The following is a 51,137-nucleotide window of genomic DNA, read 5'->3' as shown; positions in this document are numbered from 1 at the left end:
CGGCCGCAACACCGACCACCGAACCCACAGAACCGCCGTCCACATCCAGATCAACGCATCGCCAAGCCCGCCAGACGACTAACCGAACGGCATTGTCCCTAGGGGACAAGTGAAGGGTCTTACCTGATGCCGGGCAGGGCGCAACAGAACGATGCTCGGGACCTCGGACGAGGTGAGGGGCAGTCACTGTGCTGAACAGTCACGCATCGGATGAACGACGCGACCACCGCCGACGGAGGCGGTCGCGCGTGGCCTGGGGCGCGGTGCTGGCCTTAGCGGCCGGCCTCGCCGGTACGGGGCCCGCGAGCGGGGCGCCGACACGGGTCGAGAACGTGGCGACGAGTGCGCCGGGGCCCGCAGGGGCGGGTTCGCACATCGCGTGGAAGCCGTGCGCGGACGACGCCTCGGCGGAGTGCGGCGCACTCTCGGTGCCGGTGGACTGGGGCAGGCCGGACGGCGACCGGTTCGACCTCCAGCTCGCCCGGCGCCGGGCCACGGACCCCGGCGCACGGGTCGGCTCCATGGTGTTCGGGCCGGGCGGGCCCGGTGATTCCGGTGTGGACCGGATCGTTGGCAAAGGCAATATGGGCCGCTTCAGCGACAACCTCCGCAGCAGGTTCGACATCGTCAGCTTCGATCCGCGCGGTGTGGGCCGCAGCAACCCGGTCCGCTGCTCGCAGGAGCTTCTGGACCGCCGCCCGTCACCGCTCATCAGGAGCCGGGCGGAGTTCGACGCCACGCAGAAGTACAACCGCGAGCTGCGGCAGGACTGCCGGAAGCACACCGCGAACGGCCTCTTCGACCACGTCGACAGCCTCAGCACGGTGCAGGACCTCGACGCGGTCCGGGCGGCTCTCGGCGAGGCGTCCCTGACCTTCCACGGCAGTTCGTACGGGACGCTGCTCGGCGAGCTCTACGCGGAGCGGTATCCGGAACGGGTCCGTGCCGTGGTCCTGGAGGCCGTGGTGGACCACAGCCTGGGCACGAGGGAGTTCCTCGCCACCCAGGCCGCCACGCTCCAGGACTCCTTCGACGAGTTCGTCGCGTGGTGCGAACGGACCGGGAGCTGCGCCCTGCACGGCTCGGACGTACGCGCCGTCTGGGCGGACCTGCTGGACCGCGCCGAACACGGGAAGCTCCTCGACGACGGCACGCCGATCCCGCCGTTCGACCTCAACCTCATGGTGATGAAACGGCTGTACGACCCCGAGTGGACGAGGCTGGCCGAATACCTGCACGGCCTGGCGGACAGCGGCCCAGCGAACAACAACCCGGCGAACAGCGACCGGGCGGACATCGGCCCGGCGGACAACGGCCCAGTGGCGAAGCGCCCGGCCGGAACGAACGCGGACGGGCCCGAACCGGCCCTCGGCGCCGACCCGTTCCAGGTCTTCTGCCAGGACTGGAGTCTCCCGGTCGACGGCTACCGGGGCTACACGAAAGAGCTGCGCCGCGTCGGCAGGATCGCCCCGGACATGAAGTACCCCCGCTCTCTCATGTCCGTCTCGGCCTGCCTCGGCGCACCCGAGCCGAACGCCCCGCAGCACCCGCTGAAGGTGCGTACCAGCAGGCCCCTCCTGCTCACCAACTCGCTCCACGACCCGGCGTCCGGCTACAACTGGGCGACCCACGTGGCCGGCCAGCTGGGCAGCAGTGGTGTCCTGCACACCTACGAGGGCTGGGGCCACGGCACGTACGGCAGCAGCACCTGCGCACAGGAGGTGATCGACGCCTACCTGATCTCGCTGAAGGTCCCGGCCCGTGGAGCCAGTTGCCCCGCCGTGGAGCCCGCAGGCTGAGGCGGCGGCAGGGCAGCGGAGATCCGGACGGGCGGACGGCCCGGTTCAGCCGTCCGCCCGCTCCACCGGAATCCACACCTCCGCGTCCGCGTACGCCTCCCAGCGCCCCAGCGTCTCCTTGCCGATGCTCCTGACGAACGCGACGATGGCCGGGGTCGTCCCCTCGTAGACCAGCGGGACCCGGGTCCCGCGCCCCAGCAGCGTGAACCCTCCGGAGGGTCGGGATCCGCGCCCGGCTACTCCGCCTCGAACGCCTGGGCCACCGCGAGGCTGTCCTCGTAGACGTGGTGCCGGGTGACCAGTCCGTCCGCGAACGTGAGGTGCAGGGCGAACCGCGCCCGGTAGGCCCGCCCGGTGGACCGGGCCGTCTGCCGGATCTCCCCGAGCACGACCGCGTCGTCGCCGTCCACCAGGATGCGCTCGACCTCGGTGGCCGCTGCCCCGGGCACGTGGTGCTCGCCCAGCTCGCGGTAGTGGGCGGCGGCGTCGGCCCGGGTGGAGCGGTGCCGGATCCACGGGGTGGCGGCCCGTCCGTGCTCGGCCTCCGGCCAGTCCAGCTTCCAGTCACCGCGCTCGGCGTACAGCTCGGCGATGCGCGCGGGGTCTCCTTCGCCGATCCGGCGAAGCAGCTCCTCCACGGCGGCGCGGGTGGTCGTGGGCACGGGCGTGGAAACGGTAACTGCCATGGCCGATCCTCCGGTTCGGAACCCGCCCCCTGCCGGTGCGGCGATCACCATTCTCGCCGGCACCGGCAGCCGGTGGCGATTACCTCCGGGGTAAGCGGCGCCCTCCCGGCATCCGTTTCGCGGACGGCCCGCCCCGGAGCGCAGAAAGGGACAAGTCCACGAGAAGGACAGCGGCAGAAGGACGGCTCAGGAGGCGGACGGCTCGATCTCCCCCGCAAAGACGATGACCTGGTCGATGAGGCTCCGCCGCAGATGGACGACGTCCGTTCCCGCCAGGCGGGGGCCTCCATCCGGCATGGTGAAGACCCACTGGTACCGGGCCCACTCGCCAGGCATGTCCACCGCTGAGCAGCGCACCATAGTGCCGGTCCCCGCCGGGTGGCGCCGGATGTCCAGCACGAACCGCTCGACGGCCGCGATTCCCTCGCTGCGGCCCAACGGCCCCCAGAAGACCACGTCTGAGGTCAGGGCCTGGGAGAGCAGGGCAGTCACATAGCTGTCGTCCGAGGCGTTGAACGCGGAGATGAACGTGTCGATCGCGGAGCGTGCCGTCTCTTCCTGCATGTCCCAGTAATACCAGCCGTTGCGCCCGCGCTCGTCCCGCGAGGCGCAGCCGGCGCGCAGGTGCGGGAAAACCACTGGATCGTTGCCACCGCGCGCGGTTACCGTGCTGCGGTTCCACGTCGTCCAGGCAAGGGCGTTCCGTTGTACACCGTTTGAGACTTCCCGACTGCTGATCTGTCGCGCGTCGCGCCTGTGCGCCGCGCTGCTTCCTGCTGCGGACTTCTCACTGGAAACGGTGTACCCCTGTGCTCAACAACTGGGTCGTCATGCCCACGTGCCTTCCCCTCGTCCTCCGCCGATGCCATACGTGCGCGTCCGAGAGCTTCCGGGCGAACGGCAAGTTCCGCGTCAACGCCAACCACAAACTGCTCGACGCGTGGCTCCTCGCTCTCTGCACGATGTGCGGGGAGACCACGAAACTCACGGTCCTGGAACGCACCCACGTGCGCTCCGTACGGCCCGAGCTGCTGGACCGGATGCACGACAACGACCCTTCCCTCGCCGCCGGGTTGCTCCAGGACCCGGCTCTACGGCGCCGCAACCGCATCGCCCTCGACTGGACCGACGCCTGGCGCCTCGACACCGGCGACCCGGTCGATCCGGACCGCGAGGTGATCGACGTATCGGTCCGCTTCGCGGCACGGATTCCGGTCCGGCCGGTACGGCTGATCGCTGAGGGGTGCGGCCTCTCGCGGGCGGCGGTCGGCAGGCTGATCACGGAGGAGAATCTCATCTCCGCGATCCGGCTGAACGGCAAGACCTCAGCCGATTTCACCTTCATGCTCAAGCGCTGAGTCCGTAGAGAAGTCCGGGGCCTGTCGGGTCCGGTGATCGCCACCGGACCCGACAGGCCCCGCCCACGGTTCAAGCGTGAGAGCGCACACGTCGGCAACGACACAATCCAGGGCCCGAAGCAGGATCCGAGCGCGAACCCCTCACATGGCCTCGCCCCCTTCCGTGAGACGACGATGCCACCAGAGGTCAGCACGCCACGGCCGACGATCAGCAAAGGGATCAGGCAGCGTGCGCTCGATGTACACCCTGTCCAGGCAGCCCACGCACCGTCTCAACTCGCTCCGGGGCCGGCCCCGGAGCATGTGCAGGACTTCCTCAAGCACGTCACGGGCATGCCGCACATCGGCGAAGGAGCACCCGCGGCAGGAACAGAAGGCTTCCTGGGGGTACAAGGACCGCCGCCCCGGCTGCCGCAAGAACGTCTGGTAACGCTGGAGCGCGAGTACCGTGGAGCCGGGGAAGACGTAGTAGTCGTCCGAAAGGCGCTCTGCTCGATATATCGCCAGGCTCGTGCGGACAGAGAGCCCGTAGATCCGGCGCGGCGGGGTATCCTCCCAGACGCGAGGACCCTGTCGCGGGGCACGCAGAGTGCCGGGCCGTCTACGCGGCATCGGCCTTTCGGTTCGAGGTCATGGCGGTCATCATGCCAGCCGTACGCATACGTCGTACGGGACTTGGCAATGGTCATCCTCCGCCGAAGTCGCCTTTTCACTCGGGCGCCGAGCCCTACCGAAGCACCCGGCCATGGGAACGTAGGTACATGACGAGCAGAGACAGCGGGCGGGAGTCGCTACGGGGCGGCGGGTTCCTCAGGGGCTCCGCCGTCGGCCTGAGCGAAATGCTGCTCGGGTGGCGGGCACTTGTCCTCGGCTGTGGTGGCACGCTGGCCGGATTCGTCGGGGCCTTCACCAACAGCGGTGTGCCCACCCGCTTGGCGCTCCTCGCGATCGGCTGTGTATCGCTTGTCCTCGCGGTCGTCTCGTGGCGGTACATGAAGCGACAGCAGAACGAGCGCAACGCCCGACCCGGCAGCGTGTAGTACCGCGCCGAAACGGCTCGCCGGGACGCCTGGCGGGCCATTTCGTCGTCGCTCGGCCTACGGCTGCCGCCCCAGCGCCGCCCGGAAGGCGTCCCACGCGACGGGGGCGAGCAGGAGGACGGGGCCGTCCAGCCGCTTGGAGTCCCGGACGGCGACGGTACGGGGGATGTTGCGGGCGACCTCCACGCACTCGCTGGCCGTCGCGCTATACCTGGACTTACGGAAGCGGAACACCTTCACCTGCTCATTTCCTTCGCGATGCTGTCGATGAACTGGACGACGTCGTAGGGAGCCAAGCTCATTCGTGACGCCTGGTTGAAAAGGTCAACGGACACCTGACTCTCATCAGCATCCTCCACCCACATGGTTGACCGAGGAAGGTCCATGTGCACAACGTCCACCGCTTCATCCTCACCGGCCCGCCTGACCGGACGGGTCTCCGGCGACTTCGGCTTCCTGCTGAAGCGGTGAGGCGGCGGGGGCCGGGTCCTCCCGGGCTCGGCCCCCGGCGTTCCCGGCGCCGGCTGCCGGGCTGCTCGTACGGACGGGCCCCGACACGGACACGTCCTCATGGACGCCCTCCGCAGGGCTCCCACACCGCAGGTGAACCCCCGTTCCCGGGGCATACGCGTCCCATGACGTCATCGTGGAACGAAGCGAAGGGCCGCACCGTCCGGGCCGGGTGCGCGCTGGTTCCGCTGCTGGTGCTGACGGCCTGCGGGCACGACGGCGCGGACCGGGCGCTGCCCGGGGCGGCGCACACCTCGTCCGACGGGGGATTCCGGACCGCCTCCCTCACGCAGGGGAGCCGGCTCGTCATCACCACCCAGGGCGGCGTCCGGGTCGTCGGGACGGACGACGACCACCTGGCGGTGGGCGAGGCGGTCCTCGCCCATGGGGACGGGGGCGGGGGTACGTACAGCCTCGACCTGCCCTGCGACGAGGGCGACGACCGGGCGAAGGCGAACTGCGGCGGCATGCCGCTCGTACGCGTACCGAGCGGCATCACTCTCACGGTGCGGGCGCGCAACGCCGGCATCGATGTGAGCGATGTGCGGGGCGCGCTGAGCCTGAGCACCGTCAACGGCGACGTCACCGTGCAGGACGCGGGCACGAAGAGCGCCCGCCAGCACCTCGTGACGCGGAACGGGTCCGTCCGCGCGACCGGCCTCAAGGGGGCCGGTATCGAGGCGGAGACGGTCAACGGCGACGTCGATCTGGGGTGCGCCCACTCACCCGGCACTCTCGACGGCGTGACCCGCAACGGCTCCGTGCGCGTGACACTGCCGGCCGACGCACCCGCGTACGCGACCGACGCGCAGACTGTGAACGGCCGCTCCACCACGAACATCCCTTCCGACGCCTCGGACCACAAACACCGGCTGACCCTGCGCACCGTCAACGGCGACACAGAGGCCCGACGCGGTTAGCGCGCATCTACCCGGCCAGGACACCACGGGATTTTCCTTCTGCATTCCGACAATGTGCTGCGTCGGCCTCACGCCCTTCCTCCACCGGAGGCTTGGGCACTCCTACGAAGACCGGCTGCGCCGCACCCCGGACGGCCGGCGTTTCACGCACCGCAGGATCACCAACATCTGGAGCGACGGAAACCCCGCCGTGCTCGCGTCCTGACGCCGGGCCGCGCAACGGAAGCCGGGGCCCTGCTACCTGGCGTGCCGCGCCTGCCCCAAGGCCTCCTGAAAGGCGTCCCACGCGGCGAGGGTGAGGAGGAGGACGGGGCCGTCCAGCCGCTTGGAGTCGCGGACGGCGACGGTGTGGGGGACGTTGCGGGCCACTTCGACGCACTCGCGCTCAGCCGTGCTGTAACTGGACTTGACGAACTGGAACCTGGTCACGCCTTCAATTCCTTAGCAATGCTGTCGATGAACTGAGCCGAATCGTGCGGCGACAGACTCACCTTCATCACGTGGTTGAACAGCGCGACGAACTCGGCACTTTCCTCTGCGTGCTCCACCCAGATCGTGGACCGCGGAGTGTCCATGTGTACAACATCGACCGCTTCGTTTTCCCCGAACGAAAGGATGTTGAAGGGGCCGCTGCTCCCGGGGTTCGCCCCCACACGGAAGGGCAGCACTTGGATGTGGACGTTGGGTCGTTCCGCGAGCTGACTCAGATGAGCCAACTGCCGGGCCATGACTCCGGGCCCACCCACCAGATGCCGAAGGGTGGCTTCCCAGAGCACCGCGTGGATACGGAGAGGCACCTCGTCGTAGAGCCTTTGCTGACGTTTGGCGCGCGCAGTGACGACGTCTTCGATCCGGTCGATATCCTCCTCGGGCAACTGAGCCACGCACAGTGCGCGCGTGTACTCAGCTGTCTGGAACAGCCCCGGTACAAGTGCCACCTGCCACTGCCTGACCTTGATGGCCGCATCCTCCATGGCAATGTATTCCACCTGCGTGGCAAGGGTTGGCGTGTCGTTCCACCAGCCCTTTACCCTGCGTCGGTCGCGGTCCGTCTTCGCGAGTTCGAGGAGACCGGCTAGCACCTCGTCGTCCGTCATGTCGTACAACTGGCACAGCGCCCGGATATCCGGATCACGCACCGGAACCCAACCGCTCTCCATCTTGACGACTTTGGTCGCAGTCGCACTCAGATACTGAGCCGCTTGCTGCTGTGTCATGTGCGCAGCCACGCGAAGCCGTTGCAGTTCTCCGCCAAGGCGCCGACCGAGCACAGTCGAGGCCCGGCCACTCCTCTTGCCGGTCCCAGATTCCTGCATGGCGACCTCCAACCCATCGCGCTCAGTCTGCCAGGGATCTCGCTCCCGGCCGACCCATTCGCTCGATCGGGGAATATATTCCCTACACCGCTTGAGCGCAGGCCACATGTGCCGCTACGTTCGGCACCAAGCCGCTCACCCAGCGGCACCGCCCGGCGGAAGTGCACCGTCCTGCCCTGCGCCCGAACCGGCGCCCCGCAGGACCGGCATAGCCACCGCCCCCTCACCCGAGAGGCACGCGTCCATGACCGCAGCCCAGGAGAAGGCCCCCGCACCCGCCCCCGAGCCCGTCCTCCAGGAGGACCGGCTCGACTACACGCCCACCGCGCGCAGCGTCCACCTCTGCCGGCGCCGGGCCGTGCGGCTGGTGACCGAGTGGGGGTATCCGAACCAAGTCACAGAAGTCGCGCTACTGGTAAGCGAGTTGGCGACCAACGCCTTACTGCACGGCTCCGTGCGCGGACGGCTTTTCCGCGTTCACCTCATCCTCACGGCCACCACCCTCCGCATCGAGGTCAGCGACCCTCGCGGCGAGCGGCTGCCGGCTGTGCGCCAGGCGGAGGACGACGACTGCTACGGGCGCGGGCTGCTCATCGTCGACCGGCTCGCCGACCGCTGGGGCGTCGAGCCGCGCACCGTCGGCAAGACCGTCTTCGCCGAACTCGCGCTGCGAAGGCGGTCGGACGTCGAAGTCTCAGCCAGGAACGTCCCGTAGCCCGGAAAGGCAGCGGGCCCGCGCACACTTCGCACGGGCCCACCTCACACACGTACCGCACAGCGGCTGCGCCGGTCAGCCGCCCTGGCCGGCGCTGCCGATCGGGCCGACCAGCACCTGGTCACCGTTGCCGCTGTCCCCCGCAGGCAGCGAGCTCTTGCCCGGCCAGTCGAGGGTGACCGACTTCGTCTCGTTCGGCGGGGTCACCACAAGACCCGTGATGCGCACGCCGGAGCCACCCGTCTCGTTGAGCGGGTAGCTGACGTTGAAGTCGATCTCCTTACCGTTCTTGAGGGTGTACGGGTCGGCGGGGTCGCCCTTACGCGTGGCGGAGATCGTCCCCGCGTTCGTCTTCAGGTCGACGCCCGCGAACCCGGAGATCACGCAGTCCGCGCCGCTGGTGTTCGTCAGCCCCACCGCGACGCTGCCACCGTGGTCGCCGTCGATGAAGGTGTCCAGCGCCGTGATCTTCAGACCGTCGGTGGTGCACTTGCCGCCCTTGGCGTCGGAGCCGCTCCCGCTCCCGCCGGAGGCCGACCCGGCGGAGTCCGGGGCGGGTGACTCCTTACCACCGTCCTGGTCCGTACCGCCCGAGTCCGAGCCGCCGCCGGAGGAGGAAGCGGCGGACGCGGACGACCCGGACGACGGGGCGGCCTGCCCGACGGCGTCGTCGTCGTCGTTCTGGCAGGCCGTGAGCGAGAGACCAGCAGCAAGCGCCAGGGCCGCGAAGGTGAGTTTACGAGCGCGCATGGTTTCGTCCTCAGCATCGGTTGGTCAGTACCGGCCCACTCGGTACGGGTCGGTACCAGCGAGCGCTTCTGATCAACAGGACCTGCCGGAGGGGCTCGGTCGTTCCGCCCAACCACCGGCTAATGCATGGCTGTTACAAGCGCGCTGAGCCGGGACGGACCGGCGGGCGCGGGCAGAGAGCGCGATCGGCCCCTGTTGAGCGCGTTGCCCCGATACGGTGCGAGGCCAGATCATGACCGATGGCGCGGGTTCAAGAAGGTCGGCGCACGCGCCGCCCGGTGTCAGCCACGCAACGCCAGGAAGAGCTGGTAACCGGTGAACCCAAGTCCGCCGCAGGCCATACCCAGGCCGACGACTGATATCAGCGCCATCATGACCTGGCCGTAGAGAGGCTGGCGGGCGGAGGCGCGGCTGGGGTCGCGTGGGTCGTAGCTGAGCTCCAGCTGCTGCCCGCCGGCCGACTCCCGGAAGAAGTGCAACCCGCCCTCGTGGTCCGCGTACCGGTACACCTTCGTGCTGTCGGTGTAATGGTCGAGTTCGGCCATCACCGTAATGCCGTGCCTGGAGAGGCGCAGCCCGTCGTACAAGCCGCGTCCCAACGTCAGCGCCATGAACGCTCCCGTGCAGGCGAAGAGCTGGAAGAACGGCAGTACGACCACCCACCCCGGCCCCCGGAGCGCACCGACCGTCGCATCGACCGCGGCGAAGACGGCGATCAAGGCGACGACGAGAAGGCGTCTCGACGGCTTCCGGGAATGTTCTTCAGAGACTTCGGCGATCAGGTCTCGGCCGTCGACACGCGGTCCTTCGGCCGCTCTCTCGGGCAGGCGGGCCCGCACAGCGGCGGAGAACGTGTCCACGGCGGCGGCGCTGGCATGGTGGACCCCGTACACGTCGGCGGGGCGGTCGGACTCTGTGGTCGTCAGCATGACCTCGAACGAGCGGTCGAGGCTGCGGACCGCTTCGATGGCCTCCAGCGGAATCCGTATCACCCGCCCGCCCTGTTCCCACTGCACATAGTCGAACCCGTCCCCGAAGCGGGCGGTGGCGCTGCTGCCTCGCAGCACGAGGGAGGGGAGGCCAGGCATCGTCGTCATGTGCGTGTGACAGCTGAGATCAACAAACGGTTGCGCACCACCACCGGGGCAGGCGCACGCCACCGACTCCGGACGTACTCAGTGCCATGAAAGAGGTGGGCCCGCGCAACACCTCGCGCGGGCCCACCTCACACACCTGCCGCCGGGGCGACTACGCCCAGGTGATCAGCCGCTTGGGCTGTTCCAGGATCGCGGCGACGTCCGCCAGCACCTTGGAGCCCAGCTCGCCGTCGACCAGGCGGTGGTCGAAGGAGAGGGCCAGCGTGGTGACCTGGCGGGGCTTCACCTTGCCCTTGTGGACCCACGGCTGGAGCTTGATCGCGCCGACAGCGAGGATCGCGGACTCGCCGGGGTTGAGGATCGGCGTGCCCGTGTCGACGCCGAAGACGCCGACGTTGGTGATCGTCACCGTGCCGCCCGCCATCGCGGCCGGGGACGTCTTGCCCTCGCGGGCCGTGGAGACCAGCTCGCCCAGGGACGCGGCCAGCTCAGGGAGCGTCTGCTCGTGCGCGTCCTTGATGTTCGGCACGATCAGGCCGCGCGGGGTGGCGGCCGCGATGCCCAGGTTCACGTAGTGCTTCTGCACGATCTCCTGGTTCGCCTCGTCCCAGGCCGCGTTGACCCCGGGGTGGCGCTTGATCGCGACCAGGAGGGCCTTGGCGATGATCAGGAGCGGATTGACCCGCACCCCGGCCATCTCCTTGTCCTCCTTCAGCTCCGCGACCAGCTTCATCGTGCGCGTCACGTCGACCGTCACGAACTCGGTCACGTGCGGCGCCGTGAACGCGCTGGTGACCATCGCCTGCGCGATGGCCTTCCGTACGCCCTTGACGGGGATACGGGTCTCGCGCGCACCCATCGAGGCGACCACGGCCGGGGCCGGGGCGGATGCCGGAACGGATGCCGGAGTGGGGATCTGCGCCTGCACCGGCTCGGGGGCCGGGGCCTGCGCCGGGGTCGCCGCCGCGTGCACGTCCTCGCGGGTGATGACGCCGCCCTCGCCGGTCGGGCTGACCGTCGCCAGGTCGATGCCCAGGTCCTTCGCCAGCTTGCGCACCGGCGGCTTCGCCAGCGGCCGGGTCCCGGCGACAGGGGGCGCAGTGGGCACGGCGGCGGTGCCGTGACCGTTCATCTCGCCCTGGATCGCGGCGGACGCGGCGGCCGGCGGACCGGTCTCCGTGCCCTTGCGGGCGCGCCGCTTCGTGGAGGACTCGGCCACGCCGTAGCCGACCAGGACGGGCGTACGGCCCTTCGGGGCCTCGGCCTCCGGCTCGGCGGCGGCAGGCGCGGGAACCTCAGCCGCCGGAGCAGGAGCCGCGTCGCCGCTGCCCGGTGCCACGTCCACGACGATGATCACCTGGCCGACGTCCACGGTCGTGCCCTCGCCGAAGCGCAGCTCGTGCACCACCCCGTCGAAGGGGATCGGCAGCTCCACGGCCGCCTTCGCGGTCTCGACCTCGCAGACGACCTGGCCGTCGGTGACGGTGTCGCCGGGCTGGACGAACCACTTGAGGATCTCGGCCTCGGTCAGGCCCTCGCCCACGTCGGGCATCTTGAACTCGCGGAAGCGAGCGGCGTTCGCAGTTTCGGTCATCGTTGTCACGCCCCAGTCCTCAGTACGCCAGCGAGCGGTCGACGGCGTCGAGCACACGGTCGAGACCCGGCAGGTACTCGTCCTCCAGCCGGGCCGGCGGGTACGGGACGTGGTAGCCGCCGACCCGCAGCACGGGCGCCTCCAGGTGGTAGAAGCACCGCTCCGTGATGCGTGCGGCGATCTCCGCGCCGGAGCCGTAGAACACCGGCGCCTCGTGCACCACGACCAGCCGGCGGGTCTTCTCCACCGAGGCCTGGATGGCGTCGAAGTCGATCGGGGACATCGAACGCAGGTCCACGACCTCGACCGACTTGCCCTCCTCCTGGGCGGCCGCGGCGGCCTCCAGGCAGACCTTCACCATCGGGCCGTAGGCGACCAGCGTGAGGTCCGTGCCGGTGCGGGCGACGGACGCCCGGTGCAGCCCGCCCGGGATGGACTCGGTGTCCAGCTCGCCCTTGTCCCAGTAGCGGCGCTTCGGCTCGAAGAAGATGACCGGGTCATCGCTCTGCACGGCCTGCTGCATCATCCAGTACGCGTCCGACGCGTTGGACGGGGAGACCACCTTCAACCCCGCGACGTGCGCGAACAGCGCCTCGGGCGACTCGCTGTGGTGCTCGACCGCGCCGATGCCGCCGCCGTAGGGAATCCGTACGACGACCGGGAGCTTGATCTTGCCGAGCGAGCGGGCGTGCATCTTCGCGAGCTGCGTGACGATCTGGTCGTACGCGGGGAAGACGAAGCCGTCGAACTGGATCTCCACGACCGGCCGGTAGCCGCGCAGCGCCAGGCCGATCGCCGTACCGACGATGCCGGACTCGGCGAGCGGGGTGTCGATGACACGGCCCTCGCCGAAGTCCTTCTGGAGGCCGTCGGTGATCCGGAAGACGCCGCCGAGCTTTCCGACGTCCTCACCCATGATGAGGACCTTGGGGTCGGTGTCGAGGGCCTTGCGCAGCGACTCGTTGAGCGCCTTCGCGATGGACATCTTTTCCATGGCCATGGCTACTTGCCCTCCTCGGCGAACGATGCCTGGTAGGCGGCGAACTGGGCGCGCTCCTCGTCGACGAGGGCGCTCCCGTCGGCGTAGGCGTGGTCGAAGATCGCCATCCGGTCCGGTTGCGGCATGGACCGTACCGCCTCACGTACTCGCTTGCCGAGGGTCTCGCTCTCCTCGTCGAGGCCGGTGAAGAACGCCTCGTCGGCGGCGCCCTCGTTCTCCAGGTACGTGCGCAGGCGCAGGATCGGGTCCTTGGCCTCCCAGGAGGCGCGCTCCTCGTCGGCCCGGTACTTCGTCGGGTCGTCGGAGGTGGTGTGCGCGCCCATCCGGTAGGTGAACGCCTCCACGAGGGTGGGGCCCTCGCCGCGGCGGGCCCGCTCCAGGGCGGAGCGGGTGACGGCCAGGCAGGCCAGCACGTCGTTGCCGTCGACCCGGACGCCGGGGAAGCCGAAGCCCTGGGCGCGCTGGTAGAGCGGCACCCGGGTCTGCCTCTCGGTCGGCTCCGAGATCGCCCACTGGTTGTTCTGGCAGAAGAACACGACCGGCGCGTTGTAGACCGCGGAGAAGGTGAAGGCCTCGGCCACGTCGCCCTGGCTGGAGGCGCCGTCACCGAAGTACGCGATCACGGCCGAGTCCGCGCCGTCCTTGGCGACGCCCATGGCGTAGCCGGTGGCGTGCAGGGTCTGCGAGCCGATGACGATCGTGTAGAGGTGGAAGTTGTTGGTGTTCGGGTCCCAGCCGCCGTGGTTCACACCGCGGAACATCCCGAGCAGATTGGTCGGGTCGACGCCCCGGCACCAGGCCACACCGTGTTCGCGGTAGGTCGGGAAGACGTAGTCGTCGTCGCGCAGGGCCCGGCCGGAGCCGATCTGGGCGGCCTCCTGGCCGAGCAGCGAGGCCCACAGGCCCAGCTCGCCCTGGCGCTGGAGGGCGGTCGCCTCGGCGTCGAAGCGGCGGGTGAGGACCATGTCCCGGTACAGGGCGCGCAGCTCGTCCGCGCTCAGGTCGATCGAGTAGTCCGGGTGCTCGACGCGTTCGCCCTCGGGCGTCAGCAGCTGTACGAGTTCGGGTCCGGAAGTCCCCGGTGTCTTCGCGGGCGTCTTCGCGGCGCTGGTCCGCTTGCTGCTGCGTCGCGGTTTACGCGCGGCAGCAGTGCTCTCCACGGTCACGTGCGTGCTCCTCCGTCGGTCCGGCCCCCGGGGTCTGCCGGGAGACCAGTGCGGCTCGCCTGTGTCCGTACCCGTGCACGGGGTGGGGTGCCGCTCGGTCCGGGAACAGGCGTGACAGGTGCCCCGGCGAGCGCCCTGTTATTAGGCACGTTACCCAGTGCCTCGCGTAACTGCGAAACCCTATCTGACCTGCGATTTTGCTTGGATATCCAAGTAAATCGAAGAATTCGGGAACTCTCGCTGGTCACAGCACTGGTAACAGCCTTGCAGGCTGCCGGAACAACGGCACGTTATCCCGCCGGACAGCGGCAGGGAAGGGGTGAGTGTGTGAGACTGCGTTTGTGCGCAAAGAAGGAAAAATCACGGTTTTCCTGCTGGATGACCACGAAGTCGTCCGCCGCGGAGTTCATGAGCTGCTCTCGGTGGAGGACGACATCGAGGTGGTCGGCGAGGCCGGTACCGCCCAGGACGCGCTGGTCCGCATCCCGGCGACCCGGCCCGATGTCGCCGTCCTCGATGTACGGCTGCCGGACGGCAGCGGGGTGGAGGTCTGCCGCGAGATCCGGTCCCAGGACGAGTCCATCAACTGCCTGATGCTGACCTCGTACGCCGATGACGAGGCACTTTTCGACGCGATCATGGCGGGCGCCTCCGGATACGTGCTCAAGGCGATCCGGGGCAACGAGCTGCTGAGCGCCGTACGGGACGTGGCGGCCGGGAAGTCGCTGCTCGACCCGGTGGCGACCGCGCGGGTGCTGGAGCGGCTGCGCGACGGCAAGAAGGGCCGCGGCGACGACAAACTCGCCGGTCTCACCGACCAGGAACGCAAAATCCTGGATCTGATCGGCGAGGGGCTGACGAACCGGGTGATCGGGGAGCGGCTGCATCTCGCGGAGAAGACGATCAAGAATTACGTCTCCAGCCTGCTGTCCAAACTCGGCATGGAGCGCCGTTCGCAGGCCGCCGCCTATGTCGCACGGCTCCAGGCCGAAAAGCGCTGAGCCGGCGCCCGGCACCCGGGGCGCCGATTCGGGACTTTGGTCCCCCGGCGCCCGGGGCCGCGGCCTCTTATTACGTGCTCAGCGGTGACGCACAGTGGAGGTCATGTCCACCGAGGAAGAACTCCACGCGATCGACCTGCTCGGCCGGGTCCCCTACGGCCGGCTGGCGACGAGCATGAGGGCCCTTCCGTTCCTGACGGTGGCCCGTCACATCGTGATCGACGGCCGGGTCGTCCTGCGGATGCACGGCGGCCTCGGCTACCACGACGCCTGCAACGGCACCGTCGTCGCGTACGGGGCGGACAACTTCAACGTGGCCGCCGCGGTCGGCAGCCGGGATCTGTGGTCCGTGGAGTTCACCGGGCCCGCCCGGACCGTCGAGCCGACCTGTGCCCAGCGAGAACTCTTCGGTCCCGCCCCCGTCGAGGTGAACGGGGAGCCCTTCACCCCGGCCTTCCTGCGGCTCGACCCGCATTTCGTCAAGGTGCACACTCTGGACTTCCACGCAACTCGTCACAGCCTGCAACACAGCGTGATCTAACATCTGGCGAGTGCCGCGCTCATCTGTAACCCTTACGCCTGTTCCCCCGGTCCGCGAAGTGCTCCGCCGCTACCCGCACGCAGGTGAGCCGCTCACCTGCGAACCCCTGGACCAGGGACTGCTCAACCACGGATACCGGGTCTCCACCACCCGGGGCTCCTACTTCCTCAAGCACCATCTGGACGACTCGACCGGCGACCGCGCCACGATCGTCCGCCAGCACCGCGCCACCCAGCGCCTCCAGTCACTGGGAGTGCCCGTCGCCCCGCCCATCGAGGACACCGAGGGCGGCACCGTCACCGAGATCGGCGGCCGCTGCTACGCCCTGCACCCCTGGGTCGACGGGCTGCACCGGGCCGGCGCCCAGCTCACCGTGGCCCAGTCGGTACGTCTCGGGGCGCTCCTCGGAGCCGTACACACAGGTCTTGAGCAGGTGATGGAGGCGGGCGCCGGGGGTGCGGGCAGGCCGCCCGGCCATGCGAGCCCGGACCCGGCCGACACCTTCGCGCTGATCGACGAGCTGCTGGCCGCCGCGCGCGGCCGGCGGCCCAGGGACGCCTTCGACGAACTGGCCGAGCACCGGCTCCTGGAGCGGCGCACCCTGCTGGACCAGCACGCGGACAGCCGCCCGCCCGCGCCCGGGGTGCCGGCGACCGGGTGGGTGCACGGCGACTTCCACCCGCTGAACGTGCTCTACCGCGGCGCCGACCCGGTGGCGATCCTCGACTGGGACCGCCTCGACGTGCAGCCCAGGGCGGAGGAGGCGGTACGGGCCGCCGCGATCTTCTTCGTCCAGCCAGCCGGTGAGCTGGAGCTGACGAAGGTACGGGCCTACGCGCGCGCCTACCGGCGGGCGGCCGGGGCCGGGGCCGCCGAACTGGCCGCCGCGGTGCACCGGGTGTGGTGGGAGCGGCTCAACGACTTCTGGATACTGCGCTGGCGGTACTGCCTGAACGACCGGAGGGCCGACCCGCAGTTCCCTGCGGTGTCGGCCCTGGCGGTGTGGTGGACCCGTGAGTACGACGCGGTGCGCGAGGCCTTCACGGGGTGAGGCGGTCGTTTACGGGGTGGTGCCCACCGGGCCCTCGGCGGTGCCGGCGCTGGCACCGTCCGCGGTGCCGCCCGGCTCGCCGCCCGCTCCGCCGGCCGGCGTCGTGCCGCCGTCCTGTTCGCCGTTCGCACCGCCGTCGGCTGTCGTACCACCCGTGTCGGTGCCCGTGCTGCTACTGCTGCCGGTGCCGCCGTCCGCCGCAGCGCCGCCCGCGTCGGTGCTCGCGCCGCCGTCCGTCGTGGTGCCCGAGTCGGTGTCCGACGGGGTGGGCGTGGGCGGGTCGTTCGTCTCGCTCGGCGTGACCGGCTTGGAGTACGTGGGCTTGCGCGGCGTCTCCTGCTGGTCGCCGGAGGAGTTGCCGGGCTGCTCGGTGTCCTGGGTCTGCTCCTCGGTCGGCGAGGGCGAACTCTTCGTCGGGGAGGGGGAGCTGGACGTCGGCGTCGGGTCCTTCTTGGGCGTCTCGCCGTCGCCCTTCGTCGCGTTCAGCGCGATGGCGACGCCCGCGCCGATGGCGATCAGTGCCAGCACGACGAACAGCCACAGCTTGCCCCGGCCCCGGCCGCCGCCGGCCTGGTGGCTGCCGTTGCCGTCGTAGCCGTTGTACCCGCCGTCGTCGGGGTTCATCGGCGGCAGGATCGGGCCCTGCGAGGTGTCCCCGTGCTGCGGGTGCCCCATCGCGCGGGTGGCGCCGGTCATGCCTCGGGGCGGGGTGGCCCCGCCCTCGTTCAGCACGACCGGGCCGGTGTTCCACGTACCGGTGTGGCCGCCCTGGACCTGGAGCATCTGCAGGCTGTACTGGACCAGCCCGCGCATCTCCTCGGCGCTCTGGAACCGGTCGTCCGGGTCCTTCGCCAACGAGCGCATGACAAGCCCGTCCAGCTCCGGCGGCACCGCACCGTTCGAGATCTCCGACGGCGGAACCGGAATGTCCTGAACGTGCTGGTACACGACGGAGAGCGGCGTCTCACCCGTGAACGGGGGCCGCAGCGCGAGGAGTTCGTACAGCAGGCAGCCGGTGGCGTACAGGTCGGAGCGGTGGTCGACGGCCTTGCCCAGCGCCTGCTCGGGGGAGAGGTACTGCGGCGTGCCCATGACCATGCCGGTCTGGGTCATCGTCGACTGCGCGCCGTGCAGCGCACGGGCGATGCCGAAGTCCATCACCTTGACCGCGCCGGAGTGCGTGATGATCACGTTGGCGGGCTTGATGTCGCGGTGCACGATGCCGTGCTGGTGCGAGTAGGCGAGCGCCTCCAGCACCCCGGAGACAATGATCAACGCCTGCTCCGGAGGCGGCGGATCGGCATTGAGCAGCAGGTCACGGATGGTGTGACCCTCGACGATCTCCATCACGATGTACGGGACCGTCTGCCCGCCGACGGTGTCCTCGCCGGAGTCGTACACCGCCACGACCGCGTGGTGGTTGAGCCCCGCGACCGACTGGGCCTCGCGCGTGAACCGGGCCTTGGAGACCGGGTCCTCCGCGAGATCGGAGCGCAGCAGCTTCACCGCGACCGTACGTCCGAGCCGGACGTCCTCGGCCGCGAAGACCTCGGCCATACCGCCCCGGCCGAGCCGGTGGGTCAGCCGGTAACGCCCGTCGCCGACAACACCGCCGATACCCCAGGAGTCGGTGCCATCCGGAACTCCGCCGCCGTTTGCTTCGGGTTCGGGTGCCATCAGTCCTCGCCGTCGTTTCTGTCCGCGCGTCCGCGGGTTCTCACGGTGTTTGAGGCCCTTCGTCCGAAAGGCCCCTGCTGCATCGCCACGTCACGCCGCATTGCCACGTCACGCTACAGGCTTCGTCGGACACACCGATTTCGAGAGGGACCGGCCATCCAACCGGCTGACGAGCCGCCCGCGCAAATTACATGCGGTTCCTGTAACGCTTCCGAGACGCTTCTTGTGCGTAGGGTCACGGAACGGGCACCTGGCTTGACGTGTCGTACCCCTCGGGCAGACTTGGCCCGTAATACGGATCTTCGCGTGAGTCGCGCGCCCGAGGGGGAAGTCAAGTCATGAGCCAGGACGGCGCACAAGGGGCCCAGGGTCGCTACGCGGGCGGTTCGGTCGCCGGCGGCCGCTACCAGCTGCGTGACCTGCTCGGCGAAGGCGGGATGGCGTCCGTATATCTGGCGTACGACTCCGCGCTGGACCGGCAGGTCGCGATCAAGACGCTGCACACGGAACTCGGGCGCGAGCAGTCCTTCCGCGAGCGGTTCCGGCGCGAGGCGCAGGCCGTCGCGAAGCTCCAGCACACCAACATCGTCTCCGTCTTCGACACCGGCGAGGACGAGCTCGGTGGCGCGCTGATGCCGTACATCGTCATGGAGTACGTCGAGGGGCAGCCGCTCGGCTCCGTGCTCCAGGCGGACATCCGCAGCTACGGTGCGATGCCCGCCGACAAGGCGCTCAAGGTGACGGCCGACGTGCTGGCCGCCCTGGACACCAGTCACGAAATGGGCCTGGTCCACCGCGACATCAAGCCGGGCAACGTCATGGTGACCAAGCGCGGCATCGTGAAGGTCATGGACTTCGGTATCGCCCGCGCCATGCAGTCCGGCGTGACGTCGATGACGCAGACCGGCATGGTCGTCGGCACCCCGCAGTACCTCTCCCCCGAACAGGCCCTGGGCCGAGGGGTGGACGCCCGCTCCGACCTGTACTCGGTCGGCATCATGCTGTTCCAGCTGCTGACCGGCCGGATCCCGTTCGACGCCGACTCGCCCCTCGCCATCGCGTACGCGCATGTGCAGGAGGAGCCGGTCGCGCCGTCCACCATCAACCGGTCGGTCACCCCGGCGATGGACGCGCTCGTCGCCCGCGCGCTGAAGAAGAACCCGAACGAGCGCTTCCCGAGCGCCGCCGCGATGCAGGACGAGATCACCCGGGTGCTGAGCGCCGGCGGGCAGACGGGCGCCCCGGTCATCGTCTCCGGTGCCGGCGCACCGGCCAACAGCGGTTCCGGTGTCGGTTCGGCCGTCTTCCCACCGGTCGACCAGTCCACCCCGGCTCCGCAGAACGTCCAGACGCCGTACCAGCCCGGCCCGTACCAGTCGCAGCAGCAGCCCGGCCCCTACGGTCCGCCGACGCCCGCGCCCTCGTACGGCTACCCCCAGTCGGCCCCGGCGTACCAGAGCCAGGCGCAGATGTCGCCGATGCAGCAGACCCCGCCGCCGTACTCGATGTCGGCGCAGACGACCAGCACTCCCTCGGGCGGTGGCGGTTCCAAGCGGAACGTTCCGGTGATCGTGGGCTCGATCGTGGTGGCCCTGATCGCGATCGGCGGCCTGATCACGGTGCTCTCGATGAAGGGCGACAAGGGCGACGACAAGCCCACGGCGAGCGATTCGCAGCCGGCCGCCGATCACAAGGATCCGGAGCGGAACCGGACGATGGACACCGACGACTGCACGGACGCCATCGAGGACAGCGACGACCCGAACAAGGTCGACGCCCCGAGCTTCCTCTACAAGGACATCATCTCCGCCCGGCAGTGCGCGGACGCGGCCGGCTGGACGATCAAGCAGATCAAGGTGCCGGGCAACGCCTACGCGGAGGACCAGGTCGTCGACCAGTTCCCCACCTCCGGGACCGCGGTGCCCAAGACCGGCGCCCACTTCGAGCTCCGCATCGCTACCGGGGACCCGGCGTAACACCCGCCGGGCAGGCGGATCCTGCGTAGCCCTCTGAGCCGGCGGATCCTGCATAGCAACCTCTGAGCCGGCGGGTGCCTGCGTAGCACCCTCTGGGCCGGCGGGTGCTGCTCGGCAGGCGGCTTCGGTGCGGGGTTCGGTCATGGGTTTCGTGGGCCGGTGGCGGCCGGGCCATCCGTCCGCACTACCCGAGATGCCGGACATATCGTCACATGTGACGCTGGCCACATGGTTTCAGGACGCTTCCCCTCGCGGCCCTCACGGTGCGCGGCCTGCCTCGCACTGACGGCGGCCGCCGCCCTGGCGGGCCTGACGTCCGGGGAGGCGCGGGCCGCGGCGGCCGTGGCCGGGGAGCCTTCCGTGACCGCGAGCGCGCCTTCTGTCGTACCAGGACCGGCGGGTGCCGTGCCCGGACCCTCCGATGTCGCGCCGGGACCGGCCGGGGCGTCGTCCGGCCCGTCGGCGGGCTCGTCGCCCGGGGCCCCGGCGGACCCCGCGTCGGGCGTGACGCCTTCCGCGACGCCCACCGTGCCGCCTCCGGAGGACCCTGCCGGCCCGCAAGGACCCGGCACAACCGCCGGCCCCTCGGCCGCGCCCGCACCTCCCGCGTCCCTGCCGACCGGGCCCCCCGGCGCCCCGCCCGACACCTCCGGACCGCCCTCGCCGAGCGCCGGATCGCCGCGACCGCACGACGAGCGGTCACCGCTGGCCGGACTGCCCGCCGGGGAGGGGCGGCAGCGTCCCGGACGGCCACTGACGCCCCAGGAGATCGAGCGCTCGGACGACGCGGTCGAAGCCGAGGAGGAGCAGTCCGCCGCGACGGACCCCGCCGCCGTGCCGGCCGTCACCCCCGACGCGAGCACCTCGCCCGCGGCGGACCGGCCGCAGGCCCTCGACGGACGGGCCGCACGACAGGTCCAGGAGATGTCGCTCGGCGTGGGAATCTGCCTGGTCGGGCTGGGTATCGGCTTCCTCGCACTGCGCATGCGCCGCGCCGACTGACCGCCGCGCCCGGACCACTCCACCCCCTTCACACCAGGTCACAGACTTGCGTTCAGCAACATACTCGGTATACATACTCAGTATGTCGATCCGTCACGGGCTGCTGGCCCTCCTGGAACGGGGGCCGCGCTACGGCTCCCAGCTCCGCACCGAATTCGAGTCCCGCACCGGCTCCACCTGGCCGCTGAACGTCGGGCAGGTGTACACGACGCTGAGCAGGCTGGAGCGTGACGGCCTGGTCGCGCAGGACGGCGAGGACGACCAGGGGCACTCCCTGTACTCGATCAGCGACGAGGGGCGCAGCGAGCTCCGCAGCTGGTTCGAGACCCCCGTCGACCGCAGCAACCCGCCCCGCGACGAGCTGGCCATCAAGCTCGCCATGGCCGTCGGCGCGCCCGGCGTGGACATCAGGGCCGTCATCCAGTCGCAGCGCCACCACACCGTGAAGGCGATGCAGGACTACACGCGCCTCAAGGCCCAGGCCCTCATCGACGAGCCCGCCAACCGCGACGAGGTCGCCTGGCTGCTCGTACTGGAACAGCTGATCTTCCAGGCCGAGGCGGAGGCCCGCTGGCTGGACCACTGCGAGGCCCGGCTGGTCCGGCTCGCCGAGGCCGCCGCCACGGAGCCGGAGACCGGCACGCCCGCCCCCGGCCCCGCCGCCCGCGCCACCCGGCCCCGCGCCCGCCGCTGAGCCACAACCCGGCCACCACGTCACGGCGTCACCGCGTCACCGCGTCACCGACCACAGAACCGTTCGTTCCGAGGGGGAACCACCCGTCATGTCACCACACGCCCCGTCCCCAGCCGCTCCGCCCCTGTCGGTGGACGCGCCGGTGCTCGAACTCCGCTCACTCACCCGTACCCACGGCACCGGCATCGCCGAGGTGCACGCCCTGCGCGGCATCAACCTGTCCGTGCACGCCGGCGAGCTCGTCGCCGTGATGGGCCCTTCCGGCTCGGGCAAGTCCACCCTGCTGACCATCGCCGGCGGCCTGGACACCGCGACCTCGGGCCAGGTCGTCATCGAGGGCCAGGACATCTCCTCGCTCGGCCGCAAGGGTGTGGCCGCACTGCGCCGCCGCAGCGTCGGCTACGTCTTCCAGGACTACAACCTCATCCCCGCGCTGACCGCCGCCGAGAACATCGCCCTGCCGCGTGAGCTCGACGGCGTCCCGGTGCGCAAGGCGCGCAAGGAGGCCCGCGCCGCACTGGAGGAGATGAAGCTCCTGGAGATCGGCGACCGTTTCCCCGACGAGATGTCCGGCGGCCAGCAGCAGCGCGTCGCGATAGCCCGGGCGCTGGTGGGGGACCGGCGCCTGGTGCTCGCCGACGAACCGACCGGGGCGCTCGACTCCGAGACCGGCGAGGCCGTCCTCGCGCTGCTGCGCAACCGCTGCGACCAGGGCGCGGCCGGTGTGATGGTGACGCACGAACCGCGCTACGCCGCCTGGGCGGACCGGGTCGTCTTCCTGCGGGACGGCTCGATCGTCGACCAGACGCTGAGCGTCGGCGCGGACTCGCTGCTCGCCGCCGGGGGCAAGGCGTGAGCGTCTTCACGGGGTGGCGCGCCGCCCTCCGGATCGCCAGGCGCGACGCCCTGCGCGCCAAGGGCCGCAGCGCGCTGGTGGTCGCGATGATCGCCGTTCCGGTGCTCGGCGTCACCGCGCTCGACGTGACGTACCGCAGCGTGGAGCCCACGGCCGCCGAGGAGCTGGCGGCGCAGGTCGGCTCGGCCGACGCGCTGTTAAGGGACCCGGAGGCCGGTCCGCTGGACCAGTCGGTCAGCGGGGACGACTACAACCCCCTCAGCGAGGACCCGCCGGCGCCCGAGGCCACACCCGCACTCGACCTGCGCACCGCGTTCCCGAAGGGGGCGCGCGGCATCAGCATCCAGTCGGTGCCCGCTCACGTCACGACCGGGTACGGCGTCGCCGACGCCGACATCTTCGAGCTCCGGACCTCGGACGGGATGGCGCGCGGCAAGCTCGACCTCGTCGACGGCGCGTTCCCGAAGAACAGCGGCGAGATGGTCGCCACCGAGCCGTTCCTGAAGTCGGCCGGACTGCACATCGGCTCGCACGTCACCGTGCACGGGCCGGAGCGGAAGTACACCGTCACGGGCACCGTCGAGGAACCGGACAACCTGTCGTTCAAGGCCCTGTACGCCGACCCGGGCGCGGTCATCGCGCCGTGGAAGGCCGTCGCCGCCCGCGACAAGAAGGTGCTGCCCCCGAACGCCGGCGCGCTGACCTGGCTGGTGAAGGCGGACAACGGCAAGGGCGTCAGCTGGTCCGACGTGATGGCCGCCAACAAGAAGGGCGCCGTCGTCGTCTCCCGGCAGGTCGTCCTGGACCCGCCGCCGGACTCCGAGGTCCCGCTGATCAAGAAGCGCGGCACCAGCCAGATGCCCGAGAACTCCGATGAGCTGAGCGCGGCCCTCATCACGATCGTCGCGATGGCGGTCCTGGAGATCGTCCTGCTCGCCGGACCGGCCTTCGCCGTCGGCGCGCGCCGCTCCCGCCGTCAGCTCGGCCTCCTCGGCACCTGCGGCGGGGACCGGCGCCACGTACGGGCCGTGGTCCTCTCCGGCGGTCTGGTGCTCGGCGGCGCCGGAGCCGTAGTGGGCGTGGTGGCCGGACTCGCACTCACCGCCTTGTTCCGGCCACTGCTGGAGGAGCAGGCCGGGCACCGCTTCGGCTCGCTCGCCCTGGAGCCGAAGGAACTGCTGGCCATCGCCGTGATCGGGATGATCACCGGGGTGCTCGCGGCGCTGGCCCCGGCGATCGTGGCGGGCCGCCAGTCCGTACTGGAGTCGCTCACCGGACACCGCGGGGTCCGGCGCAGCTCGCGGGTCCTGCCGAGCGTGGGCGCCGGCGCCCTGGTCATCGGCGTCGGGATCGCCATCGTGGGCGGCACCACCGGCAACTCGACGGCGGTCGCCGCCGGTTCGGTGGTCGCCGAGCTGGGGCTCCTGTGCTGCATCCCGGTGATCGTCGGGGTGCTCGGCCGGCTGGGCCGCGCACTGCCGCTCTCGCCCCGGATGGCGCTGCGCGACGCGGCCCGCAACCGCGGCAGGACCGCTCCGGCGGTCGCGGCGGTCATGGCCGCGGTGGCGGGCTCGGTGGCCATCGCCACGTTCGTGTCCAGCAAGGATGCCGAGGGGGAGTACGACTACACACCGATGTTCAGCGCGACGTCGGTCGCCCTGTACGCCTCGGACGAGGGCGACTCCACGGCCGCCGAGCAGCTCCTGCCGGCCCAGGCGGCGGTGGAGCGGAACATGAACACCACCAGCGATCCGGCCCGGATCTCCCAGGTCTGGGCGGGCAGCGACTGCGGCACCTACTACGAGGACGAGAACAGCTGCGGCGCGCTCGAACTCGTCAAGCCCGCCGGCAAGGGTCATGCCTGCCCGCTCAACACCAAGGGCGCCAAGGAGCTCGCCCTGCGGATGAGCGACGAGGAGCACCGCAGCACGATGCACTCCCCCGAGTGCGTGGACGAGCGCTACACCATCGACACGTTCAACAGCGGCGGCAGCAACATCGTCGTGGGTGGCCCAGCGCTGCTCCGGACGTACGTGAAGCTCGACGACCCGGCCGCGGCCAAGGCGCTGGAGGCGGGCACCCCCGTCCTGCTCAACCGCGCGTACGCCAAGGACGGCGAGGTCACGCTCAAGGCGGTCCACCGGTACAGCGACAAGGACAAGAAGAACCGCGCCCTGCACCCCGGCCCGGCCCGGACGAGGACGGACCGGCTGAAGGTGTACACCGCCGACGCGAAGTACGCCGGGACGCCGGGGATCCGCATGATCATGCCGGAGAAGACGGCCCAGCGGCTGGGCCTGCACACCACCCTGTACGGCAGCATCTACTCCGTCTCCCGGCCGCCGACGGACGCCGAGACGCAGCGGACCGACGCCGCGATCCAGCAGGCCGGCGGAACCGTCTACGTGCGGTCCGGAACCGAACCCGGTGACCGCGAGAACATCATGCTGCTGGTGCTGACGCTGTTCGCCGGGGTGGTGACGGTGGGCGCGGCCGCGATCACGACCGGGCTGTCCAAGGCCGACGCGGAGGCCGACCTCACCACGCTCAGCGCGGTGGGCGCACCCCCGGGCGTGCGGCGGACCCTCTCCGGGTTCCAGTGCCTGGTGGTGGCGCTCACCGGGGTGCTGCTCGGCACGGCCGCCGGGCTGGTGCCCGCGGTGGCACTGCGCCTGATCGACCTGCGCAACGCGCTGAAGGAGATGCGGCTGGACCCGATGGAGTCCGCGTACACCCCGATCGTGCTGCCCTGGGCGACCATAGGGTTGCTCGCCGTGGTCGTCCCGCTGCTGGCCGGACTCCTGGCGGCGGTGTTCACCCGCTCCCGGCTGACGCTGTCACGGCGCGCGGGATGACCGGGCCGGAGGCTCCGGCAGCGCGCTGACCGGCTGTCCCGGCGTCGTTCCGGCGTCGTCCGGGTGTCGTTCCGGTGCCCTCGGAAACGGTGGATCTTACGTTTCCGGGGGCACCACAGTGTTGTACCGCAGGTGTGCGAGACAATGGACGACATGGAGATGCCGAGGAATGAACGGTCGCAGGAGCACCCCCAAGTCCTCGTGGTGGGACAGGACGGAATGGCGATCGGCGGCGGTGGCACTGACGACGAGTCGCGCGAGATCCCGGTGACGGAGATGGTCGAACAGCCCGCGAAGGTCATGCGCATCGGCAGCATGATCAAGCAGCTCCTGGAAGAGGTCAGGGCGGCTCCTCTCGACGAGGCGAGCCGAGTACGCCTCAAGGAGATCCACGCCAGCTCGGTGAAGGAGCTGGAGGACGGCCTCGCGCCGGAGCTGGTGGAGGAGCTGGAGCGCCTCTCGCTGCCGTTCACCGAGGAGTCGGTGCCCTCGGAGGCGGAACTCCGGATCGCGCAGGCCCAGTTGGTGGGCTGGCTGGAGGGCCTCTTCCACGGGATCCAGACAGCACTGTTCGCCCAGCAGATGGCGGCGCGCGCGCAGCTGGAGCAGATGCGCCGCGCCCTGCCTCCGGGCACTGTCCACGAGGAGGAGGAAGGCGGCGGGGACCCGCACGGAGCGATCCGCTCGGGCCCGTACCTGTAACCCCTGTCCGTACCGATCAGCCGGGCCGAAGCCCGACCAGCCAGGCCGAAGCCGAAGGGCCCGGCACACGACCTTTCGTGTGCCGGGCCCTTCGGCTTCGGCCTGGGACGGGGGGCGGGGTGGGTGGGTCAGGCAGCTGCGGGCGAGCGGAGGAGCACCTTGCCGATGTGCGTGCTGGACTCCATCACCCGGTGCCCTTCGGCCGCGTCCTGCATCGGCAGCGTACGGTCCACCACCGGCCGGACGACGCCGTCGGCCACGAGCGGCCAGACGTGCTCGCGTACGGCCGCGACGATCGCGGCCTTCTCCGCGAGCGGGCGCCCGCGCAGCGAGGTCGCGGTGACGGCCGCCCGCTTGGCCAGCAGGGCGCCCAGGTTCAGCTCGCCCTTGGCCCCGCCCTGGAGACCGATGATCGCGAGCCGGCCGTTCACGGCGAGCGCCTGCACGTTCCGGTCCAGGTACTTCGCGCCGATGATGTCGAGGATGACGTCGGCGCCCGCCCCGGCCGTCGCCGCGGCGACCTCCTCGACGAAGTCCTGCTCCCGGTAGTCGATCAGGATGTCGGCCCCGAGCTCGGCGCAGCGCGCCAGCTTCTCGGGCCCGCCCGCGGTCACCGCGACCCGGGCCCCGACCGCCTTGGCCAGCTGGATCGCCATCGTGCCGATGCCGCTGGACCCGCCGTGCACGAGCAGCGTCTCGGCGGGGCGCAGGTGCGCCACCATGAACACGTTGGACCACACGGTCGCGGTCACCTCGGGCAGCGCCGCGGCGAGGACGAGGTCCAGTCCCGCCGGTACGGGGAGCAGCTGCCCGACGGGGACGGCGACCTTCTCCGCGTAACCGCCGCCGGCCAGCAGCGCGCACACCTCGTCGCCGACCGACCAGCCGGTGACACCGGGACCGATGGCGGAGATCCGGCCCGCGCACTCCAGCCCCGGGTAGGGCGAGGCGCCTGGTGGCGGGTTGTAGAAGCCCTGCCGCTGGAGCACATCCGCACGGTTGACCGCGCTGGAGACGACGTCGACGAGGACCTCGCCCTCTCCGGGTACGGGATCGGGCACCTCGGCCCACACGAGCGCCTCGGGGCCACCGGGTTCGGGGATCGTGATCGCATGCATGGCCGCGAGGCTACTCCGTGCCGTGCCGAGGACCCCCGCGAGGCGCGGCCGGGCGGGGCGGCGGGACGCCGGAACTTCGGAACGGTGGAACGGCCGAACTGCTGGACTGCCGGACTGCTGGACTGCCGGACTGCTGGACTGCCGGGCGTATCGGCTTGGGTCAGGGGCGCGGGGCCGTCGGCGGGGTGTGGCTCGCGGGCGCGTCGTTGGTGACCCGCACGATGGTGATCAGGCGGTCCGTCAGCTGGAGGGGACTGGCCGCCGGATCGTCGTAACCGAGCAGTCGGTGACCGCGCAGAACGCTGACGACAAGATCGTCGGTCTCCCGGACGTTCTTGCCCACCTCGGCCTTTATCACCGGCCGTTCGACCAGATCGAGCCCACTGCCCTGCTGGATCAGATCCTCCATCACCGTGCCGGCGCTGGGGCTGAGCACGGAGAGGCCGAGCAGCCGTCCGGCCGCGCTGGCACTGGTGATCACGGCATCGGCACCGGACTGCCGCAGCAGCGGGGCGTTCTCCTCCTCGCGCACCGCGGCGACGATCTTCGCGCCGCGGTTGAGCTGGCGGGCGGTCAGCGCGACCAGTACCGCCGTGTCATCGCGCTGGGTGGCGATGATGACCTGACGCGCCTTCTGCACCTCGGCCCGCAGCAGCACATCGCTGCGCGTCGCATCACCGAGCACTCCGGTGAATCCCTCGGCGTTGGCGACCTCTATCACCTTGGACGCCGGGTCGACGATGACGATCTGATCCTTCTTCAGGCCGGTGGCGCAGAGGGTCTGAATGGCCGAGCGGCCCTTCGTGCCGAAGCCGACGACGACGGTGTGGTCACGCAAGTTGGTTCTCCAACGCTTCAGCCGGAAGTCCTCCCGGGTCCGCTCCGTGAGGACCTCAAGGGTGGTGCCGACCAGGATGATGAGGAAGAGCACGCGCAGCGGTGTCACGAGCACCACATTGGTGAGCCGGGCCCCGTCGCTGTACGGGGTGATGTCGCCGTACCCGGTGGTCGAGAGGGTGACCGTCGCGTAGTAGACCGCGTCCAGCAGGTCGACCTTGCCGTCGGCCGCGTCGTGGTAGCCGCCGCGGTCGACCCAGACGATCAGCACCGTGGCGGCCAGCACCATCAGAGCCATCATCAGCCGCTTGGCGACCTGTCGCGCCGGTCCGTCGACGACCCGGCGCGGGAGCATCACCCGGGTGGGTACGACATGCTCGTCGGCGCGCCTGGCCATCGCATCATGGCCGGGAAGTTTCACGTGAAACACCCTTCAGCCCACGGCATCGCCGGGGCCCACGGTAGATCGAGGATCTCCACCTCGGTGCCGGACCGTACCCCGCCCGGCTCCACGACGGCCAGCCCGTCCGCGGCGGCGATCCCGCGCAGCATGGCGGGACCGTTGTAATGCAGGGGTACGACGTGATCTCCCCCACCACCGGTTCCGACTCCGGGACCATCCACCCTTCCGGGGCCAGTCGTGATGCCGGTCGCAGCGCCGCCGCGGGTGAACTCGGCAGCGCCGGCGGTGCGGTGGACCACCGGGACCAGCCGGGTGTCGTGCGGGTGGCCGTGCACGTCGTCACGGACCGGGACGCGGTAGAGGTCCTGCACCACCCGGCCCGCCAGCCCGCTGAGCAGGGGCTCGGCGAGGGTGAGGAGCCCGGACACGGCGGCCAGCGGGTTGCCGGGCAGACCCACGAGATACGGGCCTCCGGCCCTGAGCCGGGCCAGCAGCATGGGGTGACCGGGGCGGACAGCGACACCGTCGACGAGCAGTTCGGCCCCCAGGTCGTCGAGCACGGGGTGCACATGGTCGACCGGGCCCGCAGCGGTGCCGCCGGTGGTGATGACCAGATCGGCCTCGGAGACGACGAGCGCCTGCCTGAGGGCCTCAGCGTCGTCGCCGAGGCGGCGGGGCGCGGCGACCTCGGCGCCCAGTGCGTGCAGCCAGGGGCCGATCATCGGACCGAGCGCGTCACGGATCAGTCCGTCGTGGGGCAGCCCGGCCGTCAGCAGTTCGTCGCCCAGGACGAGGACATCGACGCGTGGCCTGGGGCGGGTGAACAGTTCGTCGTACCCGGCGGCAGCCGCCAGGCCGAGGACAGCGGGCGTCACCAGCGTTCCGGCGGGCAGGAGTTGCTCCCCGGAGCGGCACTCCTGGCCACGCGGTCTGATGTCCTGCCCGGGGCTCACCTGCCGCTGCGCGTAGAGCAGCCCCTTCGCCTCGTCGGCCAGGGCGTGCTCACTGCGGATGACGGCTGTCGCGTCCGCCGGGATACGGGCGCCGGTGGCGATCCGTACGGCGTCACCGTCCGGGAGCGGGGTGGGGGAGGCGTGGCCGGCGAGGACGCCTTCGTTCTCCCGGACTTTCCACGGTCCCGGGCCTGCGACGGCCCAGCCGTCCATGGCGGAGGTGTCGAAGGACGGGAGGTCGGTGAGCGCGGCAAGCGGTTCGGCCAGCACGTGTCCGAGCGCGTGATCGAGGGGGACGCGTCCGGTACGGGGAGGAACCCCGCGCCCGGCACGGGCCGCGACGGCACGCGCCTCGCCCCACTGCGTCGCGCGGGTGCGCCGGGGGGTGGGGGCGCGCCGGGGGGTGGGGCCAGGGTCAGGGGCTGAGTCAGAGGCTGAGTCGGGACCCTGGTCACGGCCTTGATCTCGGCCCTGGTCACGGACTGAGTCGCGGCCCTGGTCACGGCCTGGGCCCTGGTCACGGCCTGGGCCTGGGCCTGGGCCTGAGTCACGGCGCGAGTCAGGGCCCGGGTCGCGGTAGGGCTGTCGGCCGACCAGCGCGAGGGCCTGTGCGACCGCCCGCTCCTCGTCGGCCTCAGCCTCAGCCTCGGCCTTGGCCTTGGCCTTGGCCTTGGCCTTGGCCTTGGCCGCGAGCGCGGCCGCACGACGCGCTGCGGCGTCAGCTGGCTGCGGGGGCTCAGGGGATTTCGTGGGCTCAGGGGACTTCGTGGACCCTGGCGGCTGAGGGGGCGCAGCGGGCTCGCGCGGTTCGGCGGGCTCGGTGGGTTCGGCCGGCTCGCGGGACCCGGCGGACCGCGGGGACCGGGCGGGCCGGGCGCCGGCCTCAGCGTCTCCGGCCCGGCTCTTCGCGGCAGCCGGGGGGCGCCCGGTACTGCCGCCGCGACCCGTCATGGCGTCCCGGTCTCGTCCGCCCACCTGAGAGCGAGCGCGGCGGCCTTGCGGGCTGCCTCGGCCACTGCCTCGGGCCCGCCCCCGTCGCTGCTCGCCTTCGCCGCCGCGTACCCGACCAGGAAGGTCGTCAGGGGCGCGGCGGGCCTGGCGACACCGTGGGCGGCGTCACGGGCCAGGTCGAGCAGGACGGCGGTGTCGACGTCGAGTTCGATGGCCAGTTCGTTCTTGACTGCGGTGATCCATTCGTCCAGCACGGTCCCATGTTCTCTGATCCTGGCCCTGGCCGAGGCGATGTCCTCCCAGGTGTCGCAGTCGAACGAGGCGAGCGGGTCCGCCGCCACCCGGGAAAGCCGCAGCTCGTGGGTCAGCAACCGCAGGGGCAGTCCGGCGAGTCCACCGTGCTCCGCGGCGAGCAGCGCCAGCTCCCGGCGCAACGGCTCCGCCCGGTAGACGGCCACCAGCGGCTGGTCGCGGCCGTCCTGGTCGGTGCAGACAGCACCCTCCAGGTCGCCCCGGCCGGCAGCTGCCAGCAGGGACCCGACCGTGTCCGCCCCCAGGAAGGGCAGATCCGCGGAGAGCACCAGCAGGCGCTCCGCCGCCGTGTGCCGCACCCCGGCACCGAGGGCGGCCAGCGGACCGCCGCCCCGGGGCTCTTCGCGTGCCCAGGTCACAGCGCGCACGGTGGGCCGTCTGCCCCCGACCACCACCGTGGTCCCGGCGTCGGGACAGGCCGCGAGCACCCGGTCGAGCAGCGCACGGCCACCGATCCGGAGCCCCGGCTTGTCAGCACCGCCGAGCCGCTTCGCGGCACCTCCGGCGAGGACGATGGCGTCATACGCGGTCATGCCCCGAGTATGCGTGCCCACCGGCCCACAGGATCCTCCCCGTCCGCGATCCCGTGGATCAACGCGGAACGGAACGGGGAGAACCGGGATGAGCCGGAGAAGCGGGAGAAGCGGCAGGACCGGCGCAGGTGTCTACAACGTCCGCAGGAGCACCGCCGGCTGTTCCACGCAGTCGGCCACATAGCGCAGGAAGCCTCCCGCCGTACCGCCGTCGCAGACCCGGTGGTCGAAGGTCAGCGAGAGCTGGACGACCCGCCGGACGGCCAGCTCGCCCTCGTGCACCCACGGCTTGGGGACGATGCGGCCGACGCCGAGCATCGCCGCCTCCGGGTGGTTGATGATCGGCGTCGACCCGTCCACCCCGAAGACCCCGTAGTTGTTGAGCGTGAACGTGCCTCCGGTCAGCTCGGCCGGCTTCAGCGTTCCCGTCCTCGCGGCCTCGGTGAGCCTGGTGATCTCGGCTCCGATCGACTCCGTGCTGCGCGCGTCCGCGTCCCGTACGACCGGAACGACGAGCCCCCGCTCGGTCTGGGCAGCGAACCCGAGGTTGACGCCGGGCAGCCGCACGATCTCCCGAGCTTCCTGGTCCACCGTCGAGTTGAGTTCGGGGTACCGGGCCAGGGCGGCCGTACAGATGCGGGCCAGCAGCGCGAGCACCGACACCTTCGGGCCGGCGCCGGGACCACCGGCGCTGTTCATGGCCGCTCTGGCAGCCATCAGCTCGGTGGCATCGGCGTCCACCCAGCAGGTGGCGTCGGGGATCTCGCGCCGGCTGCGCGCCAGCTTGTCGGCGACCGCGCCCCGTACACCGCGCAGCGGAACCCGTTCACCGGCGGGACGTGCCGATGTGTGATCCGTCGTCTCGGCCTCCTTCGAGGTCTCGGCCCCGGACCGGATGGCGGACTCCACGTCGGCCCGAAGGATCAGGCCCTCGGGCCCGGAGCCGGTCAGCCGCCGCAGATCGAGGTCGTGCTGCCGAGCGAGCTTGCGCACCAGCGGGGAGACGACAGCGACCGGCCCCCGCGCCTCGTCCGAAGCCCCGGAAGCGCTAGACGCACCTGATGCACCAGACGCACCAGGAACAACAGCAACAGCGGAAGCGGCAACAACGTGAGCAACAGCTTTAGCCGGAGGAGCGGCCGAAGCAGCGGCTGCAACAGCGGCCGGAGCAGAGAGCGCCTCCGGCCGGACCCGCCTCCGGCGTACCGGCGGTGCGCCGGTCCCGTACCCCACCAGCACATTGCCGGACCCGGACGGCTCCGCCTCGGCGGCCTCCGTCCCGGAACCGGATTCCGCCGGGCTCCCGGACAGCTCCTCGGACCCGACCGCGACCGTCAACAACGGTGCGCCAACAGGAAGTTCTGTACCCTCTTCGCCGAACCGCGCGGTCACCACACCCCCGTACGGGCACGGCACCTCCACCATCGCCTTGGCCGTCTCGACCTCGACGACCGGCTGGTCGATGGCGACGACATCGCCGACCTCCACCAGCCAGTGCACGATCTCGGCCTCGGTCAGCCCCTCGCCGAGATCCGGAAGCTTGAATTCGAGTACGTGCGGCATCAGTGCTCCGCCTCCCACTGCAGTCGCGCGACGGCGTCGAGCACCCGGTCCACGCCCGGCAGGTGGTGCCGTTCCTGCATGGGCGGCGGGTACGGGATGTCGAAACCGGCGACGCGCAGCACCGGCGCCTCCAGATGGTGGAAGCAGCGCTCGGTGATCCGGGCCGCGATCTCGCCGCCCGGACCGCCGAAGCCGGTGGACTCATGGACGACGACCGCGCGTCCGGTCCGCCGCACGGACGCGGCCACCGTCTCGTCATCGAACGGCACCAGGGAGCGCAGATCGACGACTTCGAGGTCCCAGCCCTCCGCGACAGCGGCCTCCGCGGCCTCCATGCAGACGGGCAGCGAGGGACCGTACGTGATCAGCGTCGCGCTGCGTCCGGCCCGGCGCACGACGGCCCGCCCGATGGGCTCCACGGCGGCGGGCGCCTGCGGCGACCAGTCCGCCTTCGACCAGTAGAGCCGCTTGGGCTCCAGGAAGACCACCGGATCGTCGGAGGCGATCGAGGCCCTCAGCAGCCCGTAGGCGTCGTCGACCGTGGCGGGCGTGACGACATGGAGACCGGGAGTCGCCATGTAGTACGCCTCCGAGGAGTCGCTGTGGTGCTCGACGCCACCGATTCCGCCGCCGTACGGCACCCGGACCGTGATCGGCAGGGGCATGGCGCCCCCGGTCCGGTTCCGCATCTTGGCGACATGGCTGATGAGCTGCTCGAACGCCGGGTAGGCGAAGGCGTCGAACTGCATCTCGACGACGGGCCGCAGCCCGTACATCGCCATGCCGACGGCCGCTCCGAGGATGCCGGCCTCGGCCAGCGGGGTGTCCGTGCAACGGTCCTCGCCGAACTCCTTCGCCAGGCCGTCGGTGATCCGGAAGACGCCGCCGAGCGTGCCCACATCCTCCCCGAGGACGTGCACGGAGGGGTCCTGCGCCATCGAGTCGCGCAGTGCGCGCCCGAGGGCCTGCGCCATGGTGGCGGGTTTGGCCTTCGCCGTCCGCGCCGTGGCCGTGGCCGCTGCGGTGGTCATCGCCCTGCTCCCCCGTCATCCGTGCCGTGCTGCTCGTTCTCCGCGTCCAGCTCGACGCGCAGCCGGGCCTCCTGCTCACGCAGTTGGGTCGTCTGCTCCGCGTACACCTGGTTGAAGAGATCCATCGGGTCGAGCACCGGATCCGCGTTCATCCGCTCGCGCAGCCCGGCCGCCATCCGCTCGGCGGCCGACCGCGCCTCCTCGATGCCGTCGTCCCCGAGCAGTCCGCGTCCGGTCAGCTCGCGCTCCATGAGCTGGACCGGATCGTGGGCGCGCCAGGTCTCGACCTCGCTGTCGCCGCGATAGCGCGTCGCGTCGTCGGCGTTCGTGTGCGCGTCCATGCGGTAGGTGATGGCTTCCACGAGCGTCGGGCCACCGCCGCTCCTGGCCCGCTCGACCGCTTCGGAGAGCACCTGGTGCATGGCCACCGCGTCGTTCCCGTCGACCAGCCGGCCCGGCATCCCGTATCCCACGGCCTTGTGCGCCAGGGAGGGCGCCGCGGTCTGCTTGGCCAGCGGTACGGAGATGGCGAAGCCGTTGTTCTGCACGAGGAAGACGACCGGGGCCTTCCACACAGCCGCGAAATTCAGCGCCTCGTGGAAATCCCCCTCGCTGGTACCGCCGTCGCCCACCATGGCGAGCGCGACCACGTCGTCGCCCTTGAGCCGCGCCGCGTGGGCCAGACCCACCGCGTGCGGCAGCTGGGTTGCGAGCGGGGTGCAGAGCGGGGCGATGCGGTGCTCGCGCGGGTCGTAACCGGTGTGCCGGTCCCCGCGCAGCAGCGTCAGCGCCTCGACGGGGTCCAGCCCCCGCGCCACGGCGGCGAGCGTGTCGCGGTAGCTGGGGAAGAGCCAGTCCCGCTCCTCGAGCACCAGGGCGGCCGCGATCTCGCAGGCCTCCTGCCCCGTGCTCGACGGGTAGACCGCGAGCCGCCCCTGCTTGGTGAGGGCGGTCGCCTGGGCGTTGTAACGCCGGCCGCGCACCAGCTCGGCGTAGAGCCGCAGCAGGAGCTCGGGGTCTGCGCCGTCCGCGGCGTCCGTACCGAGCACGCGGTACGGCTCGGGGTCCGGGAGCAGCGGCGCCGGGTCGGTGAGCGGCTTCCACGCCGGGGGCGGCGTGGGCCGGTAGGCGGCCGCGCCGGGCAGCTCTTGGACCGTCATGACAAGCACCTCCTGGCATCGAGGGGTGTCGAAAAATGTCGAAATATCAACTACTCCGTGAGGCGCGAGTGTGGTGCGCCTCACCTACCGATTGTTCGGTCGCGGGCGCATTTTGGCTACAGGCACCGTCAGCCTGTGGACAAACGGTTCTCCACAGCCTGGGATGGAGACAGCTCGTCCAGGACAGGGAGGCGCGGGAACATGGCAGCTGAACAAATGGCCGACGGGGGCGCGGGTCCCGGCCGGACTCCTCCGGCACGCCCGCTCGACCCCATCGACCGCGCCATCCTCCGGTTGCTCCAGACGGACGGCAGAGCGTCGATACGGTCAGTGGCCGATCGGGTTCACGTATCGCGCGCCAACGCCTACGCCCGGATCAACCGGCTCATCGACGACGGGGTGATCCGCGGCTTCAGCGCTCGGGTGAACCACGAGCGGGCGGGGCAGGGGGCCTCCGCCTACATCACGCTCAAGATCGTCCAGAACTCCTGGCGCACCGTCCGCGAGCAGCTCCAGGCGCTGCCCGGAGCCACCCACATCGCGCTGGTCAGCGGCGATTTCGATGTCCTGCTGCTGGTGCACACCCAGGACAACCAGTCACTGCGTGATCTGGTGCTCACCAGGATCCAGTCCATTCCCGAGGTGCTCTCCACCCGCACCCTGCTGGTGTTCGAGGAGACCGACCTGGCCCCGGGACCGGACCTCCCCACGGAGCTCACCTGAGGCATGGCGCAACGCCGGCCTCGCCCGAGGCGTGGCGGAGCGGCGCCTTCGTCAGGCCTTCATCCCGTCGAAGGCGAGGCGCACGACGGTGTCCGCGAGCTGGTCCCGCTCCGCACCGCCGTCCGGCAGCGGCCGGTACCACTCGACCAACGAGTTGACCATGCCGAAGAGCAGCCGGGTCGCAAGACGTATGTCCACGTCGGAGCGGAGGTCGCCGTCGGCGACCGCGGCCTTGAGCAGATCGCCCACCCGCTGGTCGAACTCGCGCCGCCGCTCCAGCGCCGAGCGCTCGGTCTTCGTGTTGCCCCGCACCCGGAGCAGCAGCGTGACGTAGGGCAGTTCGGCTATCAGCACCTCGACGGTACGGCGGGTGACGTACTCGACGCGTTCGATCGCGCGGCCGCGCGTCGCACCCGGTTCGTCGAGGATGCCGAAGAGCCCGTCCAGCGCCCGGCTGACCGCTCGCCGCAGCAGCTCTTCCTTGCCGGCCACGTGGTGGTAGATGGACGACTTGGAGATCCCCGCCGCCTTCGAGAGGTGCTCCATGGACGTGCCGTCGTAGCCACGCTCGTTGAAGACCCGGACGGCGACAGCGAGCAGAGTCTCCGGGGTGTACGTGTCCCGCCTGGCCGTGGTCATGCCAGCGATCCTCCCCTACGAGTTGTCCACAGGTTTCGTGGGGCCCCTTGTCCCGACCGATCGTTCGGTTACTCTAACTCTGTCCGCCCGTCCCTGCCCAGCTCGATGAGGAGTTGGTCCGTCATGGCCGCCGAGCTCTCCCCGCACCTGCTGACCGAGAAGCACCGCCCCACGCTCGACCGGGCCCTCGACGCGATCCGCTCGCGTGCCTACTGGTCCCCGCACCCCGAGCACCCGAAGGCGTACGGCGAGGGCGGTACCCCAGGCAGCCTGGGTGCCGCCGAGGGCAAGGCCGCCTTCGACGCCGTGCTGAACACCCGTATCGACCTCGGCCAGCCGGGCACCGACGGGTGGACGGGCGGGGAGATCTCGCCGTACGGGCCCGAGCTCGGCGTCGAGTACCCGCACGCCGATCCGGATGTCCTGATCCCGGCGATGCGCGCGGGCATGCCGGCCTGGCGCGAGGCCGGCCCCGAGACCAGGGCCCTGGTCTGTCTGGAGATCCTGGCCCGGATCAGCGCCCGTACCCATGAGTTCGGCCACGCGGTGATGCACACCAGCGGGCAGGCCTTCATGATGGCGTTCCAGGCCGGTGGGCCGCACGCCCAGGACCGAGGCATGGAGGCGGTGGCGTACGCCTACGAGGAGCAGACCCGCGCCCCGCACACCGCGGACTGGTCGAAACCGCAGGGCAAGCGCGATCCGATCGAGCTGCACAAGACGTTCACCGCGGCAGGCCGCGGTGTCTCCCTGCTGATCGGCTGCAACACCTTCCCCACGTGGAACGGCTACCCCGGCCTCTTCGCCTCTCTCGCCACGGGCAATCCCGTCCTGGTCAAGCCACACCCGCGTGCGGTGCTCCCGCTGGCCCTCACGGTTCAGCTGGCGCGCGAGGTGCTCACCGAGGCGGGCTTCGATCCCAACCTGGTCGCGCTGGCCGCCGAACGGCCGGGCGAGGGAATCGCCAAGTCCCTGGCGCTCCGCCCGGAGGTCCGGATCATCGACTACACCGGCTCCACCGCCTTCGGCGACTGGCTGGAGGCCAACGCCCTTCAGGCGCAGGTCTACACGGAGAAGGCCGGGGTCAACACGATCGTCCTCGACTCCACGGACGACTACCGGGGCATGCTCTCCAACCTGGCGTTCTCGCTCTCCCTCTACAGCGGCCAGATGTGCACCACCCCGCAGAACCTGCTGATTCCCCGCAACGGCATCACGACGGACATCGGCGACAAAACGTACGACGACGTGGTCGTCGACATCGCCGCAGCCGTCACCGGGCTCCTCGGGGACGACGCGCGCGCCAACGCCCTGCTCGGCGCCCTGGTCAACCCCGAGGTGCGGGCCCGCCTGGAGGCCGCCGCCCAACTGGGCGAAGTCGCCCTGCCTTCAAGGGAGGTGGCCAACCCCGACTTCCCGGAGGCGGTGGTCCGTACGCCACTGATCGTCAAGCTGGACGGCGCCAAGCCGGACGACGACTCCCCCTACCTGTCGGAGTGCTTCGGTCCGGTCTCGTTCGCGGTCGCGGTCGAGTCGACGGCCGACGCCGTGGAGCTGCTGCGCCGCACGATCCGCGACAAGGGCGCGATGACGGTGGGCGCGTACACCACGTCACCGGAGGTGGAGAGCTCGCTGGTGGACGTCTGCCTGGACGAGTCGGCCCAGCTCTCGCTCAACCTCACAAGCGGGGTGTACGTGAACCAGACGGCTGCGTTCTCCGACTTCCACGGCTCGGGCGGCAACCCGGCAGCCAACGCCGCCCTGTGCGACGGAGCCTTCGTATCCAACCGCTTCCGCACCCTGGAAGTCCGCCGCCAACGCTGACAACCCCTCCCCGGCACCCCGGGAGCTCAACCGCCCATACCAGCCCGTCCACATTCCCAACCCCACCCGCCGCCCCCGGGCCCAGCCCGCATTCTCAGCCCGTCCGGCGTTTGAGGACCGGGGGTCCGGGGGCAGCGCCCCCGGTTACGGGAAGGGGCGGGTAGGGGAAGGCCGGCCGCAGGCCCCACCCACCCCCAGCCCTGCCCTCACACCGGCACCGGCACCTACGCGCCCGCCCCAGGAATATCCGCATGCCGCTGCACCCACGCATGCATCGCGATCGCCGCCGCAGCCCCCGCATTGATCGACCGCGTGGACCCGAACTGCGCGATCGAGCACACCATCGAGGCGTGCGCGCGCGCCTCCTCGGTCAGCCCCGGCCCCTCCTGCCCGAACAGCAGCACGCACCGCCGCGGCAACACGGTCCACTCCAGCGGCACGGCACCCGGCAGGTTGTCGATGCCGATGATCGGCAGCCCCTCGGCCGAGGCCCAGGCGGTCAGATCTGCGGTGTCGGGATGGTGGCGGACGTGCTGGTAGCGGTCGGTGACCATCGCCCCACGACGGTTCCAGCGCCGCCGCCCCACAATGTGGATCTCCTTGGCGAGAAAGGCGTTCGCGGTACGCACGACCGAGCCGATATTGAAGTCGTGCCCCCAGTTCTCCACCGCCACATGGAAATCGTGCCGCCGCAGATCCAGATCGGCGACGATCGCCTCCCGGGTCCAGTACCGGTACGCGTCGCCCACATTGCGCCGGTCGCCGTGGGCGAGCAGCTCGGGGTCGTAACGCTCGCCCACGGGCCAGGGCAACGGGTGCGGCCCGACGCCGATCTCGGCCCCGAACCCGTCGTCGTACTGAGCCGGCTCGTCCACCACGGACTCATCGGACGACGGATTCCCACTGGGACCGCTGGTACCGCTCGTACTGCTGATACCGCTCGTACTGCCGGTGCTCCCGGTCTCACTGCTCACCCGACGAGCGTATGGCCCCCGCTGCCACTGCGCTCCGTCGCCTCCCCGCCCCCGGCTCCGTCCCGGCGCCCTGCCCCGTCAAGTCCCTTGTCCGCGTCCCGGGGCCCCGGGACCTTGCCGCGCCCCCGGGACAACAGCTGCCGCCCGAGCGCCACCCGGCTGCCCAGCCACACCAGGAAGACGGTCGGCAGGAAGATGGCGTCCGCCGCGATCATGGCCATCGAGAAGAAGGGCAGCCCCAGCAGCAGGGCGATGCCGGCGTGCTCGCCGATCATCACGACGAGCAGGACGTTCTTGACCCGCCGGTTGAACAGGGTGAACGGGAACGCGACCTGCACGATGACCGTGGCGTACGTCAGCACCATCACCATCACCCCGCTCGAGGCGAGGAGGTCCGAGAGGCCGGGCCACGGCGTGAAGTAGTGCAGCTTGAGCGGGTAGTACAGCGCCGTACCGTCCTGCCACCTCGAACCCTGGATCTTGTACCAGCCGGCGGTCGAGTAGATCAGGCAGACCTCAGCCATGATCACGACGAGGGTGGCGTTGTGGGCGAGGTTGGCGATGACGTCGAGCAGGGTGCGCGGCTCGCTGTGCGGCGCGTACCGGTTCACGGCCCACCAGACCCCGTGCCCGGTCCACAGAATCCAGAACAGCACCGGCAGCCACACGGTTCCGCCCAGGCCGTCCGTCACCGTGGCCCAGATCAGTACGGCCCCGAACGCCACCCACAGCAGCGGCCCGGCCACATCCACGCGCGGTGCACGCTCGCCCCTGACCGCATCTGCGTCGGCGCCGCCGTCCGCGGTCAGCGCCGCCCGCGCCCGGCGCGCCGCACGGCGGGCGTCCAGCGACCAGACCTGCCCGCACCGGGTCAGCACCAGGTAGATCGCCATCAGGTGGATGACGTTGTCGCCGCCGTCACCCATGAAGATGCTGCGGTTCTGCAGCGACAGCACTCCGGCCATGAACAGGACGGACATGGCGCGGCTGTGCCAGCCCACCAGCAGCAACGCGGCGGAGATCAGCGCCAGCGCGTACACGATCTCGAACCAGACGGTGCTGTCCGTCCACATGAGGCTGGTGAAGGCCTGGTTGTTGGAGATCAGCTTTTCCGCCATGTCCCAGCGCCACGGGGCGCCGGGGCCGTACATCTCGTGGCGGTGCGGCAGTTCCCGCAGCAGGAACAGCAGGTACGTGGCCGAGAAGCCGATCCGGATGACGGCGCTCTGATACGGGCCGAGGGACGAGGCGGTGACGCGCTGGATACCCCGGGCGAGCCCGCTCGTGCGCCGGGGCGTGCTCACCGGTCCGGATGTGGTCACCGGTCCTGGCGTGCTCACCGGTCCTGGCGTGCTCACTGGTCCGTCTCCTTCGGGTCCGCCGAGCCCTCGGGGAGGTCGGCTGCGGTGACGGTCCACCACGGCAGCACCCGGTAGGACGGTTTCGTACTGATCTTCTCGTCGCTCCACGGAGGGGCCGCGACGGACCGCACCTCGGAGCGGACCTGGATCCGTTCGACGGTGCCGCCGTAGTCGTGCTCGCTGAGGCGCAGCATGACTATCCGGCGGATGTACTGCTCGGAGAGGGTGCCGCGCAGCCCGTTGGCCCGGTTCTGGTTGTCGTGGGACCCGAGGTAGAAGTCCCAGCCCCGGCGGAGCTCGTTCTGCTGTACGTGGCTGGGCAGCGGATTGCCGCGTATCGCCTTGCCGTCCTCGCCCGAGAGGCTCATCCAGGGGGTGGTACGGCGGCCGTCGGGGCCGGCTATCTCAGCACGCACGTGCACGGCGATGTTCTGCTGGAGCGGATTGGGGGCGAAGAGCTTCCAGTTCTGCTCGAACTCGGGGTAGATCCACTGGTCGACCCCCTTGCCGTGCTGCTTGGTCAGCGTGTTGGAGGGGGCGACGTGCAGAAACACCATCGCCAGCTGAGTGCAGGTGACCAGGCCGATGACCGCGAGAGCCACAGCGGCGGCGACCTGGTACGGAAACGACAGCCCGGCGATTCCGGAACGGGGCTCCGGACCGGGTTCGCCACGAAGCTCCGGACCGGAATCCGGACCACGATCCGTACCGGGACCCGGTTCCGGACCGGGCTCGGTGCGGGGGTCGGGAACCATTGGAGCCGGCCCTGAACCGGGGCCGGAAACGCGTCCGTCCCTACCGCCGACGCCCCTGTCGTCGTACGAATCCATCCCGCCCCGATCCCCGTCGATCCCGGTCAGTTATCCACAGGGTTGACACCCTACGGGCCGCAGACTCACCATTGAAGACATTGAACCGAACGATCGGTCGGTAGGGAGTCCGGGATGGCGGCATTGACTGCGGGCCAGACAGCGCAGGCGACAGCGGGCAGTACCGATGGGGCGGACGGGGCCCTGGCGGCGGCTTTCGACGCCGCGGTGGCGGCGGAGGAGCGCATCGAGCCGCGTGACTGGATGCCCGATGCCTACCGCGCCTCGCTGGTCAGGCAAATGGCCCAGCACGCCCATTCCGAGATCATCGGCATGCAGCCCGAGGCCAACTGGATCACCCGTGCGCCCTCGCTGCGCCGCAAGGCGATCCTGATCGCCAAGGTGCAGGACGAGGCGGGACACGGGCTCTACCTCTACAGCGCGGCCGAGACCCTCGGCACCGGCCGTGAGGAGCTGCTCGACAAGCTCCACGCGGGCCGCCAGCGGTATTCCTCGATCTTCAATTACCCCACCCTGACCTGGGCGGACGTAGGCGCGATCGGCTGGCTCGTGGACGGCGCGGCGATCACCAACCAGGTGCCCCTGTGCCGCTGCTCCTACGGCCCCTACGCCCGCGCGATGGTCCGCATCTGCAAGGAGGAGTCCTTCCACCAGCGCCAGGGCTACGAACTGCTGCTGGCCCTCAGCGGCGGCACGGCCGCACAGCACGAGATGGCCCAGGACGCGGTGAACCGCTGGTGGTGGCCGTCCCTGATGATGTTCGGCCCGCCGGACGACGCCTCCTCGCACTCCGCCCAGTCGATGACCTGGAAGATCAAGCGGCATTCCAACGACGAGCTGCGACAGCGTTTCGTCGACATCTGCGTCCCGCAGGCGGAGGTACTGGGGCTCACCCTCCCCGACCCGGACCTCCGCTGGAACGAGGAGCGCGGTCAGCACGATTTCGGGGCGATCGACTGGACCGAGTTCCAGGAGGTCCTGAAGGGCAACGGCCCGTGCAACGAAGAGCGCCTCACCCAGCGCCGCCGAGCGCACGAGGAAGGTGCCTGGGTCCGCGAGGCCGCCGCCGCCTACGCACACAAACACACGGCAGTCGCACCCAACACCGTCGTACCGAACACCGCCGTAACGAACACGGTCGTACCGAATGGGGAGGCGACAGCATGAGCAGCTCGACCGACTGGCCGCTGTGGGAGGTGTTCGTGCGCTCACGGCGTGGCCTCTCCCACACCCACGCCGGCAGTCTGCACGCCCCGGACGCCGAGATGGCGCTGCGCAACGCACGCGATCTGTACACGCGCCGGTCCGAGGGGGTCTCCATCTGGGTGGTGCCGTCCGCCCGGATCACGGCGTCCTCGCCGGACGAGAAGGACACCTTCTTCGAACCGGCCGGTGACAAGCCCTACCGGCACCCCACGTTCTACGAGATCCCGGACGGGGTGAAGCACCTGTGACCGCGGCCCTCGCCCTGGGCGACGACGCGCTGGTGCTGTCGCACCGGCTGGGGGAGTGGGCGGGCCACGCCCCCGTGCTCGAGGAGGAAGTGGCCCTCGCCAACATCGCCCTGGACCTGCTGGGCCAGGCCCGTCTGCTCCTCTCCCTCGTCGGGGACGAGGACGAGCTGGCGTATCTGCGCGAGGAACGCGCCTTCCGCAACGTCCAGCTGGTCGAGCAGCCGAACGGCGATTTCGCCCACACCATCGCCCGCCAGCTCTACTTCTCCATCCACCAGCACGGGCTGTACGAGCGGCTGGCAGCCGGTGACGGCGAGTTCGCCGCCATCGCGGCGAAGGCCGTGAAGGAGGTCGCCTACCACCGGGACCACGCCGAGCAGTGGACGCTGCGCCTCGGTGACGGCACGCCGGAGAGCCACGACCGGATGCAGCGCGCGGTGGACGTCCTCTGGCGTTTCACCGGGGAGCTGTTCCAGCCCGTCGAAGGGGTCGAGGTGGACTGGAACGCCCTGCGGAGCGACTGGCTGGCGTCCGTCACCACGGTTCTGGAGCAGGCCGGGCTGGCTGTCCCCACCGGTCCGCAGTCCGGCGCCTGGACGGCCGGAGCCGGCCGGCAGGGCATCCACACGGAGCCCTTCGGCCGGATGATCGCCGAGATGCAGCATCTGCACCGCAGCCACCCGGGGGCGTCATGGTGACCGGGACGGCGCTCGAGGAGGAGCTGCGCACCCTCGCGGGCTCCGTCCCCGACCCCGAGCTGCCGGTGCTGACCCTGGAGGAGCTGGGCGTGCTCCGGGGCGTGGAGGTGCTGGCACCGGGCCGCGTCACGGTCCGGCTCACCCCCACCTACACCGGCTGCCCCGCGATAGAGGCCATGTCCACGGACATCGAGCGCGTGCTGCTCGACCACGGCATGACCGAGGTCTCCGTGGTCACCGTCCTCACCCCGGCCTGGTCCACGGACGACATCAGCGCGGAAGGGCGCCGCAAGCTGACCGAGTTCGGCATAGCGCCTCCCCGGTCGCACGACGCGGCCCCGCCCGCAGCCGGACCCGTGCCGCTCGCCCTGTCCGTGCGCTGCCCGCACTGCGGCTCCACCGACACGGAGCTGCTGAGCCGGTTCTCGTCCACCGCCTGCAAGGCGCTGCGCAGGTGTGTGACATGCCGTGAACCGTTCGATCACTTCAAGGAGTTGTAGATGTTCCATCCGCTCCGGGTCAGCGCGATCGAACGGCTCACGGACGATTCGGTCGCTGTCGACTTCGCCGTGCCGCCGGATCTGCGCGAGACCTTCCGCCACAAGCCCGGCCAGCACCTCAATGTCCGCTACGTCGTCGACGGTGAGGAGGTCCGCCGCTCGTACTCGATCTGCGCGCCGGCCACCGAGCGGCCGGCCGAGCCGCGACTGCGGGTCGGCATCCGGCTCGTCGACGGCGGGGCGTTCTCCACGTACGCGCTCAAGGAGCTCGCGGTCGGCGATCAGGTCGAGGCGATGCCCCCGATGGGCCGCTTCGTGCTCACCCCGCGCGCCGGGCTGTTCGCGGCGGTCGTCGGCGGCAGCGGGATCACCCCGGTGCTGTCCATCGCGGCGACGCTGCTGGCCCGGGAACCCGACGCGTCGTTCTGCCTGATCCGCAGCGACCGGACCGCCGCGTCGACGATGTTCCTGGACGAGGTCGCCGACCTCAAGGACCGCTATCCGGACCGGTTCCAGCTGGTCACCGCGCTCTCCCGGGAGGAGCAGCAGGCGGGTCTCCCCTCGGGCCGGCTGGACCGCGACCGGCTGGCCGGTCTGCTGCCCGCACTGCTCCCGGTGGCCGATGTGGACGGCTGGTATCTGTGCGGCCCGCTCGGTCTGGTCCGGGCCGCCGAGAGCGCGCTGCACGGGCTGGAAGTCGAGCGGGCCCGTATTCACCAGGAGATCTTCCACGTCGACGACGGACCGAGCGCCACGGTCCGCCCCCGGATCGAGGCCCCGGCGGACAGCATGCTCACGGCCACCCTGGACGGCCGCTCGGGCAAGTGGCCGGTACTGGAGGGCGAATCGCTGCTGGAGACGGTGCTCCGCAGCCGCTCGGACGCGCCGTACGCCTGCAAGGGAGGCGTGTGCGGGACCTGCCGGGCCTTCCTCGTCTCGGGCGAGGTGCGGATGGACCGCAACTTCGCGCTCGAACCGGAAGAGACCGGGGCCGGCTATGTGCTGGCCTGCCAGTCCCATCCGGTGACCGGGGAGGTGGAGCTCGACTTCGACCGGTGACCGCCCCGCGCCGCGGGGCGCACCCGCGGTGCGCCCGGACCGCACCTGTTCCCTTCTTGTAGAACCTGTTCTATCTTGACGCTCCGTCAGGTCCGGTACGAGCACAGCGGTTCGCGGGAGGCCAGGACAGTGGACTTCACCTACACCGAGGAACAGCAGGCAGCCGCAGAGGCGGCACGAGCGGTCTTCTCCGGCGTCGCACCCGACGCGGTGCCCAGCCCCGCACTCGTACCGGGTGCGGTGGCCGAGGACATCGACCGGCCGCTGTGGGCCGGCCTCGCCACCGGGGACCTGCTGAGCCTGACGCTGTCGCCCGAACACGGCGGCGCGGGCCTCGACCTGATCGCGCTCTGCCTGGTGCTGCGCGAGTCGGCGAAGGTCCTCGCGCGGGTCCCGCTGCTGGAGACGTGCGCGGTCGCGATGGCGCTCCAGCGCTACGGGAACCAGAAGCTGGCCGCCGAGCTACTGCCCGGCGTCGGCCGCGGTGAGCTGGTCCTCACCGTCGGAGCCAATGGGCGCACCGGCCACGATCCGGCCGAACTCGCCGTCACGGCCCGCCTGGACAGCGCCGCGAACGAGGCGGCCGGGGACGACGGCTCGGAAGCCGGCTGGGTGCTGGACGGTGTGCAGTCGGCCGTCCCGTGGGCGCAGGCCGCGGACTGGATCGCGGTGCCCGCGCACACCGGGGACGGACGGGCAGTCGTGGCCCTCGTCCGACGCGGCCACGACGGTCTCAGCATCGCGGAGCAGGTCTCCACCAGCGGCGAACTGTTCGGTGAGGTACGGCTGGACGCGGTACGGATCTCGGGCCGCGAGCTGATCGACACCGCCGGTGCCTGGGAGTGGCTGCACGCACTGCTCACCACCGGAACCTGCGCACTGGCGCTGGGTCTTGGCGAGGCCGTACTGGCCATGACGAGCGAGTACACGGGCAAGCGCGAGCAGTTCGGCTTCCCCGTGGCGACCTTTCAGTCCGTCGCCGTACAGGCCGCGGACCGCTACATCGATCTGCGGGCCATGGAGGTGACCCTCTGGCAGGCCGCCTGGCGGATCGCCACCGGCGGGAGCGGCGCGCTGCCCCCTGCGGGCGATGTCGGCGTGGCGAAGATCTGGGCTTCGGACGGGGTCCGCCGGGTCGTGCAGACGGCACAGCACCTGCACGGGGGCTTCGGCGCGGACACCGACTACGTCTTGCACCGCTTCCACGCCTGGGCGAAGCAGATCGAGCTCTCCCTCGGCCCGGCCGCCGCCCACGAGGAGGCGCTGGGCGACCTGCTGGCCGCGCACTCCCCCGACCTCGACCTCGACCTCGGCTGAACGCACCCGCGCCGGGCCCCGGAAGACCGAGTCCGGGGCCCCGAGACCCGGAGACGCCCAGGTCAGACGACGAAGGCCGGGTTGCCGGTGTCGGTGACCATCGGGCGCCCGGCCGCATCCCAGGCGAGCATGCCGCCGTCGATGTTCACGGCGTCGATGCCCTGCTGCACCAGGTACTGGGTGACCTGGGCGGACCGGCCGCCGACCCGGCACATCACATGCACGCGCCGGCCGTCCTCAGCCGCCTCGGTCAGCTCACCGAAGCGGCCCACGAAACCGCTCATCGGGATGTGCAGGGCGCCGTCGACGTGCCCGGCCGCCCATTCGTCGTCCTCCCGTACGTCCAGCACGAGGCCGTCCGCCGGCACCGACGTGACATCGACCGTGGGAAGCGGGCCGAAATTCATGGGTCATGCCTTCTCTCGTCATTACGCTCCGAAATCCCCGGAAACGCTACTGCACCAGAGCTGCCAGCTCCGCCTCGCGCCGCGACACCTCGCCCAGCAACTGATCGGCGATCTCTTCGAGCAGGTGATCCGGATCGTCCGGGGCCATCCGCAGCATGGCGCCGATCGCGCTCTGCTCCAGCTCCTGGGCGAGCACCGTCAGCAGTTCCTTGCGCTGGGTCAGCCAGTTCAGCCGGGCGTACAGCTCGTCGGCCTCACCCAGCTCAGCCTCCGGGGCAACCGGCCCGGCCGCCCACTCCTGGGCCAGCTCCTTGAGGAGCCCCTCGTCCCCGCGCCCGTACGCGGCATTGACGCGGGTGATGAACTCGTCCCGGCGGGCCCGCTCCTCCTCGTCCTGGGCCAGGTCCGGATGGGCCTTGCGCGCCAGCTCGCGGTACAGCTTGCGGGCCTCCTCGGTCGGCCGGACCCGCTTCGGCGGCCTGACGGGCTGCTCCGTCAGCATCGCGCTCGCCTCGGGGGAGAGCCCCTCGGAGTCCATCCAGTCGTGGAACAGCTCGTCGACACCGGGCATCGGCATCACGACCGCCCGTGCCTCCTGCGCCTTGCGCAGATCCTCGGGATCGCCGGTCATCGCCGCCCGTGCCTCCGCGATCTGCGCATCGAGCTCGTCGAGACGTGTGTACATCGGGCCCAGGCGCTGGTGATGCAGCCGGGAGAAGTTCTCCACCTCCACCCGGAAGGTCTCCACCGCGATCTCGAACTCGATCAGGGCCTGCTCGGCGACCCGCACAGCGTGCGCGAGGCGCGCCTCGGGCCGCTCCTGACCCGCAGGCCCGCCGTCGGCCGAGGCCCCGACGGGAGGAACGGACTCCGCGTGGGCGTGCGCGTCCGCGTGGGCGTGCGCGTCGGCCGGACGGCCGGACTGCTCGTGCTGCCGGTCTTGGTCCTGGTCCTGCCGGTCCCGATCCTGCAAGTCCTGGTCCTGCCGGTCATCGTCGTTCCGGGTGGTCGGCACCCCGGCGGCTTCGTGGGTCACTCGTCCAGCGTATGGCCACGGCCCACACCCTTGAGACGCGCGGTCCGCGCGACGGGCTTCACACCCCCGGCTCGGCCGGTGTGCGGCCTGCGGCGATCGCCCGCACGAGCTCGGCGTGATCCGCCTCCGTGCGGTCCGCACAGGTCACGGCGAACGCCGCCACCGCCTCGTCCAGCTCGTCGTTCTTGCCACAGTAGCCCGCGATGAGCCGGGGATCGGCGCTGTGCGCGTGAGCCCTGGCCAGCAGCGCGCCGGTCATCCGGCCGTAGTCGTCGACCTGGCCGGCCTCCAGGGCCGCCGGGTCGACGCTGCCCTTGCGGTTCCTGAACTGCCTCACCTGGAAGGGCCGGCCGTCCACGGTCGTCCAGCCGAGCAGGATGTCGCTGACGACCTGCATCCGCTTCTGCCCGAGCACCACCCGGCGCCCCTCGTGCCCCACCTCCGGCACCTCGAACCCCACAGCGGGCAGATGAGGCGCCAGCACCGAGGGCCTGGCCTCCTTCACCTGCAGCACCAGCGGCTCACCCCGGTGATCCAGCAGCAGCACCACATACGACCGGGTGCCCACGCTCCCGGTGCCGACCACCCGGAACGCCACATCGTGGATCGCGTACCGGGCGAGCAGCGGAACCCGGTCCGGCGAGACGGTGCCCAGATACCCACCGAGCCCCGCCGCCACGGCTGCGGCCTCCGCGTCCGGCACCCGGCGCAGCACCGGCGGTGCGTCGACGAACCGGCGTCCGCCGTCCCCGGAGTCCTCCGTGGACTTCGCGGCGAAGCGGGCGCTGGTGTTGTTGCGGGCCTTCTCCGAGACCCGCTCCAGGGTGCCGAGCAGATCACGCGCGTCCGTGTGCGAGACGAGTTCCTCGTCCGCGATGGCGTTCCAGGCGTCGAGAGCGGGCAGCTTGGCCAGCAGCCGCATCGTCCGCCGGTAGGCGCCCACCGTGTCGTACGCGCCCCTGCGGCACGTCTCCTCGTCCGCGCCCGCCTCACGGCCCGCGAGCACCAGTGAGGTGGCCAGGCGCTTGAGGTCCCACTCCCAGGGGCCGAACACGGTCTCGTCGAAGTCGTTCAGGTCCATGACCAGATTGCCGCGGGCATCGCCGTAAAGGCCGAAGTTGGCCGCGTGGGCGTCGCCGCAGAGCTGGGCTCCCACCCCGGTGACGGGGGTGCCCACCAGGTCGTGGGCCATCAGCCCGGCCGAACCCCGGAGAAAGGCGAACGGGGTGGCCGCCATGCGCCCCACCCGGATCGGCGTGAGCCCGGGCACTCTGCCCCGGTTCGACTCCTCCACCGCCCGGACCGCGTCGGGCCTGTCCTCGGGCAGGACCAGCGAGGCGTGTGCGGACCGGGGCACACGCTCACGGAGCGCCTTGCCCGCCTCGCGCGGCGACTGCGGGCCACCCGGCTCCTCCGGATGCCTGCGCCGGGCGAACCCGGGCACGACCGGAATGCGCGGATCACCCTCCACAGCCCGCTGTACCGGCACCGTCGCTTCGCTCTCACCCATGGCGCGCAGCTCCCCCGGCTTCGCCCGAAGCCGCCGTCCGGCGACCCGGTCCAACATCAACTGCCGACGACGGTACCGCCGTTCACCGCCGACCGTCTCCCCCTGTGGACAAGCACCCCGAGCAGCTGTGGACAACTCCCGGCACCAGGCCCCGCGCCCCTGATCCGACCTGATCCGGCCCGACCCGAACGAGAGGCCCTAGCAGTCGCCCGCGCCGTCCTTCAGATGCGTCTCCGCCCAGCGCCCCAGTTCCTTCAGCGCGGGCTCCATCGCGGCACCGGCCTGCGTCAGGCGGTACGAAACCCGCAGCGGCGGCCCCTCGTCGACCTCCCGCACCACCAAGCCCGCCGTCCCCAGTTCGGACAGCCGGTCCGAGAGCATGCGCTCACTGATGCCGGGAATCGCTCGCCGCAGATCAGCGAAGTGCACGGGCTGCTGAAGCAGCACGGAGACGATCGGCCCCGTCCAGCGCTTGCCGAACAGCTCGAAGACGCGGCTGATGCCCACGTCGACCCTTCGGCACGCCTGCTCGCTGTGATCCGCCATACGCCCAGGGTACTGCGCCACAGCGAGTGGCTTACGATTAGTAAGTCACTATGTTATTACTAGGTACATACGAAAAAGCGGTCCGCTTCACCGGCAGGCCGCGCCACCCCCCTGGAGACTCCCATGGCCACGCTTCTGCACCTCGACTCCGCCGTCTTCCCTCAGGGATCCGCGTCCCGCGAGGTCACCGCAGCGTTCGTGGAGACCTGGCGCGAGCAGCACCCCGACGGGCAGGTCGTCTACCGCGATCTCGCCGCCGACCCGCTGCCGCACCTGGACGCCGCGGCCGCCGCCGCCGGCGCCGAGCACCCGCTGCGCAGTGAACTGGCCGCCGAACTGGCCGCCGCGGACGCGGTACTGATCGGCGCACCGATGTACAACTTCTCGATTCCCTCGACCCTGAAGGCGTGGCTCGACCACGTCATCGTCGTGGGCCACAACGCCGGCCCCGACAGCCCCGTCGCCGGTACCCCGATCACCGTCGTCGCCAGCCGCGGCGGCTCCTACGCCGCCGGCACGCCTCGCGAGGGCGCCGAGTTCGTCCAGAACTACCTGGCGACGCTGCTGACGTCCATGTTCGGCGCGGAGGTCGACTTCATCGTCCCGGAGCTGACCCTGGCCCACAGCAATCCGGGAATGGCCGAGCTGATCCCGCTCGCCGAGGCCTCCCGCGCGAAGGCGCTCACCGACGCCGCGGAGAAGGCCAAGAGCCTCGCATCCCGGCTCGCCGCCTGAAGCGCCGAGACTCCACACACTGAGGCTCCACACGGCTGAGCCCCCACACATACGGAAGGCCGGGACCCACCGGGTCCCGGCCTTCCGTATAACGATCCCAGCACTCCCTGCCCGACGAAAAGCACGACCGACAGCCCGGCCCGCAACCGGCGCGACCCCCGGCACGACCGCCAGCGCCACCACCGCCCGAACCGACCGCCGCCACCACCACCAACGTGCACCAACGTGCACCAACCGGGCGTTTCACGTGAAACCAAGCGCTCCGCACACATCCGCGCCCGGTCCGGGCACCAAACCGAAGAAGCCCCGCAGACCGTGGTCTGCGGGGCTTCTCTCTTGTGCGCGAGGGGGGATTTG

49 protein-coding genes and 1 tRNA gene (1 of these 50 only partly in view) are annotated in these 51,137 nt (G+C 70.8%); 23 read left to right on the top strand and 27 right to left on the bottom strand.

Annotated elements, in window-relative coordinates; genetic code table 11:
- The first annotated feature begins 248 nt into the window (after positions 1 to 248).
- Positions 249 to 1,799: an alpha/beta fold hydrolase gene (locus tag ACGFU6_RS26495; protein ID WP_393614413.1), complete on the top strand. Its 1,551-nt coding sequence runs from the start codon at positions 249 to 251 to the stop codon at positions 1,797 to 1,799.
- 236 nt (positions 1,800 to 2,035) lie between these two features.
- Here the strand turns inward: ACGFU6_RS26495 and ACGFU6_RS26490 are convergent, their stop codons facing one another.
- Entirely contained in the window at positions 2,036 to 2,485 is a 450-nt protein-coding gene (locus ACGFU6_RS26490; RefSeq protein ID WP_393614411.1) for a nuclear transport factor 2 family protein, read from the bottom strand.
- A 186-nt stretch (positions 2,486 to 2,671) separates the two neighbouring features.
- Positions 2,672 to 3,049: a nuclear transport factor 2 family protein gene (locus ACGFU6_RS26485; RefSeq protein ID WP_358624519.1), complete on the bottom strand. Its 378-nt coding sequence runs from the start codon at positions 3,047 to 3,049 to the stop codon at positions 2,672 to 2,674.
- Positions 3,050 to 3,294: 245 nt separating this feature from the next.
- On the opposite strand from ACGFU6_RS26485, the gene ACGFU6_RS26480 reads away from it, so the two are divergent.
- Positions 3,295 to 3,843 carry a DUF1062 domain-containing protein gene (locus ACGFU6_RS26480; protein ID WP_393614409.1) on the top strand — a complete coding sequence of 183 codons (549 nt, stop codon included), beginning with the start codon at positions 3,295 to 3,297 and terminating at the stop codon, positions 3,841 to 3,843.
- Between the two features lie 761 nt (positions 3,844 to 4,604).
- Positions 4,605 to 4,883: a hypothetical protein gene (locus ACGFU6_RS26475; protein ID WP_393614408.1), complete on the top strand. Its 279-nt coding sequence runs from the start codon at positions 4,605 to 4,607 to the stop codon at positions 4,881 to 4,883.
- A 57-nt stretch (positions 4,884 to 4,940) separates the two neighbouring features.
- On the opposite strand, the gene ACGFU6_RS26470 is transcribed toward ACGFU6_RS26475, so the two are convergent.
- A complete protein-coding gene (locus ACGFU6_RS26470; RefSeq protein ID WP_393614423.1) occupies positions 4,941 to 5,117 on the bottom strand; it encodes a DUF397 domain-containing protein in 177 nt (58 codons plus the stop codon).
- A gap of 401 nt (positions 5,118 to 5,518) precedes the next feature.
- Between ACGFU6_RS26470 and ACGFU6_RS26465 the strand changes: the two genes are divergently transcribed.
- On the top strand, positions 5,519 to 6,313 hold the full coding sequence (locus ACGFU6_RS26465; protein ID WP_393614406.1) for a DUF4097 family beta strand repeat-containing protein: 795 nt from the start codon (positions 5,519 to 5,521) through the stop codon (positions 6,311 to 6,313).
- A 237-nt stretch (positions 6,314 to 6,550) separates the two neighbouring features.
- Here ACGFU6_RS26465 and ACGFU6_RS26460 read toward each other — a convergent pair whose 3' ends face one another.
- Both ACGFU6_RS26460 and ACGFU6_RS26455 read right to left on the bottom strand, forming a co-directional pair.
- Complete coding sequence (locus ACGFU6_RS26460) at positions 6,551 to 6,742, bottom strand: DUF397 domain-containing protein (protein WP_393614404.1); 192 nt, start codon at positions 6,740 to 6,742, stop codon at positions 6,551 to 6,553.
- Positions 6,739 to 7,629: a helix-turn-helix domain-containing protein gene (locus ACGFU6_RS26455; RefSeq protein WP_393614403.1), complete on the bottom strand. Its 891-nt coding sequence runs from the start codon at positions 7,627 to 7,629 to the stop codon at positions 6,739 to 6,741. The genes ACGFU6_RS26460 and ACGFU6_RS26455 overlap by 4 nt, the downstream gene beginning before the upstream one ends.
- 244 nt (positions 7,630 to 7,873) lie before the next feature.
- Here ACGFU6_RS26455 and ACGFU6_RS26450 point away from each other — a divergent pair, with 244 nt between their 5' ends.
- Positions 7,874 to 8,344 (top strand): ATP-binding protein, encoded by a 471-nt coding sequence (locus ACGFU6_RS26450; RefSeq protein WP_393614402.1) that lies wholly within the window; start codon positions 7,874 to 7,876, stop codon positions 8,342 to 8,344.
- A gap of 75 nt (positions 8,345 to 8,419) precedes the next feature.
- Here the strand turns inward: ACGFU6_RS26450 and ACGFU6_RS26445 are convergent, their stop codons facing one another.
- The 5 genes from ACGFU6_RS26445 to pdhA (ACGFU6_RS26425) form a co-directional block, all read right to left on the bottom strand.
- On the bottom strand, positions 8,420 to 9,094 hold the full coding sequence (locus ACGFU6_RS26445; protein ID WP_393614400.1) for a DUF4232 domain-containing protein: 675 nt from the start codon (positions 9,092 to 9,094) through the stop codon (positions 8,420 to 8,422).
- A gap of 281 nt (positions 9,095 to 9,375) precedes the next feature.
- The gene (locus ACGFU6_RS26440; RefSeq protein WP_393614398.1) at positions 9,376 to 10,191 is read right to left on the bottom strand and encodes a DUF3592 domain-containing protein; all 816 of its coding nucleotides are present in this window, start codon (positions 10,189 to 10,191) and stop codon (positions 9,376 to 9,378) included.
- A gap of 151 nt (positions 10,192 to 10,342) precedes the next feature.
- On the bottom strand, positions 10,343 to 11,794 hold the full coding sequence (locus ACGFU6_RS26435; protein ID WP_393614397.1) for a dihydrolipoamide acetyltransferase family protein: 1,452 nt from the start codon (positions 11,792 to 11,794) through the stop codon (positions 10,343 to 10,345).
- 10 nt (positions 11,795 to 11,804) lie between these two features.
- The gene (locus ACGFU6_RS26430) at positions 11,805 to 12,785 is read right to left on the bottom strand and encodes an alpha-ketoacid dehydrogenase subunit beta (protein WP_393614395.1); all 981 of its coding nucleotides are present in this window, start codon (positions 12,783 to 12,785) and stop codon (positions 11,805 to 11,807) included.
- 2 nt (positions 12,786 to 12,787) lie between these two features.
- Entirely contained in the window at positions 12,788 to 13,951 is a 1,164-nt protein-coding gene (gene pdhA / locus ACGFU6_RS26425; protein WP_393614394.1) for a pyruvate dehydrogenase (acetyl-transferring) E1 component subunit alpha, read from the bottom strand.
- A gap of 341 nt (positions 13,952 to 14,292) precedes the next feature.
- Here pdhA (ACGFU6_RS26425) and ACGFU6_RS26420 point away from each other — a divergent pair, with 341 nt between their 5' ends.
- The 3 genes from ACGFU6_RS26420 (at position 14,293) to ACGFU6_RS26410 (ending at position 16,544) form a co-directional block, all read left to right on the top strand.
- A complete protein-coding gene (locus tag ACGFU6_RS26420) occupies positions 14,293 to 14,952 on the top strand; it encodes a response regulator (RefSeq protein ID WP_393614392.1) in 660 nt (219 codons plus the stop codon).
- Between the two features lie 103 nt (positions 14,953 to 15,055).
- Complete coding sequence (locus ACGFU6_RS26415) at positions 15,056 to 15,493, top strand: pyridoxamine 5'-phosphate oxidase family protein (RefSeq protein ID WP_393614390.1); 438 nt, start codon at positions 15,056 to 15,058, stop codon at positions 15,491 to 15,493.
- Between the two features lie 58 nt (positions 15,494 to 15,551).
- Positions 15,552 to 16,544 carry a phosphotransferase gene (locus ACGFU6_RS26410; protein WP_393614388.1) on the top strand — a complete coding sequence of 331 codons (993 nt, stop codon included), beginning with the start codon at positions 15,552 to 15,554 and terminating at the stop codon, positions 16,542 to 16,544.
- A 9-nt stretch (positions 16,545 to 16,553) separates the two neighbouring features.
- On the opposite strand, the gene ACGFU6_RS26405 is transcribed toward ACGFU6_RS26410, so the two are convergent.
- The gene (locus ACGFU6_RS26405) at positions 16,554 to 18,221 is read right to left on the bottom strand and encodes a protein kinase (RefSeq protein WP_393614386.1); all 1,668 of its coding nucleotides are present in this window, start codon (positions 18,219 to 18,221) and stop codon (positions 16,554 to 16,556) included.
- A 338-nt stretch (positions 18,222 to 18,559) separates the two neighbouring features.
- Between ACGFU6_RS26405 and ACGFU6_RS26400 the strand changes: the two genes are divergently transcribed.
- The 6 genes from ACGFU6_RS26400 to ACGFU6_RS26375 all read left to right on the top strand — a co-directional run bounded on the left by ACGFU6_RS26400 (position 18,560) and on the right by ACGFU6_RS26375 (position 26,306).
- Complete coding sequence (locus ACGFU6_RS26400) at positions 18,560 to 20,197, top strand: protein kinase (protein WP_393614384.1); 1,638 nt, start codon at positions 18,560 to 18,562, stop codon at positions 20,195 to 20,197.
- 228 nt (positions 20,198 to 20,425) lie between these two features.
- Positions 20,426 to 21,199 (top strand): hypothetical protein, encoded by a 774-nt coding sequence (locus tag ACGFU6_RS26395; RefSeq protein WP_393614382.1) that lies wholly within the window; start codon positions 20,426 to 20,428, stop codon positions 21,197 to 21,199.
- Between the two features lie 82 nt (positions 21,200 to 21,281).
- Entirely contained in the window at positions 21,282 to 21,893 is a 612-nt protein-coding gene (locus ACGFU6_RS26390; protein ID WP_393614380.1) for a PadR family transcriptional regulator, read from the top strand.
- Between the two features lie 88 nt (positions 21,894 to 21,981).
- Positions 21,982 to 22,749: an ABC transporter ATP-binding protein gene (locus tag ACGFU6_RS26385; RefSeq protein ID WP_393614379.1), complete on the top strand. Its 768-nt coding sequence runs from the start codon at positions 21,982 to 21,984 to the stop codon at positions 22,747 to 22,749.
- Positions 22,746 to 25,604 (top strand): FtsX-like permease family protein, encoded by a 2,859-nt coding sequence (locus tag ACGFU6_RS26380; RefSeq protein WP_393614378.1) that lies wholly within the window; start codon positions 22,746 to 22,748, stop codon positions 25,602 to 25,604. Before ACGFU6_RS26385 ends, ACGFU6_RS26380 begins: the two co-directional genes overlap by 4 nt.
- A gap of 153 nt (positions 25,605 to 25,757) precedes the next feature.
- Complete coding sequence (locus ACGFU6_RS26375) at positions 25,758 to 26,306, top strand: bacterial proteasome activator family protein (RefSeq protein WP_073733723.1); 549 nt, start codon at positions 25,758 to 25,760, stop codon at positions 26,304 to 26,306.
- A 128-nt stretch (positions 26,307 to 26,434) separates the two neighbouring features.
- Here the strand turns inward: ACGFU6_RS26375 and ACGFU6_RS26370 are convergent, their stop codons facing one another.
- The 7 genes from ACGFU6_RS26370 to pdhA (ACGFU6_RS26340) all read right to left on the bottom strand — a co-directional run bounded on the left by ACGFU6_RS26370 (position 26,435) and on the right by pdhA (ACGFU6_RS26340) (position 35,167).
- On the bottom strand, positions 26,435 to 27,424 hold the full coding sequence (locus tag ACGFU6_RS26370; RefSeq protein WP_393614376.1) for an NAD(P)H-quinone oxidoreductase: 990 nt from the start codon (positions 27,422 to 27,424) through the stop codon (positions 26,435 to 26,437).
- 160 nt (positions 27,425 to 27,584) lie between these two features.
- Entirely contained in the window at positions 27,585 to 28,658 is a 1,074-nt protein-coding gene (locus tag ACGFU6_RS26365; protein WP_393614421.1) for a potassium channel family protein, read from the bottom strand.
- 20 nt (positions 28,659 to 28,678) lie between these two features.
- Complete coding sequence (locus tag ACGFU6_RS26360; RefSeq protein ID WP_393614420.1) at positions 28,679 to 30,214, bottom strand: molybdopterin molybdotransferase MoeA; 1,536 nt, start codon at positions 30,212 to 30,214, stop codon at positions 28,679 to 28,681.
- Positions 30,215 to 30,564: 350 nt separating this feature from the next.
- A complete protein-coding gene (locus ACGFU6_RS26355; protein ID WP_393614374.1) occupies positions 30,565 to 31,413 on the bottom strand; it encodes an NTP transferase domain-containing protein in 849 nt (282 codons plus the stop codon).
- 132 nt (positions 31,414 to 31,545) lie between these two features.
- Entirely contained in the window at positions 31,546 to 32,976 is a 1,431-nt protein-coding gene (locus tag ACGFU6_RS26350) for a dihydrolipoamide acetyltransferase family protein (RefSeq protein ID WP_393614373.1), read from the bottom strand.
- Positions 32,976 to 34,007, bottom strand: coding sequence for an alpha-ketoacid dehydrogenase subunit beta (locus ACGFU6_RS26345; RefSeq protein ID WP_123524912.1), 1,032 nt, complete (start codon positions 34,005 to 34,007; stop codon positions 32,976 to 32,978). Before ACGFU6_RS26345 ends, ACGFU6_RS26350 begins: the two co-directional genes overlap by 1 nt.
- Positions 34,004 to 35,167: a pyruvate dehydrogenase (acetyl-transferring) E1 component subunit alpha gene (gene pdhA, locus ACGFU6_RS26340; protein ID WP_393614371.1), complete on the bottom strand. Its 1,164-nt coding sequence runs from the start codon at positions 35,165 to 35,167 to the stop codon at positions 34,004 to 34,006. Before pdhA (ACGFU6_RS26340) ends, ACGFU6_RS26345 begins: the two co-directional genes overlap by 4 nt.
- A 216-nt stretch (positions 35,168 to 35,383) precedes the next feature.
- Between pdhA (ACGFU6_RS26340) and ACGFU6_RS26335 the strand changes: the two genes are divergently transcribed.
- Entirely contained in the window at positions 35,384 to 35,890 is a 507-nt protein-coding gene (locus tag ACGFU6_RS26335) for an Lrp/AsnC family transcriptional regulator (RefSeq protein WP_393614419.1), read from the top strand.
- A gap of 51 nt (positions 35,891 to 35,941) precedes the next feature.
- Here ACGFU6_RS26335 and ACGFU6_RS26330 read toward each other — a convergent pair whose 3' ends face one another.
- Entirely contained in the window at positions 35,942 to 36,529 is a 588-nt protein-coding gene (locus ACGFU6_RS26330) for a TetR/AcrR family transcriptional regulator (RefSeq protein WP_393614369.1), read from the bottom strand.
- A 123-nt stretch (positions 36,530 to 36,652) separates the two neighbouring features.
- Between ACGFU6_RS26330 and paaN the strand changes: the two genes are divergently transcribed.
- The gene (paaN, locus tag ACGFU6_RS26325) at positions 36,653 to 38,353 is read left to right on the top strand and encodes a phenylacetic acid degradation protein PaaN (protein ID WP_393614368.1); all 1,701 of its coding nucleotides are present in this window, start codon (positions 36,653 to 36,655) and stop codon (positions 38,351 to 38,353) included.
- Between the two features lie 224 nt (positions 38,354 to 38,577).
- Here the strand turns inward: paaN and ACGFU6_RS26320 are convergent, their stop codons facing one another.
- From ACGFU6_RS26320 to ACGFU6_RS26310, 3 genes are all read right to left on the bottom strand, one after another.
- On the bottom strand, positions 38,578 to 39,231 hold the full coding sequence (locus ACGFU6_RS26320) for a TrmH family RNA methyltransferase (protein ID WP_393614367.1): 654 nt from the start codon (positions 39,229 to 39,231) through the stop codon (positions 38,578 to 38,580).
- A gap of 92 nt (positions 39,232 to 39,323) precedes the next feature.
- A complete protein-coding gene (locus ACGFU6_RS26315; RefSeq protein ID WP_393614365.1) occupies positions 39,324 to 40,685 on the bottom strand; it encodes an HTTM domain-containing protein in 1,362 nt (453 codons plus the stop codon).
- The gene (locus tag ACGFU6_RS26310; protein WP_393614363.1) at positions 40,682 to 41,518 is read right to left on the bottom strand and encodes a DUF5819 family protein; all 837 of its coding nucleotides are present in this window, start codon (positions 41,516 to 41,518) and stop codon (positions 40,682 to 40,684) included. The genes ACGFU6_RS26315 and ACGFU6_RS26310 overlap by 4 nt, the downstream gene beginning before the upstream one ends.
- 114 nt (positions 41,519 to 41,632) lie before the next feature.
- On the opposite strand from ACGFU6_RS26310, the gene paaA reads away from it, so the two are divergent.
- The 6 genes from paaA to ACGFU6_RS26280 all read left to right on the top strand — a co-directional run bounded on the left by paaA (position 41,633) and on the right by ACGFU6_RS26280 (position 46,546).
- Entirely contained in the window at positions 41,633 to 42,685 is a 1,053-nt protein-coding gene (gene paaA, locus ACGFU6_RS26305) for a 1,2-phenylacetyl-CoA epoxidase subunit PaaA (protein ID WP_393614361.1), read from the top strand.
- Positions 42,682 to 42,972 carry a 1,2-phenylacetyl-CoA epoxidase subunit PaaB gene (gene paaB / locus ACGFU6_RS26300; RefSeq protein ID WP_123524905.1) on the top strand — a complete coding sequence of 97 codons (291 nt, stop codon included), beginning with the start codon at positions 42,682 to 42,684 and terminating at the stop codon, positions 42,970 to 42,972. The genes paaA and paaB overlap by 4 nt, the downstream gene beginning before the upstream one ends.
- Positions 42,969 to 43,670: a 1,2-phenylacetyl-CoA epoxidase subunit PaaC gene (gene paaC, locus ACGFU6_RS26295; protein WP_393614360.1), complete on the top strand. Its 702-nt coding sequence runs from the start codon at positions 42,969 to 42,971 to the stop codon at positions 43,668 to 43,670. Before paaB ends, paaC begins: the two co-directional genes overlap by 4 nt.
- On the top strand, positions 43,664 to 44,170 hold the full coding sequence (paaD, locus tag ACGFU6_RS26290) for a 1,2-phenylacetyl-CoA epoxidase subunit PaaD (RefSeq protein WP_393614358.1): 507 nt from the start codon (positions 43,664 to 43,666) through the stop codon (positions 44,168 to 44,170). Before paaC ends, paaD begins: the two co-directional genes overlap by 7 nt.
- Positions 44,171 to 45,229: a 2Fe-2S iron-sulfur cluster-binding protein gene (locus ACGFU6_RS26285; RefSeq protein WP_393614357.1), complete on the top strand. Its 1,059-nt coding sequence runs from the start codon at positions 44,171 to 44,173 to the stop codon at positions 45,227 to 45,229.
- Between the two features lie 129 nt (positions 45,230 to 45,358).
- On the top strand, positions 45,359 to 46,546 hold the full coding sequence (locus ACGFU6_RS26280) for an acyl-CoA dehydrogenase family protein (RefSeq protein ID WP_393614417.1): 1,188 nt from the start codon (positions 45,359 to 45,361) through the stop codon (positions 46,544 to 46,546).
- Positions 46,547 to 46,608: 62 nt separating this feature from the next.
- Here the strand turns inward: ACGFU6_RS26280 and ACGFU6_RS26275 are convergent, their stop codons facing one another.
- The 4 genes from ACGFU6_RS26275 to ACGFU6_RS26260 all read right to left on the bottom strand — a co-directional run bounded on the left by ACGFU6_RS26275 (position 46,609) and on the right by ACGFU6_RS26260 (position 50,045).
- Positions 46,609 to 46,953, bottom strand: coding sequence for a rhodanese-like domain-containing protein (locus ACGFU6_RS26275; protein WP_393614355.1), 345 nt, complete (start codon positions 46,951 to 46,953; stop codon positions 46,609 to 46,611).
- Positions 46,954 to 46,999: 46 nt separating this feature from the next.
- A complete protein-coding gene (locus ACGFU6_RS26270; RefSeq protein ID WP_393614354.1) occupies positions 47,000 to 47,989 on the bottom strand; it encodes a J domain-containing protein in 990 nt (329 codons plus the stop codon).
- Between the two features lie 58 nt (positions 47,990 to 48,047).
- Entirely contained in the window at positions 48,048 to 49,499 is a 1,452-nt protein-coding gene (locus ACGFU6_RS26265; protein WP_393614352.1) for a DUF2252 domain-containing protein, read from the bottom strand.
- 198 nt (positions 49,500 to 49,697) lie between these two features.
- Positions 49,698 to 50,045: a helix-turn-helix domain-containing protein gene (locus tag ACGFU6_RS26260; protein WP_250968736.1), complete on the bottom strand. Its 348-nt coding sequence runs from the start codon at positions 50,043 to 50,045 to the stop codon at positions 49,698 to 49,700.
- A 123-nt stretch (positions 50,046 to 50,168) separates the two neighbouring features.
- Here ACGFU6_RS26260 and ACGFU6_RS26255 point away from each other — a divergent pair, with 123 nt between their 5' ends.
- Positions 50,169 to 50,780 carry an FMN-dependent NADH-azoreductase gene (locus ACGFU6_RS26255; protein ID WP_393614350.1) on the top strand — a complete coding sequence of 204 codons (612 nt, stop codon included), beginning with the start codon at positions 50,169 to 50,171 and terminating at the stop codon, positions 50,778 to 50,780.
- Positions 50,781 to 51,119: 339 nt separating this feature from the next.
- Here ACGFU6_RS26255 and ACGFU6_RS26250 read toward each other — a convergent pair.
- A tRNA-Leu gene (locus ACGFU6_RS26250) sits at positions 51,120 to 51,137 on the bottom strand (it continues 65 nt past the right edge of the window).

The organism is Streptomyces sp. NPDC048462 (genome assembly GCF_043200175.1).
Classification (GTDB): domain Bacteria; phylum Actinomycetota; class Actinomycetes; order Streptomycetales; family Streptomycetaceae; genus Streptomyces.
The sequence above is the reverse complement of the archived record's forward strand: the minus strand, read 5'-3'. Positions and strand labels throughout refer to the sequence as shown.

Bases quoted from the DNA above. Each gene is read 5' to 3' on its own strand.
- ACGFU6_RS26390 (WP_393614380.1), top strand. From the start codon at position 21,282: ATGTCGATCCGTCACGGGCTGCTGGCCCTCCTGGAACGGGGGCCGCGC.
- ACGFU6_RS26430 (WP_393614395.1), bottom strand. From the start codon at position 12,785: ATGGCCATGGAAAAGATGTCCATCGCGAAGGCGCTCAACGAGTCGCTG.
- ACGFU6_RS26375 (WP_073733723.1), top strand. From the start codon at position 25,758: ATGGAGATGCCGAGGAATGAACGGTCGCAGGAGCACCCCCAAGTCCTC.
- ACGFU6_RS26355 (WP_393614374.1), bottom strand. From the start codon at position 31,413: ATGACCGCGTATGACGCCATCGTCCTCGCCGGAGGTGCCGCGAAGCGG.
- ACGFU6_RS26440 (WP_393614398.1), bottom strand. From the start codon at position 10,191: ATGACGACGATGCCTGGCCTCCCCTCCCTCGTGCTGCGAGGCAGCAGC.
- ACGFU6_RS26255 (WP_393614350.1), top strand. From the start codon at position 50,169: ATGGCCACGCTTCTGCACCTCGACTCCGCCGTCTTCCCTCAGGGATCC.
- ACGFU6_RS26330 (WP_393614369.1), bottom strand. From the start codon at position 36,529: ATGACCACGGCCAGGCGGGACACGTACACCCCGGAGACTCTGCTCGCT.
- paaD (WP_393614358.1), top strand. From the start codon at position 43,664: ATGGTGACCGGGACGGCGCTCGAGGAGGAGCTGCGCACCCTCGCGGGC.
- ACGFU6_RS26455 (WP_393614403.1), bottom strand. From the start codon at position 7,629: ATGCAGGAATCTGGGACCGGCAAGAGGAGTGGCCGGGCCTCGACTGTG.
- ACGFU6_RS26310 (WP_393614363.1), bottom strand. From the start codon at position 41,518: ATGGATTCGTACGACGACAGGGGCGTCGGCGGTAGGGACGGACGCGTT.
- pdhA (WP_393614371.1), bottom strand. From the start codon at position 35,167: ATGACGGTCCAAGAGCTGCCCGGCGCGGCCGCCTACCGGCCCACGCCG.
- paaB (WP_123524905.1), top strand. From the start codon at position 42,682: ATGAGCAGCTCGACCGACTGGCCGCTGTGGGAGGTGTTCGTGCGCTCA.
- ACGFU6_RS26415 (WP_393614390.1), top strand. From the start codon at position 15,056: ATGTCCACCGAGGAAGAACTCCACGCGATCGACCTGCTCGGCCGGGTC.
- paaA (WP_393614361.1), top strand. From the start codon at position 41,633: ATGGCGGCATTGACTGCGGGCCAGACAGCGCAGGCGACAGCGGGCAGT.
- paaN (WP_393614368.1), top strand. From the start codon at position 36,653: ATGGCCGCCGAGCTCTCCCCGCACCTGCTGACCGAGAAGCACCGCCCC.
- ACGFU6_RS26260 (WP_250968736.1), bottom strand. From the start codon at position 50,045: ATGGCGGATCACAGCGAGCAGGCGTGCCGAAGGGTCGACGTGGGCATC.
- ACGFU6_RS26365 (WP_393614421.1), bottom strand. From the start codon at position 28,658: ATGGCCAGGCGCGCCGACGAGCATGTCGTACCCACCCGGGTGATGCTC.
- ACGFU6_RS26385 (WP_393614379.1), top strand. From the start codon at position 21,982: ATGTCACCACACGCCCCGTCCCCAGCCGCTCCGCCCCTGTCGGTGGAC.
- ACGFU6_RS26400 (WP_393614384.1), top strand. From the start codon at position 18,560: ATGAGCCAGGACGGCGCACAAGGGGCCCAGGGTCGCTACGCGGGCGGT.
- ACGFU6_RS26265 (WP_393614352.1), bottom strand. From the start codon at position 49,499: ATGGGTGAGAGCGAAGCGACGGTGCCGGTACAGCGGGCTGTGGAGGGT.
- ACGFU6_RS26350 (WP_393614373.1), bottom strand. From the start codon at position 32,976: ATGCCGCACGTACTCGAATTCAAGCTTCCGGATCTCGGCGAGGGGCTG.
- ACGFU6_RS26465 (WP_393614406.1), top strand. From the start codon at position 5,519: ATGACGTCATCGTGGAACGAAGCGAAGGGCCGCACCGTCCGGGCCGGG.
- ACGFU6_RS26450 (WP_393614402.1), top strand. From the start codon at position 7,874: ATGACCGCAGCCCAGGAGAAGGCCCCCGCACCCGCCCCCGAGCCCGTC.
- ACGFU6_RS26395 (WP_393614382.1), top strand. From the start codon at position 20,426: ATGGTTTCAGGACGCTTCCCCTCGCGGCCCTCACGGTGCGCGGCCTGC.
- ACGFU6_RS26345 (WP_123524912.1), bottom strand. From the start codon at position 34,007: ATGACCACCGCAGCGGCCACGGCCACGGCGCGGACGGCGAAGGCCAAA.
- ACGFU6_RS26405 (WP_393614386.1), bottom strand. From the start codon at position 18,221: ATGGCACCCGAACCCGAAGCAAACGGCGGCGGAGTTCCGGATGGCACC.
- ACGFU6_RS26370 (WP_393614376.1), bottom strand. From the start codon at position 27,424: ATGCATGCGATCACGATCCCCGAACCCGGTGGCCCCGAGGCGCTCGTG.
- ACGFU6_RS26475 (WP_393614408.1), top strand. From the start codon at position 4,605: ATGACGAGCAGAGACAGCGGGCGGGAGTCGCTACGGGGCGGCGGGTTC.
- ACGFU6_RS26490 (WP_393614411.1), bottom strand. From the start codon at position 2,485: ATGGCAGTTACCGTTTCCACGCCCGTGCCCACGACCACCCGCGCCGCC.
- ACGFU6_RS26485 (WP_358624519.1), bottom strand. From the start codon at position 3,049: ATGCAGGAAGAGACGGCACGCTCCGCGATCGACACGTTCATCTCCGCG.
- ACGFU6_RS26445 (WP_393614400.1), bottom strand. From the start codon at position 9,094: ATGCGCGCTCGTAAACTCACCTTCGCGGCCCTGGCGCTTGCTGCTGGT.
- ACGFU6_RS26275 (WP_393614355.1), bottom strand. From the start codon at position 46,953: ATGAATTTCGGCCCGCTTCCCACGGTCGATGTCACGTCGGTGCCGGCG.
- ACGFU6_RS26285 (WP_393614357.1), top strand. From the start codon at position 44,171: ATGTTCCATCCGCTCCGGGTCAGCGCGATCGAACGGCTCACGGACGAT.
- ACGFU6_RS26335 (WP_393614419.1), top strand. From the start codon at position 35,384: ATGGCCGACGGGGGCGCGGGTCCCGGCCGGACTCCTCCGGCACGCCCG.